General features: G+C 63.1%; 50 protein-coding genes (1 of these 50 running past the window's edge). 18 read left to right on the forward strand and 32 right to left on the reverse strand.

Annotation, left to right across the window (positions count from 1 at the left end):
* Positions 1-358 precede the first annotated feature (358 nt).
* Positions 359-2,659, reverse strand: a complete 2,301-nt coding sequence (locus tag IPF85_RS18830; RefSeq protein WP_343409600.1) for a sodium-translocating pyrophosphatase — start codon at positions 2,657-2,659, stop codon at positions 359-361.
* A 344-nt stretch (positions 2,660-3,003) separates the two neighbouring features.
* Here IPF85_RS18830 and IPF85_RS18835 point away from each other — a divergent pair, with 344 nt between their 5' ends.
* Positions 3,004-3,939 (forward strand): pseudouridine-5'-phosphate glycosidase, encoded by a 936-nt coding sequence (locus IPF85_RS18835; protein ID WP_343409601.1) that lies wholly within the window; start codon positions 3,004-3,006, stop codon positions 3,937-3,939.
* 212 nt (positions 3,940-4,151) lie between these two features.
* On the opposite strand, the gene IPF85_RS18840 is transcribed toward IPF85_RS18835, so the two are convergent.
* The 5 genes from IPF85_RS18840 to tdh all read right to left on the reverse strand — a co-directional run bounded on the left by IPF85_RS18840 (position 4,152) and on the right by tdh (position 11,261).
* On the reverse strand, positions 4,152-6,617 hold the full coding sequence (locus IPF85_RS18840; RefSeq protein ID WP_343409602.1) for an AAA family ATPase: 2,466 nt from the start codon (positions 6,615-6,617) through the stop codon (positions 4,152-4,154).
* 297 nt (positions 6,618-6,914) lie between these two features.
* Positions 6,915-8,006, reverse strand: coding sequence for a hypothetical protein (locus tag IPF85_RS18845; protein ID WP_343409603.1), 1,092 nt, complete (start codon positions 8,004-8,006; stop codon positions 6,915-6,917).
* A gap of 38 nt (positions 8,007-8,044) precedes the next feature.
* Positions 8,045-8,839 carry a LysM peptidoglycan-binding domain-containing protein gene (locus IPF85_RS18850; protein ID WP_343409604.1) on the reverse strand — a complete coding sequence of 265 codons (795 nt, stop codon included), beginning with the start codon at positions 8,837-8,839 and terminating at the stop codon, positions 8,045-8,047.
* Positions 8,840-9,002: 163 nt separating this feature from the next.
* The gene (locus IPF85_RS18855) at positions 9,003-10,184 is read right to left on the reverse strand and encodes a glycine C-acetyltransferase (protein WP_343409605.1); all 1,182 of its coding nucleotides are present in this window, start codon (positions 10,182-10,184) and stop codon (positions 9,003-9,005) included.
* Positions 10,185-10,187: 3 nt separating this feature from the next.
* Complete coding sequence (gene tdh, locus IPF85_RS18860; RefSeq protein WP_343409606.1) at positions 10,188-11,261, reverse strand: L-threonine 3-dehydrogenase; 1,074 nt, start codon at positions 11,259-11,261, stop codon at positions 10,188-10,190.
* Positions 11,262-11,542: 281 nt separating this feature from the next.
* Here tdh and IPF85_RS18865 point away from each other — a divergent pair, with 281 nt between their 5' ends.
* From IPF85_RS18865 to IPF85_RS18875, 3 genes are all read left to right on the forward strand, one after another.
* The gene (locus IPF85_RS18865) at positions 11,543-12,247 is read left to right on the forward strand and encodes a response regulator transcription factor (RefSeq protein WP_343409607.1); all 705 of its coding nucleotides are present in this window, start codon (positions 11,543-11,545) and stop codon (positions 12,245-12,247) included.
* On the forward strand, positions 12,237-13,430 hold the full coding sequence (locus IPF85_RS18870) for an ATP-binding protein (protein WP_343409608.1): 1,194 nt from the start codon (positions 12,237-12,239) through the stop codon (positions 13,428-13,430). Before IPF85_RS18865 ends, IPF85_RS18870 begins: the two co-directional genes overlap by 11 nt.
* Positions 13,431-13,549: 119 nt before the next feature.
* The gene (locus tag IPF85_RS18875; protein WP_343409609.1) at positions 13,550-14,845 is read left to right on the forward strand and encodes an HlyD family efflux transporter periplasmic adaptor subunit; all 1,296 of its coding nucleotides are present in this window, start codon (positions 13,550-13,552) and stop codon (positions 14,843-14,845) included.
* Between the two features lie 360 nt (positions 14,846-15,205).
* Here the strand turns inward: IPF85_RS18875 and IPF85_RS18880 are convergent, their stop codons facing one another.
* Both IPF85_RS18880 and IPF85_RS18885 read right to left on the reverse strand, forming a co-directional pair.
* Positions 15,206-16,498 carry a hemolysin family protein gene (locus IPF85_RS18880; RefSeq protein WP_343409610.1) on the reverse strand — a complete coding sequence of 431 codons (1,293 nt, stop codon included), beginning with the start codon at positions 16,496-16,498 and terminating at the stop codon, positions 15,206-15,208.
* A gap of 63 nt (positions 16,499-16,561) precedes the next feature.
* Positions 16,562-20,074 (reverse strand): putative glycoside hydrolase, encoded by a 3,513-nt coding sequence (locus IPF85_RS18885; RefSeq protein ID WP_343409611.1) that lies wholly within the window; start codon positions 20,072-20,074, stop codon positions 16,562-16,564.
* Between the two features lie 453 nt (positions 20,075-20,527).
* Here IPF85_RS18885 and IPF85_RS18890 point away from each other — a divergent pair, with 453 nt between their 5' ends.
* Positions 20,528-21,046, forward strand: a complete 519-nt coding sequence (locus IPF85_RS18890) for a DinB family protein (protein ID WP_343409612.1) — start codon at positions 20,528-20,530, stop codon at positions 21,044-21,046.
* 241 nt (positions 21,047-21,287) lie between these two features.
* Here the strand turns inward: IPF85_RS18890 and IPF85_RS18895 are convergent, their stop codons facing one another.
* From IPF85_RS18895 to IPF85_RS18920, 6 genes are all read right to left on the reverse strand, one after another.
* Positions 21,288-21,530, reverse strand: a complete 243-nt coding sequence (locus IPF85_RS18895; protein ID WP_343409613.1) for a tail fiber protein — start codon at positions 21,528-21,530, stop codon at positions 21,288-21,290.
* 118 nt (positions 21,531-21,648) lie between these two features.
* Positions 21,649-21,894: a tail fiber protein gene (locus IPF85_RS18900; protein WP_343409614.1), complete on the reverse strand. Its 246-nt coding sequence runs from the start codon at positions 21,892-21,894 to the stop codon at positions 21,649-21,651.
* 46 nt (positions 21,895-21,940) lie between these two features.
* Positions 21,941-22,183, reverse strand: a complete 243-nt coding sequence (locus IPF85_RS18905; RefSeq protein ID WP_343409615.1) for a tail fiber protein — start codon at positions 22,181-22,183, stop codon at positions 21,941-21,943.
* Between the two features lie 90 nt (positions 22,184-22,273).
* Entirely contained in the window at positions 22,274-23,908 is a 1,635-nt protein-coding gene (locus IPF85_RS18910; protein WP_343409616.1) for a TIGR03960 family B12-binding radical SAM protein, read from the reverse strand.
* On the reverse strand, positions 23,808-24,224 hold the full coding sequence (locus IPF85_RS18915) for a hypothetical protein (RefSeq protein WP_343409617.1): 417 nt from the start codon (positions 24,222-24,224) through the stop codon (positions 23,808-23,810). The genes IPF85_RS18910 and IPF85_RS18915 overlap by 101 nt, the downstream gene beginning before the upstream one ends.
* Before the next feature lie 16 nt (positions 24,225-24,240).
* On the reverse strand, positions 24,241-24,393 hold the full coding sequence (locus IPF85_RS18920) for a hypothetical protein (protein ID WP_343409618.1): 153 nt from the start codon (positions 24,391-24,393) through the stop codon (positions 24,241-24,243).
* A gap of 288 nt (positions 24,394-24,681) precedes the next feature.
* Between IPF85_RS18920 and IPF85_RS18925 the strand changes: the two genes are divergently transcribed.
* From IPF85_RS18925 to IPF85_RS18935, 3 genes are all read left to right on the forward strand, one after another.
* The gene (locus IPF85_RS18925; RefSeq protein WP_343409619.1) at positions 24,682-25,599 is read left to right on the forward strand and encodes a metallophosphoesterase; all 918 of its coding nucleotides are present in this window, start codon (positions 24,682-24,684) and stop codon (positions 25,597-25,599) included.
* A gap of 192 nt (positions 25,600-25,791) precedes the next feature.
* A complete protein-coding gene (locus tag IPF85_RS18930; protein WP_343409620.1) occupies positions 25,792-26,379 on the forward strand; it encodes a Uma2 family endonuclease in 588 nt (195 codons plus the stop codon).
* Positions 26,380-26,395: 16 nt separating this feature from the next.
* On the forward strand, positions 26,396-26,560 hold the full coding sequence (locus IPF85_RS18935) for an AbrB/MazE/SpoVT family DNA-binding domain-containing protein (RefSeq protein ID WP_343409621.1): 165 nt from the start codon (positions 26,396-26,398) through the stop codon (positions 26,558-26,560).
* 94 nt (positions 26,561-26,654) lie between these two features.
* On the opposite strand, the gene IPF85_RS18940 is transcribed toward IPF85_RS18935, so the two are convergent.
* Positions 26,655-26,819: a glutaredoxin family protein gene (locus tag IPF85_RS18940; protein WP_343409622.1), complete on the reverse strand. Its 165-nt coding sequence runs from the start codon at positions 26,817-26,819 to the stop codon at positions 26,655-26,657.
* Between the two features lie 178 nt (positions 26,820-26,997).
* Between IPF85_RS18940 and IPF85_RS18945 the strand changes: the two genes are divergently transcribed.
* The 7 genes from IPF85_RS18945 to IPF85_RS18975 all read left to right on the forward strand — a co-directional run bounded on the left by IPF85_RS18945 (position 26,998) and on the right by IPF85_RS18975 (position 33,526).
* Positions 26,998-27,282: a BrnT family toxin gene (locus IPF85_RS18945; RefSeq protein WP_343409623.1), complete on the forward strand. Its 285-nt coding sequence runs from the start codon at positions 26,998-27,000 to the stop codon at positions 27,280-27,282.
* Between the two features lie 4 nt (positions 27,283-27,286).
* The gene (locus tag IPF85_RS18950) at positions 27,287-27,538 is read left to right on the forward strand and encodes a CopG family antitoxin (RefSeq protein ID WP_343409624.1); all 252 of its coding nucleotides are present in this window, start codon (positions 27,287-27,289) and stop codon (positions 27,536-27,538) included.
* Between the two features lie 245 nt (positions 27,539-27,783).
* Positions 27,784-28,854 carry a DnaJ domain-containing protein gene (locus tag IPF85_RS18955; RefSeq protein WP_343409625.1) on the forward strand — a complete coding sequence of 357 codons (1,071 nt, stop codon included), beginning with the start codon at positions 27,784-27,786 and terminating at the stop codon, positions 28,852-28,854.
* Positions 28,855-28,932: 78 nt separating this feature from the next.
* Complete coding sequence (locus tag IPF85_RS18960) at positions 28,933-29,925, forward strand: hypothetical protein (RefSeq protein WP_343409626.1); 993 nt, start codon at positions 28,933-28,935, stop codon at positions 29,923-29,925.
* Positions 29,926-30,056: 131 nt separating this feature from the next.
* Entirely contained in the window at positions 30,057-31,400 is a 1,344-nt protein-coding gene (locus tag IPF85_RS18965; protein ID WP_343409627.1) for an adenylosuccinate synthetase, read from the forward strand.
* 115 nt (positions 31,401-31,515) lie between these two features.
* The gene (locus IPF85_RS18970) at positions 31,516-32,460 is read left to right on the forward strand and encodes an alkaline phosphatase family protein (protein WP_343409628.1); all 945 of its coding nucleotides are present in this window, start codon (positions 31,516-31,518) and stop codon (positions 32,458-32,460) included.
* A 118-nt stretch (positions 32,461-32,578) separates the two neighbouring features.
* Positions 32,579-33,526: a hypothetical protein gene (locus IPF85_RS18975; protein ID WP_343409629.1), complete on the forward strand. Its 948-nt coding sequence runs from the start codon at positions 32,579-32,581 to the stop codon at positions 33,524-33,526.
* Positions 33,527-34,830: 1,304 nt separating this feature from the next.
* On the opposite strand, the gene IPF85_RS18980 is transcribed toward IPF85_RS18975, so the two are convergent.
* From IPF85_RS18980 to IPF85_RS19060, 17 genes are all read right to left on the reverse strand, one after another.
* Positions 34,831-36,285, reverse strand: coding sequence for a glycosyltransferase family 87 protein (locus tag IPF85_RS18980; RefSeq protein ID WP_343409630.1), 1,455 nt, complete (start codon positions 36,283-36,285; stop codon positions 34,831-34,833).
* A complete protein-coding gene (locus tag IPF85_RS18985) occupies positions 36,266-38,362 on the reverse strand; it encodes a hypothetical protein (RefSeq protein ID WP_343409631.1) in 2,097 nt (698 codons plus the stop codon). The genes IPF85_RS18980 and IPF85_RS18985 overlap by 20 nt, the downstream gene beginning before the upstream one ends.
* Complete coding sequence (locus tag IPF85_RS18990; RefSeq protein WP_343409632.1) at positions 38,359-39,963, reverse strand: hypothetical protein; 1,605 nt, start codon at positions 39,961-39,963, stop codon at positions 38,359-38,361. The genes IPF85_RS18985 and IPF85_RS18990 overlap by 4 nt, the downstream gene beginning before the upstream one ends.
* On the reverse strand, positions 39,960-41,114 hold the full coding sequence (locus IPF85_RS18995; RefSeq protein ID WP_343409633.1) for a glycosyltransferase family 4 protein: 1,155 nt from the start codon (positions 41,112-41,114) through the stop codon (positions 39,960-39,962). Before IPF85_RS18995 ends, IPF85_RS18990 begins: the two co-directional genes overlap by 4 nt.
* Positions 41,115-41,133: 19 nt before the next feature.
* Positions 41,134-41,391, reverse strand: a complete 258-nt coding sequence (locus IPF85_RS19000; protein WP_343409634.1) for a hypothetical protein — start codon at positions 41,389-41,391, stop codon at positions 41,134-41,136.
* A 239-nt stretch (positions 41,392-41,630) separates the two neighbouring features.
* Positions 41,631-43,133: a radical SAM protein gene (locus IPF85_RS19005; RefSeq protein ID WP_343409635.1), complete on the reverse strand. Its 1,503-nt coding sequence runs from the start codon at positions 43,131-43,133 to the stop codon at positions 41,631-41,633.
* Between the two features lie 46 nt (positions 43,134-43,179).
* Complete coding sequence (locus IPF85_RS19010; RefSeq protein WP_343409636.1) at positions 43,180-44,079, reverse strand: PIG-L deacetylase family protein; 900 nt, start codon at positions 44,077-44,079, stop codon at positions 43,180-43,182.
* Positions 44,079-45,161, reverse strand: a complete 1,083-nt coding sequence (locus IPF85_RS19015) for a GNAT family N-acetyltransferase (protein WP_343409637.1) — start codon at positions 45,159-45,161, stop codon at positions 44,079-44,081. Before IPF85_RS19015 ends, IPF85_RS19010 begins: the two co-directional genes overlap by 1 nt.
* Positions 45,158-46,282 carry a glycosyltransferase gene (locus IPF85_RS19020; protein WP_343409638.1) on the reverse strand — a complete coding sequence of 375 codons (1,125 nt, stop codon included), beginning with the start codon at positions 46,280-46,282 and terminating at the stop codon, positions 45,158-45,160. The genes IPF85_RS19015 and IPF85_RS19020 overlap by 4 nt, the downstream gene beginning before the upstream one ends.
* 12 nt (positions 46,283-46,294) lie before the next feature.
* Positions 46,295-46,927 (reverse strand): HemK2/MTQ2 family protein methyltransferase, encoded by a 633-nt coding sequence (locus tag IPF85_RS19025; RefSeq protein WP_343409639.1) that lies wholly within the window; start codon positions 46,925-46,927, stop codon positions 46,295-46,297.
* 260 nt (positions 46,928-47,187) lie between these two features.
* Positions 47,188-48,612 carry a radical SAM protein gene (locus IPF85_RS19030; protein WP_343409640.1) on the reverse strand — a complete coding sequence of 475 codons (1,425 nt, stop codon included), beginning with the start codon at positions 48,610-48,612 and terminating at the stop codon, positions 47,188-47,190.
* Positions 48,609-49,613 carry a radical SAM protein gene (locus IPF85_RS19035; RefSeq protein ID WP_343409641.1) on the reverse strand — a complete coding sequence of 335 codons (1,005 nt, stop codon included), beginning with the start codon at positions 49,611-49,613 and terminating at the stop codon, positions 48,609-48,611. Before IPF85_RS19035 ends, IPF85_RS19030 begins: the two co-directional genes overlap by 4 nt.
* A gap of 52 nt (positions 49,614-49,665) precedes the next feature.
* Complete coding sequence (locus tag IPF85_RS19040) at positions 49,666-50,523, reverse strand: methyltransferase domain-containing protein (RefSeq protein WP_343409642.1); 858 nt, start codon at positions 50,521-50,523, stop codon at positions 49,666-49,668.
* A complete protein-coding gene (locus IPF85_RS19045; RefSeq protein WP_343409643.1) occupies positions 50,517-51,908 on the reverse strand; it encodes a radical SAM protein in 1,392 nt (463 codons plus the stop codon). Before IPF85_RS19045 ends, IPF85_RS19040 begins: the two co-directional genes overlap by 7 nt.
* A gap of 56 nt (positions 51,909-51,964) precedes the next feature.
* Positions 51,965-53,488 (reverse strand): radical SAM protein, encoded by a 1,524-nt coding sequence (locus IPF85_RS19050; protein ID WP_343409644.1) that lies wholly within the window; start codon positions 53,486-53,488, stop codon positions 51,965-51,967.
* 346 nt (positions 53,489-53,834) lie between these two features.
* Positions 53,835-54,050, reverse strand: a complete 216-nt coding sequence (locus IPF85_RS19055; RefSeq protein WP_343409645.1) for a hypothetical protein — start codon at positions 54,048-54,050, stop codon at positions 53,835-53,837.
* Between the two features lie 247 nt (positions 54,051-54,297).
* Positions 54,298-55,065: an NAD-dependent deacylase gene (locus tag IPF85_RS19060; protein ID WP_343409646.1), complete on the reverse strand. Its 768-nt coding sequence runs from the start codon at positions 55,063-55,065 to the stop codon at positions 54,298-54,300.
* 202 nt (positions 55,066-55,267) lie between these two features.
* On the opposite strand from IPF85_RS19060, the gene metG reads away from it, so the two are divergent.
* From metG to IPF85_RS19075, 3 genes are all read left to right on the forward strand, one after another.
* Positions 55,268-57,013, forward strand: a complete 1,746-nt coding sequence (gene metG / locus IPF85_RS19065) for a methionine--tRNA ligase (RefSeq protein ID WP_343409647.1) — start codon at positions 55,268-55,270, stop codon at positions 57,011-57,013.
* Positions 57,014-57,211: 198 nt separating this feature from the next.
* Positions 57,212-57,364 (forward strand): type IV toxin-antitoxin system AbiEi family antitoxin domain-containing protein, encoded by a 153-nt coding sequence (locus IPF85_RS19070; protein WP_343409648.1) that lies wholly within the window; start codon positions 57,212-57,214, stop codon positions 57,362-57,364.
* A gap of 44 nt (positions 57,365-57,408) precedes the next feature.
* Positions 57,409-57,671: the 5' portion of a hypothetical protein gene (locus IPF85_RS19075; RefSeq protein ID WP_343409649.1), read on the forward strand. It continues 142 nt past the right edge of the window; 263 of the gene's 405 nt are visible here — the first part of the coding sequence; the start codon lies at positions 57,409-57,411; the stop codon falls past the right edge of the window.

Raw genomic sequence — 57,671 nt, forward strand, 5'->3', positions numbered from 1 at the left:
ATAGAACAGACAGAACGTGAATAATGGCTTGGTCATCGTCAACAATGAGGATCTTTTTCGGCATCATCGGTCAGAACCATTCGATTATAGCAGGAGAGCAGAACCGTACAAAAAAACACCGTGGATAACGTCACACCCTGGGACAGTGGGCATCTCGCCCGCTGTCCATGTTCCCAATATGTTACGCTCACTACCGGGCGCCCATGCGGTGCCCATGCAATAGAACAAGTCTATCTCTCGATCCTTAATACTTTGTCACAGTCTTGTAACAGACGAAAGCAAACGGGGAGAGTCATGCGACTCTCCCCGTTGTGATTGCGAACACGCAGGCTGCAACCAGCCCGCGCCCTACCGACTATTACTTCTTCTTCCCGCCCTTGTGCTCCACGGCCGCGGTGGCGGCGGCGAAGTTGCCGCCCTTGCGGCTGCGCTGCACGGCCCAGCCGATGATCAGCAGGCCGATGACGATGATCAGACCGGTGGTCAGAGTCAGTTCTTTGTACTGAACGATGATCGGCGCAATGATCAGGCTAACCAGGTTGATCACCTTGATCATCGGGTTGAGCGCCGGGCCGGCGGTGTCCTTCAGTGGATCGCCGACGGTGTCGCCGACCACGCTGGCCTTGTGACGTTCAGACCCCTTACCGGTGTTCTTGGCCAGGTTGCGCGGCTCATCTTCGATCGTCTTCTTGGCATTGTCCCAGGCGCCGCCGGCGCTGGCCATGAAGACGGCCAGCAGTTGACCGGACAAGATGATGCCGGCCAGGAAGCCACCCAGGGCCTCAACCTGCAGCGCCAGACCAACCACCACCGGCGTGACGATGGCGAGTAGCGCCAGGTTGACCAGTTCGCTCTGCGCAGCCACCGTGGAGATGGTCACGGCCTGGCGATAGTCTGGCTTGACCTTGCCTTCCATCAGACCCGGAATCTTGAACTGGCGACGGACCTCTTCCACAATCAGGCCGGCGGCGCGCGCCACCGCCTTGATCGCGAGCGCGGAGAAGAGCCACGGTACCGCGCCGCCGATCATGAAGCCGATGAAGACGTTCGGCTCTGAGACACGGATGCCATTGGCCAGGGCGAGGGGATCAATCTTGGAAACGTCGGTGATGTAAGAGCCAAAGAGCGAGACCGCCGCGATGACGGCCGAACCGATGGCGATACCCTTGGTGATAGCCTTGGTCGTGTTACCCACACCGTCGAGGTCGGCCATGATCTGGCGGGCGTCCTTGTCCAGGCCGGCCATTTCACCGATGCCGTTGGCATTGTCGGAGATGGGGCCGAAGGAGTCCATCGCGACGTTGTTGCCGGTCAGGGTCAACATACCGATGCCGGTCAGGGCCACGCCGTAGAGGATGTACGCCACGCCCATGCCAGAGTAGATCAAAACTGAAGCCAGGATGGTGAGTGCAATCACGAGGGCTGCCCACACACTGGACTCATAACCGACAGCCAGGCCGGATAAGATCGTGGTGGCCGGGCCGCCGCTGGTTGAGGCGCGAATCTCACGCACAGGCGTCGCTTCGGTGCCGGTGAAATAATCGGTCAGCCGGTCAAGCACGATCGCCAGCAGAACGCCGGCACTGGTCGAGAGGAACGGTCGCCACCAACCACCGGGAACATCCCGCATATAGAAGAAGGCGACAATCATGAAGAGCACGGTGGAGATGGCGGCTGAGGTCAGGAAGCCGCGGAAGATGGCGGCCATCGCATCGCCCGACTTTCCGGGGCCGGCCTTGACCAGGTAAGTGCCGATGATCGAGGAGACGACACCAATGCCGCGCACCAGCAGCGGGTAGATGATCCAGTTGATCTGGTCGGTGGCGGCGACCAGGGTCAAGCCCAAGATCAGGGCGGAAACGATGGTGACTTCATACGACTCGAAGATGTCGGCGGCCATACCGGCGCAGTCACCGACGTTGTCACCCACCAAGTCGGCGATCACGGCGGCGTTGCGTGGGTCATCTTCGGGGATATCTTGCTCCACCTTGCCGACCAGGTCGGCGCCGACGTCAGCCGCCTTGGTGAAGATACCGCCGCCCACGCGCATGAAGAGCGCCAGCAGGGTGCCGCCAAAACCGAAGCCCAGCAGGGCATCCGGCGCCGCGACGCCAAAGATCATGAAGATGATGGTGCCGCCGAACAGGCCCAGGCCATCGGTCAACATGCCGGTGATGGTGCCGGCACGGTAGGCAATCTGCAGGGCGCCGGCAAAACTCTTACGTGATTCGGCTGCCACGCGCACGTTGGCCTCGACCGCCATGCGCATGCCGATCTGACCGACCGCCAGACTGAAACCGGCGCCCATGATAAAGGCGATGGCGCGACCGAAACCGATCAGCAGTTTCAACGAATTCTCATCCATGCCAGGGAAGCGTTGCAAAGCCTCACGCGACGGCGGCACGATGTATACGCTCAAGAAGAGCGCAATGGTCAGCAGGCCAATAAATGGCAGAATGCTGCGTAACTGGCGACTAAGATAGGCATCGGCGCCCTGCTTGATCGCTTCCCACACTTCCTGCATCTTGGCGGTGCCCTTGTCTGCAGCCAACACCTGACGGCGTAGGAAGAGGGCGTAGACCAAGCCCAAGACGGCGACGACCAGAACGCCCCACAGCGAGAACGCTTCAAATGTCGTCAGGTTCAAATGTTGCAACATGCTCTTTCCTTTCTCCTTGCATTTTCTTCGCGCAAAACGAGATGAGAGATAACGAACCGAGCGGTAGGTGGGTCTGACAGATGTCGAGTCGGAACAAGAAAAAAGCCCCCCTGCGTAACCTGGCGGTACGCCAAAGAGGCCCTGGAAACGCAACAGACCACTGAAGGACACAAACGCGGCGAGTAACGAATGCCCACAGGGGCACATTCGGAAGAAGGCCTCTTTGCCGCTAACAGAATCATTGTAAAGGCGATGACGCGAAATGTCAAAACAAAAAACCGCAGCCGATGAGCGCACAGCGGCGGTCCCCATGCACCGAAACGCCTTGCTCTGTGCCCGAAGTTGTGTTACACTTGTCGTCGCATGACGCCAGTAAAAGGAGCATTATCTTGAGTGTTCGACCTCAGGTTCAATCTGCAGAAGGTGCTTTGCCGCGGGTTGCGTTAGAATCCACTGTGATTGCACACGGTCTGCCCTATCCGCACAATCTGAGATTGGCGCGCCGTCTGGAAGCGCATGTCCGCGAGCACGGCGCCGAACCGGCCACTATTGCTATCTTACACGGCGAATTGCGCGCCGGACTGACCGATTCGGAGCTGCATTACCTGGCAACCGCGACGACGGTGCGCAAGGTCAGCCGGCGAGATTTGCCTATCGTTGTCGCGCAGAAGCTGGATGGCGCCACGACCGTGGCCAGCACGATGTTCATCGCGCACCGCTTCGGCATCGAAGTGTTCGCCACGGGCGGCATTGGCGGCGTCCACCGGGGCACCGTGTTCGATGTGTCGGCTGATCTACCGGAACTGGCGCAAACCCCGGTCACCGTGGTCTGCGCCGGCGCGAAGGCCATTCTCGACCTGCCGGCCACCCTGGAATGGCTGGAGACGCACGGCGTCACGGTGCTTGGCTATGGCACAGACCAATTCCCGGCTTTCTACAGCCGGGAAAGCGGTCTGACGGTAGATGCGCGCGTGGATTCACCGGCTGAGGTGGCTGCCATTGTAAGGGCGAAGCGGCAATTGGGGATGACGAGCGGGCTGTTGGTGTGTGTGCCGGTGCCGGCGGCCGCCGAACTACCAGCGCAGGCGGTCGAACCGTTTATTCAGCAGGCGCTGAGTGAGGCGGATCAACGCGGTATCCGCGGCAAGGCGATCACCCCGTTCCTCCTGGCGCGTGTCAGCGAGTTGACCGGAGAGGCCAGTCTGCGCACCAACCTGGCGTTACTGGAAAACAATGCGCGCGTCGCGGCACAGATTGCCGTGGCCCTGACCGAGCGTTAGCGATTCATCGCGACGCGCAGCAGGGAGAGGGTGTCCGGACAAAAAAGAACCAGGGCAGAAGTCCCCCGCTCCTCTGCCCTGGCCGCAAACTCCCGAAAGAGCTTACGTTGTTAGCATATACGCACTCGCACAAAAAGTCAATCAGGATTGCATAACAAACCCATAACAAATCGCCTGTTTTGGAGCCATTGTTACAGGTTTATTGCACGGCATCAGACGCTGGCAGCCGGTATGAACTGTGAAAGATCCACCGCGATCGGCTGCTCAGGCTGCTTGCTGAAAATCAGATCATCGCCGCCCGTCGTATCCACATCTACGTAGACCACATCACCGGTCTTGAATTCGCCTTTCAACAGGCTCTTGCTCAAGGGGCTTTCCACATAGCGTTGCAAAGCCCGGCGCAGCGGCCGCGCCCCAAACTGCGCGTCGAAGCCCTTCTCGGCCAACCAGCGCCGCGCGGCCAGGCTGAGATCAATGGTCAGGCCCTGTTCCACGAGGCGGGAGGCGATATCCTTGACCTGGATGTCCACAATGCGGATCACGTGCTCCAATTTCAACGGCTCGAAGATGATCACTTCATCAATACGATTCAGAAATTCGGGGCGGAAGGTCTGCTTCAGGCCGCGCTCGATCTGGTTGTGCAGTTCGCGCGTTTCGTTGGCATCGCCGGCTTCGCCGCCCGACCGGATGAAGCCTAAAGCGCCGCCCTTCTTGGCATACGCCGTACCGATGTTGGAGGTCATGATGATGACCGTGTTGCGGAAGTCCACCGTGCGGCCCTGGCCGTCGGTCAAGCGCCCATCCTCCAGGATCTGCAGCAGCGCGTTCCAAACCTCCGGGTGCGCCTTCTCGATTTCATCGAAGAGAATAACCCGGTAAGGACGCCGGCGCACTGCCTCTGTCAACTGCCCGCCTTCGTCGTACCCCACATAACCGGGCGGCGCGCCAAGCAAGCGGCTGACCGTATGCGCCTCGCGATACTCGCTCATGTCAATGCGCAGCAGAGCATCTTCGTCATCGAACATGAAGGCCGCCAACGCCTTGGCTAGTTCCGTCTTGCCCACACCGCTGGTACCCAGGAAGATGAAAGAACCAATCGGCCGGCGCGGGTCTTTGAGACCGCTGCGCGCACGCCGAATCGCATCAGCCACCGCGTTGATCGCTTCGTCCTGACCGATGATGCGCTCGTGCAGCACCTCTTCCATGCGCAACAGTTTTTGAGCCTCGGTTTCCAGCATTTGCGTCAACGGAATGCCAGTCCAACTGGCAATCACCTGTGCAATGTCCTCATCGCTGACCACCTCATCCAGGCCCGTCTCGGACCGCCAGGTGGCGCGCTCAACGGTAAACTCCTGCTCCAACTTCAGACGCTCGGCTTTATACGTGGCCGCGCGCTCGTAATCGCGGGCGGCCCAGGCGGCCTCTTCATCGGCGGTCAGCTTTTGCAGGCTGCCCTTCCTCTCTTTGAGGCCGTCCGGCATGGTGTACAGTGCCACCCGCAGTTTGGCTGCCGCCTCATCCATCAGGTCAATGGCCTTGTCTGGCAGTTTGCGGTCGGCCACGTAACGATGCGACAGCCGCGCGGCTGCAACCAGGGCTTTGTCGTCAATGGTCACTTTGTGGTGCGCCTCGTAGCGATCACGCAGGCCGTGCAGGATGCTGATCGTATCCTCGACGCTCGGTTCTTCGACCCAAATGGGGGAGAAACGCCGTTCCAGGGCGCTATCCTTCTCGATGTACTGGCGGTACTCGTCTGGCGTCGTGGCGCCAACGCAGCGCAATTCACCGCGAGCCAGGGCCGGCTTCATCATGTTGCTGGCATCCATCGCACCCGACGCGGCGCCCGCACCCACCACGGTGTGGATTTCGTCAATGAACAGGATGATTTCACCTTCGGCGCGCTGCACTTCTTCGATCGTCGCCTTCAGGCGCTCCTCGAACTCGCCGCGAAAACGAGTCCCGGCCACCATGGCGCCCAGGTCAAGCGAAAGCACGCGCTTGCCCATGAGAATTTCTGGCACCTCATCGGTGGCGATCTTCTGTGCCAGGCCTTCGACAATGGCGGTTTTACCCACGCCGGCCTCACCGATGAGCACGGGGTTGTTCTTGGTGCGGCGGCTGAGCACCTGAATCACGCGCAGAATTTCGGCATCGCGCCCGATCACAGGATCGAGCTTACCCTCAGTAGCCAGCTTGGTCAGGTCGCGGCTGAATTTCTCCAACGTGCGATAACGGCTATCGGTGGCCTGGCTGGTGATCCGTTGTCCCCCGCGCAGTTGCTCAACCGCCTGGCTGATCCTGTCCCTGGTGATACCATGTTCTTTCAGGATGCGAGCCGTCGGCGTATTGCGCTCGGCCGAGATGGCCAGGAAGAGGTGTTCCGTTGAAACAAACTCGTCCTTCATCCGGCTGGCCTCTTCATTGGCTGTATCGGTCACCCGCTTGAGTCGCGGGGTGATGAACACCTGTGAGACTCCCCCGCCATAGGGCGCGTTCGTCAGCCGGGGCGCTGTTTGCAGCACTTCGTCCAGCTTGGCCGCAACCACGCTGGGCGGCACCGCCAGGCGATCCAAAATCTGCGGCACCATGCCGTTGGCCTGCTCGACCAGGGCCAGGAAGAGGTGCTCGGTGTCTACCTGGGTGTGTTGATAGCGCTGCAGAATTTCATACGCACGCATCGCCGCATCCTGCGCGCGGTCGGTAAAACGATCGAATCGCATCATATGTCTAAAACCACAAGCCTCTGTTTCTTAATTTGTCAGCGTTATCGCGCCGCGATGAAAAACGCTGTGTAGCGCGTGTTCCCATCGTCTCCATCTCTAACGGAACGCTAACACAGGGTTGTTGACAGCAGAGACACAAAGAACACAGGGCCGAAATCAGCTCGCATTCTTTGTGCCTCTGCCGAGCGGGCAATCAGTCGGGCCGTGCCCAGGTCATGGCTGACCTGGGGCGGCCGTCATCAGTTAGGGCGGTCAATAGCGCAACAGAGCGCCGATATTTCCGAGGAGAGAGAGATCGGGAGAATCGTCGCCGCTGACAACCACCACACTATTGCCAGCCTCCAGGGTGCGACGCACCAGGGTGTTGATGACATCAGGCACCGGCAGCATGGGGCCGCCACAGAAGTCGCACGTGGCGGCTGTGACTATCGAGATGTAACTGCAATTCTGACACCGATAGGCCGGCGCCTCGTAGCCCTCCGTCATCACCAACTGCATCACCCGGCCATCCTGCAGCGCAGTCACCGTGTCCGCCAGCCCCATGACGGCCGGGCCGCCCTTGCTGGCGGTGGTCACAACCTGTTCGACCAGGGCACGCTCGCGCGCCACGGCCACCTGGCGAGCCACATTCAGAGCCAACTCGCCGATTTCGGCCGCGCTGGCGTTCGCGTCCACATTGAACGTGCCCACCACGCGCTCTTGCCACGCCCGGGGCAGTTGGCTGCGGAACAGCGACACATTATCGTCGGTCCCGGCCACCATGATGCGTTTGCAGCTACTCTCGAAGAAATGGATGGCCTCCTCGACGGCATCCTTGACATTGCGCTCGACCGTTTCTTCGGCGGCGCGCTGGAAACGCGCGGCGGAGCGACCACCGGCCCGATGATGCTTGACGTCCTCGCCCAACATGCCGCTGACATCTTCCAGGGTTCCCATGTAAAACAGAAAGAGACGCACACCCTCATGGTCCACAACGGCCACACCGTGACGGGCATAGTTGTCCACAAGATTGCTCAGGGGTTTGATGTACGGACGAGGGTTGACGAATACACTGTCCTCGATTGGCACAAAGAGTGGGTAGGCCCGCCAGAAACCATCGGCCTGACAACTGAAGCAGGCGACCCCGCGGCCGTGCCAGTTGTACTCAAAGTCAAAGTAGCGCAGCACACGCTGCAGGTCAGCGCTGCTTGCCTGATCGTCCACAGAGGCAAGCAAACGCCGCAGCGCCAACTTATACTTCTCGACGGTGCGACGGTGCGGGTCCACATTGAGGTAGAGGCTCAGGACCGGCCCCTTCTTTCCCATCATCTCAACCAATTCTTGCAGTTCAGTATCGCGAATCATATATTCCCTCGATTCTGTCGTGCGCGCCTTCGCCATCCCTACGGAATGACCAGGCGCTGACCTTCGTAGATCTTGCTGGCGTCACTGATCCCATTGGCTTGGGCAATGGCGGCGGTGCTCACACCATAACGGGCGGCGATCTGTGAAAGGGTGTCGCCACGGCGCACTATGTAGATGCGCTCGCCGCCACTGCTGCCACCACTGCTGCTACTGCCGCCGGAGCTGCCGGGAACCTTGATGACCTGGCCGGGATGAATGAGGTTCGGGTTGGAAATACTGTTGATGCGCTGCAACTCGGCCACGGTCGTGTTATAGCGGGCCGCAATCGAACCGAGCGTTTCGCCCCGCTGCACGGTGTGCGTGCCATACGGCTGCGTGCTCACATCGGCCGGCTGCTTGCCCGGAATCTTGATCACCTGACCGGCGCGAATGTCACCCGCATCCTTGAGGTTGTTGAGGGCCATCAGGGTGTTGACTTCGGTGCCGAATCGTGTAGCAATGTCGGTCAAGGTGTCGCCGTCCTTGATCACATACGACCAGGTGTCGGCCGGGGCGGGGAGGGTGGCGATGACCGAGGGTGGCGGTGTAACCACGGCCACACCGCCATCAGGCGCAGGCTGCGTGGCAGGTACCGCGGCCTGACCGCCGGTCGTTCCGCCAAGGGGACTGGTGTTGGGTGCGGGCTGCAGGCCGCCCACGGACGGCGTCTGCGTCCAGGTTGCTTCCTGATTGGCCACGGGCCGGTCACGCGTGCAACCGAGCAGCGCGGCAGCCATGAGCAGCAAGCTCAGCGCCACCAATAGTGTCAAGCGAAGTCGTTGTGGATGCATCATGTTTCCTCATTCTCCCTTCAATGGGTGCCTTCTCCCGATTCGTCCACGGTGGACAGTTCCGCTCTTGCCATTCTCCCTGAGAATGGCTGTGCAAACCACTGTCCGAGCCTGCACCGGAGATTACCACGCCTTGGGGACAGCGTCAAGTCACTTCGGCGGCGGATCAGATGACGCCGAGCTGCTTGCCAACCGTGCCGAAAATATCCAGCGCCTGCGCCAGGTCAGCCTGGCTGTGGCTGGCGCTGATCATGACGCGGATGCGCGCCTGGCCACGCGCCACGGTGGGGAAGCCGATGGCCATGGCAAACAGGCCATGTGCGAAGAGCGTGCGACTGAACTGCTGTGCTAACGGCGCCTCGCCCAGCATGACGGGCGTGATGGGTGTCTGGCTGCGGCCGGTATCGAAGCCCAGGCGTTGCATCTCGGCCTTGAAGAAGCGCGCATTGCTCCACAGACGGTCCACCAGCTCGGTGGATTGCTCAAGCAGGTCCACAGCAGCCAGGCAGGCCGCGGTGTCGGCCGGCGTGACCGCACTGGAAAAGAGGAACGGTCGCGCCTTCTGGCGCACAAAGTCAATGACGGTCTTCTTGCCGGCAATCACGCCGCCTACGACGCCAAAAGCCTTGGACAAAGTTCCCACTTCGACATCGAGTCTGCCATGCAGGCCGAAATGATCCACGATGCCGCGCCCGCCGCGCCCCAAAACCCCTTCGCCGTGCGCGTCGTCCACCATCGTCATCACGCCCTGGCGCGCGGCCACGGCGTAGAGATCAGCGAGCGGGGCAATGTCGCCATCCATGGAAAAGACGCCATCGCTGATCAACAGGCCGCGGCGAAAGTTGGGCAAGTTTTCCTGGATGACACGTTCGGCATCTGCCGCGTCGCCATGGGCATAGGGCACGATCTTGGCGCCCGACAAACGGCAGCCATCAATGATAGAGGCGTGATTGAGGCGATCGGAGAAAATGACATCCTCCTTGCCCACCAGCGGCGCGATGACCGCTTGATTGGCGCAGAAGCCAGACTGCACGTAGAGCGCATCTTCCACGCCTTTGAACTGGGCCAGGCGTTTTTCTAACTGCACATGCAGCGCCGTGGTGCCGGCAATCGAGCGCACCGCGGCCGGGCCGACACCCCACTCGGCTATGGCGGCCTGCGCCGCCTGGCGCAGCGCCGCATGATTGGCCAGCCCCAGGTAGTCATTGGTACACATATTGAGCACGCGCTGACCATCCACCACCATCCACGGCCCCACAGCGGAGCCAATGGTGCGCAAATTGATCAACAAACCCTGCCGTTCGAGACTCGCAACCTCTTCAGCAATCCAAGCCAATTGCTCGGCCATGATCTATTCCTCCTTGTTCATCTGTTGGCCATCCGGAAACATGATCACCTTACCGCTCTGCCCGCTCTGCATGACGCTCAGCGCATCCTGGAAATCATCCAGGGCAAAACGATGGGTGATGATGGGCGCCAGGTCCACCGCGCCGGACCGCAACAAGCCACGCATCTGGTACCAGGTTTGCCAGAGCCGGCGGCCCACAATGCCGTAGACGGTGGCCCCCTTGAAGATGATGTGGTTATTGAGGTCGAAGCCGATGGCCGCCGGCGCCAGCCCCAACAGGGCCGCCTCGCCGCCATCACGCAGCGCATGGAAGCCCTGATCCAGTGCGGACGCGGCCCCTGACATTTCCAGCAGCACGTCCACGCCTTCGCCGTCGGTCAGGGCCATGATCGCAGCTACCGGGTCGGTTTCGCTGACATTGTAAGCCTCGTGCGCGCCCATGCGCAGTGCCAGGCGCAGGCGATAGGGGGAGATGTCGGTGGCGAAAATCTGGCGGGCGCCGGCCGCTTTGCACACCGCGATCGTCATCAGGCCCACCGGCCCGCAGCCGGAGACGAGCACCTTGCGCGCCGTCACATCGGTGGCAAACGCGGTGTGGACGGCGTTGCCAAAGTTCTCCTGCAAGCTGGCAATTTCCACCGGCATGTCTGGTGGGTTCAGCCACAGGTTGAACTCCGGCATGGCGATGTATTCAGCCCAGCAGCCATCGCGACCGACGCCGATGATCCGGGTGTTTTTGCAGATATGTCCGTTGCCAGTGCGACACTGCGCGCAGGTCTGACAGGTGATATGGCTTTCGGCCGAGACAAAATCGCCCACCTTCACCTGGGTCACTTCACTGCCCACCTCCACTACTTCGCCGCAAAATTCGTGGCCAACCACGATGGGCGGGTTGATATGCGCCCGCGCCCAGGGGTCCCACTTGAAGATGTGCAGATCGGTGCCACAGATAGATGTGGCCTTGACTTGGATGAGGGCGTCATGGGAGCCGATCCGGGGAATGTCAACCAGGGCCATCTCCAAACCAGGGGAACGTTCGGGTTTGATCACGGCCCGCATCTTGCCACTGTGGGTCATAGAAAGCCTCTCCTTTGAGGTTAGTCAGGGCGAAGTTGGCTCCGCCAGGTGAATCTTACTGCTTCTGATTACTACGGGCTGTCAGCACGGCTTGGGAGATCGTTCATCCTTGTGCTACTGAAATCATAACACGGGTTATGCCGTCCGTCAAGGGTCGTCATAACCGCCAGGCGCACCGCGCCATCTTCGTGTAATCTTCATGATTTTCACATCCAATCTTGATAGGTGTTATGATATAATGAACGCAGAGTAGATATTACCCTCAACAGGAGCGCCGCACCATGAACCGTCGAATTCTGATTGTAGACGACGACAAGAAAACCGTTGACCTGATTCGAATGTACCTGGAAAAAGACGGCTACCGTGTGCTGACGGCCAACGACGGGCAGCAGGCACTGCTCGCCGCACGGCACAAACGGCCCAATCTCGTCATCCTCGACCTGATGCTGCCCACCGTGGATGGCCTGGACGTGTGCCGCATCTTGCGCAGCGAATCGAAAGTCCCCATCATTATGCTCACCGCCAAATCCACCGAACACGACAAGCTGGTCGGGCTTGACCTGGGCGCCGATGATTATGTCACCAAGCCGTTCAGTCCGCGTGAATTGTTGGCGCGGGTGCGTGCGGTTCTGCGCCGCTTGAGCGAAAACGAAGCACGTGAGGTAGATGAAGTGCGCTTCGGCGACCTGCTGGTCAACTTCGTGCGCCATGAGGTGCGCCTGCGGGGAGAGCTTATTCGCCTGACACCCAAAGAGTTCAAGGTGCTGGAGATACTCATCATGGAGCCAGGGCGCGCCTTCAGTCGCCTGGAGCTGCTGGAGCAGGCCTTTGGCTACGATTACGATGGCCTGGAACGCACCGTAGATGTACACGTCATGAACTTGCGCCGCAAGATCGAAGCAAATCTGGAACAGCCCATCTACGTGCAGACCGTGTACGGAATTGGCTATAAGTTCGCCTTCGCGGGAGGTAACGATGTCCAATAGTCTGCGCTTGCGCTTGCCGCCGCACACTCTGCCGCCAGGCAATGCCCCGCTCGTTTCGATGTTCAACAGTCTGCGCTTTCGTCTGCTCCTGATGCTGGCTGTGGTCGTGGTGGTGACGATCGGCATCGCCGCGCTGGTCGGCGGTTGGGCCATTACCAACCAGTTCGAGAGCTATGTCAACATGGGCGGCACGATGAGCATACGCTGTTTCGATGTGGCCGTCGCCGCCGGTACGCGTGTCGGTGAGGATGTCTTCATCCGCTCGGTCAATCGCACCCTGCTCACAGCCATCGTGGCCGCCGGCGTCATGGCCGTCCTTCTCACCCTGGCCTTTACGCGCCGCATCCTGGGGCCTGTCAGCGCGCTGACTAAAGCGGTACGTCGCCTGGAGGCCGGCGATTTGCGCCAACGCGTGAAGGTGGAGAGTACGGACGAACTGGGCGCGCTGGCGCATGCCTTCAACGCGATGGCCGACGGACTGGCGCGCACCGAGCAACTGCGGCGCCACCTGGTGACCGATGTCGCACATGAGCTGCGCACGCCGCTGACCAACATTCGGGGTTACATCGAAGCCCTGCAGGATGGCGTGGCCGATCCAAGCCCGATCGTGCTCGACTCCATCCATGAAGAGGCCATGCTCCTCAATCGCCTGGTGGAGGATTTGCAGGAACTGGCCCTGGTGGAGGCCGGCCAACTTAAGTTGGTGTGCCAGGCCGTGGCGCCAGACGATCTCATTCTGCGCGCGGTCACTTCCGTGCAACCGGCCGCCGTCGCCAAGCAGATCAAGATCGCGGCGGACCTGCCGGAGACCTTGCCGCCCGTCTACGCCGATCGCGAACGGATTGGGCAGGTGCTGCATAACCTGCTGGACAACGCCATCACCCACACCACCGCGCAGGGAGAGGTCACCGTCAGCGCGCGCGTCAGTGGCCCGGAGATAGAGATTGATGTGCGTGATACCGGCGCGGGAATTGCTTATCAGGACCTACCCAATGTTTTCGAGCGTTTCTATCGAGCCGATCGTTCACGGGCGCGCGACACGGGTGGCTTTGGACTGGGTCTGGCCATCGTCAAACAGTTGGTGGAGGCCCATGGTGGCCGTGTCTGGGTGCGCAGCACAGTGGGCGTTGGTTCCACGTTTCTCTTTACCTTGCCCATCGCCTCGTCAGTCGAAACGGGTTGACACTGGCCGGTTGGCTGCGGCTTCCTACGGCGCACATGAGGCTCCGTGACGAATATCGGGGCGTTGGCGTCCAAGTGTCTGAAATTGAAAATTCAGATAGCCAGTAGGGAGAAACATTCATGAAAAATAAATGGTTGATGGGGATTATTGTGGCGGCGGTCGTCATTGGGAGCGGCGTCGTGATCCTGGGACGCGGCGCCGGGCAACAGACGCCGTCCCTGGAAGCCGCGCCCATCGCTCAACAGACGACGAGCGCCATTGTGGCCGAGGGCCGCGTCGTGCCGGTGCAGTCGGCCGGGCTGAGTTTCGCCGCGAGTGGGATTGTGGCCGAGGTGTTGGTAAAGGAAGGCGACGTGGTGTCAGCCAATCAGGCGCTGCTGCGGCTGAACGGAGCGCGGGCGCAGGCCAACGTCGCGCAGGCCCAGGCCAGCTTGAGCCGGGCCCAGGCACGTTTGACCGAATTGAAGGCCGGCCCCCGCGCACCGGAAATTGCGTCGGTGGCCGCGGCGCTGGACGCGGCGAGCGCGCAGTTAGCGCGCATTCAGGCGCCGGCGCGCGCAGAAGACCTGGCCGCCGCGCAGGCCGAACTGACGGCTGCGCGCGCCACCCTGCAGAAGGTTCTGGAAGGGTCGAGTCAAAAGCAACTGATTGCAGCCGCAGCAGAACTGGCCAATGCAGAAGCGGCCGTGCGTCAGGCGCAAGCAGCCTATGATCGGGTGCAGGGCGATCCCAACATCGGCGCACGACCGGAAGCGTTGCAGCTTCAACAGGCGACTAATAATTACAATGCGGCCGCGGCGCGCTATGAAGATTTGAAGCAGGGCGCCAGCGCCGCGGACATTGCCCAGGCGCGCGCCCAGATGCAGCGGGCGCAGGCAACGTTGGACAAAGTAAAGGCGCCGGCGCGAGCCGAGGACATTGCCGCAGCCCAGGCCGATGTGCGGCGGGCGCAGGCGCAGCTTGACTTGATCGAAGCGGGGACGCGGCCAGAGGTCGTGGCCGCGGCGGCCGCCGATGTGGAAGCCGCCCGCGCCGGGCTTGACCAAGCCCAGGCCGCGCTGGCCGACACCGAACTGCGGGCGCCGTTTGCCGGCGCCGTGGCGGTGTTGAGCGCCAAAGTGGGCGAGAATGTCGCACCTGGCATGGTGGCTGTGCAATTGGCCGACCTGAGCGTCTGGCAGATCGAGACCGAAGACCTGACCGAGATCGCGGTGGTCAAGGTGAGCGCGGGCGACACGGTCAAGCTAACCTTCGATGCCATTCCTGACCTGGAAATGACGGGTAAGGTGTTGACGATCGGCGCGCTTGGCGTCAGCAAACAGGGCGACATTACCTACAAGGTGGTCATTGCGCCAGAGAAGAGCGATTCCCGCCTGCGCTGGAACATGACCGCGTCAGTCACGCTGAGCAAGTAATCTCCTGAAGGAATTCTCACACAAGACACAAAGATACAAAGAAGACAATTTGCATCTCGATGTCTCTATGTTCCTGTGTGAGACATTCGATCCGGAATGTCCAGATTCTTGGTAACTGCTCACCCTGCAGACCGATTTGGACAGGATGAACAGGATGTACAGGATTCTTGCTCTGTGGTGTGCAAAACTATCGGCACAAGAGTGTAACTGCTCACCCTGCAAGTTGATTTGACCAGGATGAACAGGATTCTTGCTCTGTGGCGTGCAAAACTACCGCCACGAGAGTTCGAATATCCTGTCAATCCTGTGAATCCTGTCTGAATTCCAGGCAGGCTGAGCAGTTACGATTCTTGCAGGAATCTACGAAACGCCGATCGTCTCGCCACGCTCGCTCACAAGCACCTTGTCCACGCGCCGGCCATCCATATCAACCACTTCGAACTCGCAGTTTTCCCAGGTAAAGCGGTCGCCGGCGCTGGGGATATGACCGAGCTGGCGCATGATGAAACCGGCCACGGTCAGGTAATCGCCGGCGCCGGGCAGATCATCCAGGTCGAGCAGTTCCTGCATCTCGTCCACCGGCAGCGCGCCGTCGAGGAGCCAGGAGCCATCCAGCCGGCGCACCGCCTCGGTTGGTTGGGCCTCGTCCGAAATGTCGCCCACGATGGCCTGCAGGATATCTTCGAGGGTCACCAGGCCGGACACGCCGCCGTACTCATCCAGAATCAGCGCCATCTGGCTGCGCGCCCGCTTGAGGATTTCCAGGACACGCAGCGCGGGGGTGCTTTCAGGCACCAGCAGCGGCGGCTGCAGCACCGATTCGAGCGACAGACTGTCACCGCGGCCCGCGCTGGTCAGCAGGTCACGGGCGCGCACCACGCCGGCGATGGCATCGAGCGCGCCGCGGGCCACGGGAAAACGCGTGAAGGTAGTCGTAGTGATCTTGCGCCAGACCTCTGCCGGGTCGTCGTCGAGGTCCAGCCAGACGATGTCCGGCCGCGGGGTCATCAGCGTGGCTGCGGTGCGGTCGCCCAGGCGCAGGGTGCGGCGCATGATGTTCTGCTCGGCCGCGTCGAAAACGCCGGCCGCGGTGCCTTGTGCGATCAGCACTTTGAGTTCATCCTCGGTGACAGGCGCATCCTTGATGTCAGTTATGCCAAACAGGCGCAGGACCAGGGAAGCAGAGAAACTCAAGAAACGCACGGCCGGAGAGGCCCATCGCGACAGCACGCGCATCGGCCGCGCCACCAGGCTGGCCAGGCGCTCTGGATTGGAGAGCGCCAGACGCTTGGGCACCAGTTCGCCCAACACCAGCGAAATGTAAGCCACGATGATGACCACAATCACCAGGCTCAACGCCCGGCTGTAGGGCGCCAGGAGCGGCGCCCGTTCCAGAAGAGTCGCCAACTGGCCGGCCAGGGTTGCCTCGCCAAAAGCGCCGGCCAGGATGCCCACCAGGGTGATGCCAATCTGCACGGTGGAGAGAAAGGCCATCGGTTCGTTGGCTAACTCAAGCGCGATTTGGGCCGCTTTGTCGCCATCATAGGCCAGGCTCTGCAGCCGCGCCTTGCGCGCGGACATCAGCGCGGCTTCGGCCAGGGCCAAGACGCCGTTGAGTAGAATGAGAAAGAATAAGACAGCGACGTTGGTCATGAATGATCCTCTTCACGGCCAGGGGCGACCGGGCGTCCCGACCAGGTTCGGGACGCCGAACCGTTACGGATCGAGCAGCACGGCCGCGCTGTACGGCGGCAGGGTGACGCTGGTCACAGCCTGATAGGTGAGGCTGCCGGTTGGAATCCCATTGGCGGGCAGCGTTCCTCCCCCGCTGGCAACGGCGCGCTGAAAGCTGCCGCCCAGGTTGATGGTCACCGTGATGCCGCTGCCATCCCAGGGGTTGGTGGGGTTGACCAGGACAAAGCCGTTGTTGAAATTGCGCCGGTAGACCTGATTGGTTGCATCATACAGGTTGGCAATGCTGACGCCGGCGCTCTGCGTCGGTGCGCCAATGGGAATATCATACTCCGGCCACCACTCCGGTTCCAAATCCAGGTCAACGTTCATAAAAGTGCGATTGCCCTTGATGAGCAAGTAGGAACCCAGGGCAAACATGCGCTCCTGAACACCCCCCACATAGGTTTGACCCAGAATCGCCTGCCCGCGGTTGACCGCGCCCAGGATACGGTTCATCTGGAGCTGCCAGTCGGCGTAGGGATAAGGGCTGGCGTCGGCCTCCAGCGCGAAGCCTTCGATCATCAGCCCATCGGCCGCGGCGTAACCGGTGGTCTCGCGGCTGGTGATCCAACTGCCGACATTAGGCACCAGGTAGTAGGCGCCCAACGGCTGCGTCTGCAGCCAGGCCAGCCAGGCGTCGATGCGCGTGGCCCAGGCGCTTTCGAAGGTCTCGTCCACGGCGGGCAAAGGCGGGCTGTAGTGATCGGCGCCCAGGTAATTGGGCACGCTCAAGCTATCCATGAAGAGGCCATCGTCAGCATTGGCCTGCAGTTGGCGCAGCACCTCGGCTTGCCAGTAGGAACGCCAGGCGCTGTTGTTCAATTCCACCAGGTACCAACCCCAGTCGCAGTTGAGAACGCGTGGGCCGCCCGTCTCCGGCCAGTGAAAGAACCAGGGTTCCTGCACCACGCCGTTGCCCGGCCATTCCTGCACCCAGGCGTTGCCTTCGATGATGTGCAACCAGCCGCCGGTGGGCTGGCAACCGTTCTGAATGGCGCGGTAGCCCAGGCCGTGACCCAGCCGGTAGTGCAGGATGAGGAAATTGGGGTTGACCGCGCGCAGGCGATCGGCTTCGGAGCGGATCATCTTCTGCGTGCCGGCGTAGTGCGTGGCGATGAACTGAACCTGCGCCTGCGTCATGCCCTGGCTCAACTGGTCGTTGAACACATGCACGCCGCTGCTGGTATCCGGCCAGGCGCGTGGCGCGCCGCCGCCCGGTGTGACGGTGGGGGTGGGCGTGGCGGTTGATCCCGCTGTCGGAGTGGCCGTGGGCGTCCGCGTCGCGGTGACCGTGGGCGTCCGCGTCGCGGTGGCCGTGGGCGTCCGCGTCGCGGTGGCCGTAGGCAATGGCGAGGCGGTGGACGTTGCGGTCGTCCAGGGCTGCTGCCAGCGGCTGGCAACGAGCACGATGAAGCTGTGGCAGGACGGACTGACCGTCGCGGCCATGATGTCGAGAATGTCAACCACGCCATTGCCATTGGCATCAGTGACGCACTGGCCCTGGCCGGGCGTGGGCGTCGCGGTGGGGGTGGGCGTCGGCGTCGGCGTGGGACCGGTTGGCGCCAGAAGGAGGCGATTACCGGCCGCGCTGACGGCGAAACCGCTGACGGTGACGAGGCCCTGACCGGTGGCGACCACGGTTCCACTGGCGACGAGTCCGTTGTCGTTGACGCGGCGGTTCTGCCAGGCATAGGTGGCGCCCGGCATGATCGTGAAGGTCTGCAAGCGCCGGGGCGTGACATCCACGGTTTGGTTGGAGCTGTCCGTGGTGCGCAGGCTGATGCGCCACTGGCCGGCCGTGTCGAGCGGCGCGCCGTCCCAGGGGTTCCAACTGGCGGACCAATCGAGGGTTTGATTGTAGCCGCCGGTGGGGCCGGGCGGGTTGGGCGGAGGCAGCGCCAGATCGCCGCTGGCGTTGCTCAAGCCGGGCACGCTTTCGTTGAGCAGCGCCTGCAGAGCAAAGAAGGGAACCAACGAGGAATCGGGCGCGAGGGTGGGCGGCAGGCCGTTGAAGCCCAACCAGGTGTGCCCGGCATCCACCACGACGCCGCCCCAGGCGCGGCGTCCGGCGTTGAACGGGACATAAGCCGGGCGGCCCTGCGTGGCCCATTCGATGGTATCGTCCAGGCGCCCGTGGCCAACCCCAAAGGGCGCCATCTCATCGGCCAGGCGATTCTGCACCTGCGCCTGGTGATTCTGCCAATCCCAGACGCCCGTGCCGTTGTAGCCCTGCAGATGGTCGGCCCAGGCGCCCGGGCCGCGGATCAACACCGGCAGATTGAGCGCCGGCGCGCCCCACTTGGGCGTCAGATCAGGGCGCCAATCCAGACCGCCGCCATCGCCCGCCGTGGCGTAGTTGGTCATCGGCTCACTGGCGTAGGCGGCGGCAAAAACATTGGGGTAGCGCAGCGCAAACGCCAGCGTGCCACTGCCGCCCATCGAGGTGCCGTAGATGTAGAGGCGGTTGCGGTCCACCTTCGGCCCCAGGGTTGGATGGCGCAGCAGGTCGTAGAGCATACGCAGGATGCGCTGCTCGGTGTAGTTGACAATGGTGTCACCGGCCAGCGGTGTGGTGGTCAGGCGGTAGTCTCGATCCTGGTCGAAGCCAAAGTACCAGGTTTGGCTGACATCCACCGGGTAAACGTTGAACGAGCACCAGTAGGGGTCGGGATGACTGCTGGGCGGGTCGTAGGCATTGTCACCCCAGCCGTGCAATGACACGAGGAGGGGCGCCTGTGCGGGCACGCTGCCGTCACACAGGCTGGCGATCGGCTCATAAACGACATAGTCATAGGCATATTGAAGGGCGCCCGCGATGGCCGGCGCATTGGCATCCAGGCCGTAGTAGGCGTTGGTGGGATTGGGCGCATGAAACGTGGGGTTCCACTGCTGCAGATCCATGTACTGAATGAAGACATGCCCGCCGGCGCCCACGTTCGCGTTGATCGCGACCGGCAACGGGTCGTTGACTGTTTCGGGCAGCGGCCCAATGCTGTTGGCGCTGGCAAAATCGCTGCGATTCTCCTGGCCCTGGCTATCCACCGTGGTGACGGCGTAGTAGCCCGCGCCAGAGGTGAAGCCGCCCAATTCGGCGGTGTGCAGTTGCCAGACCAGGAGACCCACGCCGGCCGCCAGCGGCGCGGCCTGATCGCTGATGACAAAGCGGTCAACGTAGCGCGGTTGCCAGGTGCCGCCGCCGCCCACATTGTAACGGTTGGCGTAGAAGCGTCCGGAATCCTCGGCCACTTCGAGCAGCGGCCGCGCCTGCGCCAGGTTGGCGGCGTTGATCGGCAGATAGTGGCGATAGATGCGATAATGCTCGCCGGTCAGGTCGCCGCGCTCGCTCCAGGTGATGAAGGTTTGGCCGCTGCGGTGCATGGCGGTGACGTTGGTGGGCTGCGGCGGCGAGGCGCTGACGCCTTCGACAGGCGCACAGCCGAACCAAAGCAGGGTGACGAATAGCAAGGGAAAAAGTTTCAGGTGATGTCTCGACATGGTGTCCTCCAAATTGGCTGACGAGGGTCGCGTCTGCCTGTTACAAGGCGCAGGCCACGAGCAGCAGCAGTGAGGTCGTCAAGTTGGGTGCGCTGGCGAGTATCGTACATCCGTCGGGCGGCGCGGTCAAGCGTACTATCGGGTGAACAGCAGTGAAGAATCGTAACTGCTCACCCTGCAAGTTGATTTGGACAGGATGAACAGGATGAACAGGATTCTTGCTCTGTGGTGTGCAAAACTACCGCCACGAGAGTTCGAATATCCTGTCAACCCTGTGAATCCTGTCTGAATTCCAGGCAGGCTGATCAGTTACGAAGAATCCGGCTATGTTCGGAATTGCCGCCGGGTGAGTGAGCAGGCGCGAGGCGCATGTTATCGTTCGAGCCGTGAATGTGCTAAAATAGCCGCCAGGTGAGGCGATGTCAAGGGAGAACGCGCTGTCAGGAGAAAGACATGAACACGGCCGAAATTGCAACTCTGTTCGATTACAACTATTGGGCCAACGGCCGTGTGCTGAACGCGGCGTCCAGGGTGACGCCGGCGCAGTTCGTCGCGCCGGCCGGGCTGAGTCACGGCAGCGTGCGTGGCGCGCTGGTGCATGTGCTCAGCGCGGAGGTCGTCTGGCGCCTGCGCTGTCAGGAAGGCATCTCGCCGCCGGCCATGCTGCTGGAGACCGGCTTCCCAACGCTTGATTCCCTGCGCGAGTTCTGGAATGAAGAAGAACAAGCGATGCGCGCCTACCTCGCCGGGCTGACCGATGATGACATCAACGGCACAGTCCGATACAAGACGACCAAGCGGGTGTCGCATCAAAACCCGCTGTGGCACCTGCTGGCGCATGTGGTCAATCATGGCACCCAATTTCGCGGCGAGGCAGCCGTGGCGTTGACCGCCTACGGTCAATCGCCGGGCGACTTGGATTTGATCTTCTTCCTCAGGGCGATGCCGGCCATTCCCGCGCCGCCAGCCTGATTTGCGCTCGCATCCATGGAATAGCAATTCCTAATGTAACACACACTTGACCACATAGAACGCATAGAACGCATAGAACGCATAGAACGCAAAGAACACAAAGAAACGGCAGAAGAGTCGCGGATTGGCGGCGTCTTTGTGCTCTTTGTGCTCTTTGTGCTCTTTGTGCTCTATGTGGTTGAAAAATCGCTCAAACTTGGAATTCCTGTCCTATGGAAACGAGCGCTGCCAAACGCCAAAATCATGGTCGCGGCGGGAAGATACCCTGGAGAGCGATGTAGTAGCCTGTGTTCGGGATGGGCGCTTTGTCGCGCAAATCAGGCAGCGCGAAGGTCGTCTTGCCGTCGCCGCCGAAATTGGTGCCTAACAGCGAGAACAAGGCTGTATTTTGACTGATGGGCAGCAATTGGCCCGCGCAGGGCGCCCAGTACTCGGGCGCGAAGGTATAGGGGAATAATTCGATCTGACCGATAAACGATTCCATGTGAGTCTCCTTTGCTCATGCGCTGGTGCCCATGAGCCATTTTCATCCGCAACGGTGAGCCTGTGGCTCATAGACAACTCCTGGTGGGTCGCAGGTTTCTGGGTGGTGATCTGCCACGCTACGAGCGAGATGGGAAAATGCCGTAAATGGCGATGCAGTAGTGCGAGTCGGGGGTAGGCTCTTTACCGCGCAGGTCCGGTAGGGCGAAGGTTGTCTGTCCGTCGCCGCCAAAGGTGGTTCCGATCAACGAGTAGAGGGCTTCGTTTTCGCTGATCTGCAGCAGCTGGCCCTCGCACAGCGCCCAGTTTTGCGGGGCAAAGGTGAAGGGCAGCAATTCGATCTGACCAATATATGGTCGGTACATGGGTAACTCCTTTCGGTTGAACGGTTCTTAACAGAACTACTTTCCGTCAATTCCTGCTCGGGAAAATTCCCTGCAGGGCGATGCAATACTGGGTGGATGACACGGGTTTTTTGCCGCGCAAATCCGGCAGGGCGAAGGTCGTACGGCCATCGCCCCCAAAATTGGTGCCGAGAAGCGCGAACAAGGCCGGGTTCTGGTTGACGGGCAGCAGTTGACCTGCACAAGGCGCCCAATAGAGCGGGGCAAAGTCGAAGGCGAACAACGTGATCTGACCGAGGAACGGTTCCATGAATGTCTCCTTGGAATCAATGGGATGTTTCGATGCCGGATCAGTATAGCTATGCTGATGGTTGGAAGTAAAGTGGTAAATCTTCCGAATTCAAGAACATAAAACTACTCCGAATCGAGACCCACTCACCCCCGTCGCAGCGCAACCATCGGCCGCGGCCGTCAGCCGCTGACCGACGGTGCCGCCGGCCAATTGTGGCACGCGCGGGCCGAACGTCGCGGCCAGGTCCGGGCTCATATCGGGGTTGATGTAGAGCGGGATGGGCATGACACTCACGGGTTGATTGTGCTGCGCCTGCTTGCCCAGCGCCGGGCAGCCCCAGGCTTCCTCGTCCGTCGCGCGGCGCTGTTCCTTGAACTGACCCAGGATGCCGCAGCTAAAGCAGTGATCCCTGCAGTCGTCAATCACCGCGCCGACCTGGCTGTGGTGGTATTCCTGGATGAGGAACTCCTTGTTCAGACCCAGGCTGATGTGATCCCAGGGCATGACCTCGTCCACGCGGCGTTCGCGCCGCGCATACCAATCCGGGTCCAGCCCCTGCTCGGCAAAGGCCTGCATCCAGACGTCGTCGCGGAACTGATCGCCCCAGGCATCGAACTTGGCGCCGAGCTGCCAGGCGCGCTCGATGACATCGGCCAGGCGCCGGTCGCCGCGGCTGAGGTAGGCTTCCATGAGGGTTTCGCGCGGGTTGTTCCAGTTGAAATGGAAGCCAACCCCGCGCAGGCTGTCCTGCAAATAGGCGATCTGGCGGCGCACCGTCTCCTCGGCCTCTAACGGCACCCACTGGAAGGGCGTGTGCGGCTTGGGCACCAGCGTGCTGACGCCCACGCGCACCTTCGCCTTCCTGCCCATGATGCGGCGGCCGACGCGCATCACCGCCCAGGCCAGGTCGGCGATGGCGGTGACATCGTCATCGGTTTGCGTCGGGTGGCCGATCATGAAATACATCTTGATCGTCGTCCAGCCGCGGCTGTAGACATCCTCGGCCGTCTTGAGCAGGTCGTCGGTGGCGATCGGCTTGTTGATCACGTCACGCAGGCGGTCGGTCGCGGCTTCGGGCGCAAAGGTGAAGCCGCTGCGCCGGCGTCCCTTTTCCAGCAGATTCATCAAGTCCACGGAGAACGATTCGATACGCAGGCTGGGCAGGCCGATGCTCAGCTTGTCCGCGCCGTGCTTATCTACCACCGCCTTGACCAGCTCACTAATGTGGGTGTAATCGCTGGAGCTGAGCGAGAGGAACGAGACCTCCTCGAAGCCACAACTGGCGATCATTTTGTCCACCGCCTCCAACACTTCCTGCACTGGCCGCTCGCGCACCGGGCGGTAGGCCATGCCCGCGTGACAAAAACGGCAGCCGCGCGTGCAGCCGCGCTGAATTTCGATCGCGGCGCGGTTATGCACCACATCCAGGTAGGGCACGATGAAATCGGTGGTGGGCGGCGGCAGCGTCGCCACGATGCGCTTGGTCACCACCGGCGGCGCCACATCGGCAAATTCTGGCCGCAGCGTGGTGGCAATCAGCGTGCCGTCGGGGTGATAGGTGGCTTCGTAAAACGAAGGGATGTACACGCCGGGGATGGCTGCCAATCGGCGCAGCAGGTCGGTGCGGGTGACGCCGGCCGGGTCAGCCTGGCGCTTCGATTTCCAGGCCCCGTGCGCGGCCAGGATCTCCACAATGACCTCTTCGCCCTCGCCGATCAGAAACGCGTCTATGAACGGCCACATCGGCTCCGGGTTGGTGCCCTGCGCTGCCGCCCGCCAGGATCAACGGATCGTCCGCCGTGCGCTGAGCGGTGCGCAGCGGGATGCCGGCCAGATCCAGGCAGTTGAGCGTGTTGGTGAAGAGCTGCTCATAGGGCAGGCCAAAGCCGATGATGTCGAAATCACGCAGGGGGTGGCGCGTCTCCAGGCTGAAGAGCGGCATTCCTTCCTGGCGCATGAGCGCTTCCATGTCCACCCAGGGCGCGTACGCGCGTTCGGCCAGCATGTCAGGCTGGCGGTTGACGATGTCATACAGCAGCATCAGGCCCAGGTTGGACATGCCGAGTTCGTAGGTGTCAGGGAAAGGTCAGGGCCAGGCGCATGGGGATCGCGTCCCAGTCTTTGATCACGCTGTTGTGCTCACCGCCGGTGTAGCGGGGCGGCTTCTGCACCTTCCAGAGGATACGATCGAGGCGCGCGCTGATGCGCGCCGGAGTCCAGGTGTTCATGTTATTTTCTCCTACGTCTGCCCGGTCAAGCCGGGGCGGGGTTGGTACCCGCTGCAATCGAGGGTTGGTTCAAGATGCAGATGGCTGCGGCGCTGATTCTACCACAATCAGGCATGTCTAACCAATAGCGGAGCACGAAGGCACGTAGCGTTTGGAGCACGAAGTCGCGAAGCAGCGCGAAGGGCGCGAAGCGCGAAGGGGTCGCGCTATGTCTTGCCACGCGGCGGCAGGCGATGTACAATCCACCTGGGTGGGTATGACGATGAAGGATAACGGAGGCAAACTACCATGTCAGACACAGACAAGATCACCTGGATCATCGGCGACATTCACGGCATGTATGACCCTTTAGCCGCGCTGGTGAGCCACTTGGATAACGAACGACTCGCTAAATTTGTGTTCGTCGGTGACTACATTGATCACGGGCCATCCTCCAAAGAGGTCTTGGACCTGGTCATGGGACTGGGAGACCGCGCCATTCCACTGATGGGTAATCATGAGCACTTGCTGCTGCAAACACTCTATGATGCACGCCATCGGGAACACTTCGGCAAGCGAATCTGGCTGGAGAATGGCGCCCAAAGCACGATAACCTCGTTTGGCTGCAAGAGTTTTGAAGAATTCGAGGCCAAGATTGATGAAAAATACACCGGGTTCTTACGCGGCCTGAAGTTGTTTCACGTCGAGCCTCTGCTCAGTGGAGAGGCCAACCTGAACGTCTTGATTACCCATGCCGGTGTGATGCTCCGCGTGTCGCTCGCGGAACAACTGGCCGCCAACAACTATGCCGATTTCAACCAACTTGTCACGAAAGAGCGCATCTGGATTGAGGACTCATCGGTCTGGATCAGAGAAGATTTCTTCGGGGGTAATCCGGACCACTGGAAAGGCCACCTCATCATCCACGGACACACGCCGACCCACCTGCTCAACCATTTTGCCAAAGACTTTCCGATTGACGCTGAACGCCACTTCCTCTTCTTGAGAAAGCATCCACAAAACGAAACTGTCGTCTCGATCGGACTGGACACGGGGGCGGCTTTTGGCAATCGTTTGACGGCACTGGGCGTAGCTCAGGATCAGCTTCGAGGAGACACCGTGCCCAAGCTGACCCTCTACGTGGCTCAACTCGACATCAAGCGCGGGTATTATCGCCAGCAGCCGATCACCCTAAGCACACTGACGGTACCGTGTAATGTGGCTTGAAACCGAAAAGTAAAATCCAACGCACGTAGCGTTTGGAGCACGAAGTCACGAAGCAGCGCGAAGGGCGCGAAGCGCGAAGGGCACGAAGGGGTTGCGCTATGTCTTGCCTCGCGGCGGCAGGCGATGTAGAATCTGCGGCACTGGCAGAACCACGAGTGGATGACCCATAAAATAGGGTGAAAGAAGAATGGTATGACGGCGTTACTCAAATTCCGTTGGACTCCAGAAACCTACCTGGCGCACGAGCGAACCGCCGCCACCAAGAGCGAGTATCTCGCGGGTGAGATTTTTGCGATGGCCGGCGCCAGTGAAGCTCACAATATGATCGTGACGAACCTGATTGCGTGCCTGCGTCCGCAGCTGCGCGCCCGTGGCTGTAAGATATATCCGAGCGACATGCGCATCAAGATCAGCGCCACTGGTCTCTATACCTATCCCGATCTGACCATCGTTTGTGGTCCGGCTCGCTTTGATGACAAGCAGCACGATGTCTTGCTGAATCCAACCGTGCTCTGTGAGGTTCTTTCGCCGGCGACTGAAGCCTATGATCGCGGCAAGAAATTCGAGCACTATCGCCGGCTGCGCTCATTGACCGAATACCTGTTGATTGCACAGGATGTCAGCCATGTCGAGCATTACGTCCGTCAGCCGGATGATCGCTGGCTGCTCACCGAAGTGAGGGAGACGCAGGATGTCATCACCCTGTCATCAGTGGGTTGTCGCGTTGCCTTGGCTGATGTCTACGAGCAGGTTGAGATTCCCGCCGCGCCGGCTTGGTAGTTGGATCCAGCACTGAATGATGACATCTATCACCAAACGTTGGCAAACCGTTATCCCTGCGCCAATTCGTAAACGTCATGCGATCCGCGAAGGGGATTACCTGGTGTGGCTGGATGACGGCGAGACGATCAAGGTGATCCCCGTTCCGGCCGATCCTGTTACACTTCGGCAGTCTTGCTGATCATCTGACTCAACTTCCGAATGAGTTGGACATTCGCCGGCTCCACCAGCACCTCGCCATCAGGAAACACGATCGTGGGGACACTGCGATAACCTCAATTGAGCTGCTGCACCCATTCCGCGGCGTCCACGTCCTGGTCAATGTCTACATACTGGTAAGGAACGTTTAGTCGCTTGAACACCTGCGTCGCCCGCCAACAATCACCACACCACGCTGTCCCATACAACACAATCTGCTGCGCCGGTGCTTCGTTTCCCATTGAGTTCTCCTTTCGCTCAAATTCTATCATGAAGAAGCGCATCCGTCACAACCTGGCGCCCCGGACAAGAATTGGTCAAGGTGTACGTCACATTTCGCCCCAATTGCACTGATGGACACGCGATGAATAATCGGGTATAATCTTACGTGAGCAATTCCATGCACAAGGTGAGACAGCCGTGCAAATCATTGACATCCTGTGGCTTCCGGATATCGTCGAAAAACTAGCGAGTAAGCATGGCATTGAATCGGCCGAGGTCGAAGAGTTATTTGCAGGCCGACCTCAATTTCGACGCATTCAGCGAGGTAAAATACACGGCGAAGATCTGTACTCAACAATGGGACGAACCGGGTCGGGTCGTTATGTGATCGTCTATTTCATTCGCAAGTCAAGCGGCACGGCCCTGGTCATCAGCGCCCGTGACATGGACTCGGGAGAACGAAAACAATATGGACGCAAATAAGACGATGGATCTAATCCCTGAAGAATTCGAGACCCTGGAAGCTGCCGCTGAGTTCTGGGATACGCACAGCTTGGCCGACTATTGGGATCAAACTGCGACAGTGCATTTCGATGTCGAGCTACAGCGCCGTGTTTTCCTGGTGCCGCTGGAATGGAGTCTGGCCAATCGTTTGATGGCGGCCGCACGCCGGCAAGGTCTCACAGCCGAGACGTTGGCCAACCTTTGGTTGAACGAACACTTACAGCAGGTGGCGTGAGATCGTCTTTACCGCCACTCTACGGCCCTGATTCTTCCTGACACTTCCCACATGCTTCACCACGAACGCTGTCCCCAATAGGCCTGCCTGCAGCAGGGCGCCCTGACCGCCTCACGCTGATCCGCGCCATCCATCCAAACCTTCGCTGGAACGTCACAAACCCTGCACATGGAATTTGACTTAGTGTATTTTTTACACTATAATAATAGTGTAGATTTGACACTAAAAGTGTGAAGGAAACCACCGTGAATCAGGCGTTGTCCGAGTTGTTGCAGCAGTTGCGCGCGGCTACCCGCGTTCAGGAGGTCTTTGGCGCAGCGCATCTGACCTCGGCGCAGGCGTTGAAACGACGCTACCGCGCCCTGGCCGGCCAGGCTCACCCCGATCATCACCCGAATGACGCGGCGGCCGCCAACGAGGCGTTCAAGCGGCTGCAGGACTGGTACGAGGTGGCGCAGCGGTATGCGGCGGCCGCTGACCCCGCCGCGCCGCTCATCGCAGCGACCAGTCGCCTGCACCACTATCGCGGGGACCAGCCGCCGCTGAGCGGCGACCTGTGCGATCTCTATCCGGCCCTGGCCGACGGCGCGCCGGTCCTGCTCAAAGTGGCGCGGCAGCCGGCCAACCACGATCTGCTGCGCGTCGAAGCGGCGACGCTGGCGCGCCTGGCGCGGGAGCTGGACGGTCAGCCTGTCGCTGCGCACTTCCCCACGTTGATCGAACATTTCCTGCTGCGCGCCGACGACGGCGCCTTGCGCCATGTCAACGTCCTGCGTCAGGAGGTTGGTTACGTGACTCTCGCGGCCGTGCAGGGAGCCTTTCCCGGCGGGCTCTCCCTGGCCGATGCGGCCTGGATGTTCAACCGCATCCTGGCGGCCCTGGGTGTCATCCACGGGCTGGGGCTGGTTCACGGCGCGCTGACACCTGCGCACGTGTTGGTGCGGCCGGCCGATCACAACGGGCTGCTGCTCGATTGGTGCTATTGTGTGCCGATGGGCCAGCCGATCAAGGCAATCTCTCCGGCCTATGCCGCCGATTATGCGCCGGAGGTCGCCGCACGTCAGCCGGCCACCCCCGCCACCGACCTGTTCATGGCCGCGCGCTGCCTGCTGCACCTGCTGGGCGGTCAAAACAATCCTGATGACCTGCCGATTGGTGTTCCGCCGGCCATTCGCGCCTTGCTGCGCGCCTGCCTCATCCCCTCGCCCCAGCGCCGGGTCAGCGCAGCCTGGGAGCTTTTCGACGATTTCCAGGACATCTTGCAGCAGACTTACGGGGCGCGCACGTTTCGACCGTTTCACATGCCGTCAGCGTAGGGCAAACTGGCCGTTTGCCCCAACTTGCCAATAAACGGACTTGCGACAGAGCGAGAAAGGATCAGAAAGGACAATCTCATGGGATACTCGAATTGGAGTGACGCCGCCTATCAGTCGCGGCAGGGCTATCGGCAACAAACGCAGCAAACCGCGTTCACCTACGATCAGCAGGTGCGCGCAACAGGCATCGTGCAGATTCACGATCAGATGAACCCTTTCGGCAAGATGCGCGAGAGCCGCGACAGCGATCAGCATCCGGATTCGGTTGCCATCGCCGTCCTCTTCGACGTGACCGGTTCGATGGGCAGTGTGCCCCGCGTCCTGCAAACCAAGCTGGGCAAGCTGATGCGCGTGCTGGTGCAGCGCGGCTACGTCGCACATCCGCAGATCCTCTTCGGCGCGATCGGCGACGCCAACTGCGACAAGATTCCATTGCAGATCGGGCAGTTCGAGTCCGGCCTGGAGATGGATGACGACCTGGGCAAGATCTACCTGGAAGGCGGCGGCGGCGGCCAGGTGCATGAGACCTACGAGCTGGGACTGTACTTCATGGCCCGCCACACCGCCATGGACTGCTATGACCGGCGCGGCCACAAGGGCTATCTCTTCACCATCGGCGACGAGAAGCCCTATCCGGCCGTGCGGCGCAGCCAGGTGCAACATCTGATCGGCGATCACCTGCTGCTGCGCATCTCAACCGAGGCGTTGGTGGCCGAAGTACAGAAGCGCTACGAATACTTCCACATCATCCCCACCAACACGTCGCATGGCAGCAGCGCGGAGGTGCAGGCGCGCTGGCGAACGCTGCTTGGCGAGCGCGTACTGCTGTTGGACGACGAGGCGGCCGTGTGCGAAACCATCGCCCTCGCCATCGGCCTGTGCGAAGGCACGCTGGACAGTCTCGACACGGCCGGCCAGGACATGCAGAGCGCCGGCTACGATCCCGGCGCGACCGCGGTCGCCATGACGGCGCTCACCCGTTACGCGGCGTCGCGGCCGTCAACCCCGGCTGTCATCACCGGCGTTTTACCGGCGATCAAGCAGGCGCTGCCCGACGGCCGCTTGATCTAGGCGATTGAGCCACCCGGCCTGACCGGACGGCGCTAACGCAGGGGGGCGTGATCTGTCGCAGAGAGCGCCGTCACGCCGGAGGCGTGACCTACGGTTGAGGGAACGTTATTTTCGCAGCGGGAGGGATCATCATGCAGCAAGCCATTCTGACGGTGGATCTCGGTTTTGGCGATGCGGGCAAAGGCTCGATCGTAGACTACCTGACGCGGCAGCACGACGCGCACACCGTGGTGCGCTACAACGGCGGCGCCCAGGCCGGCCACCGTGTGGTGACGCCAGGCGCTGCCGGCCAGGCGCACGTCTTCGCCCAGTTCGGCAGCGGCACGCTGGCCGGCGCGGCCACGCACCTGTCGCGCTTCATGCTGCTGGACCCGTTGGCGATGATGGTCGAAGCGCAGCACCTGCACGAACTGGGCGTGCCCGATCCGTTCGCTCACACCACCATCGACGCGCGCGCCCTGGTCATCACCCCGTTTCAGCGCGCCGCCAACCGCCTGAAAGAGTTGGTGCGCGGCGCCGGCCGCCACGGCAGTTGCGGCATGGGCATCGGTGAAACGCAAGCCGACGCCCTGGCTTTTGGCGAGCGTGTGCTGCGCGTGGGCGACCTGGCCCGGCCCGATGTCCTGCACGATAAACTGCAGTTTCTGCGCGCCGTCAACCTGGCGAAGGCGCCGTTCTTCAGCGACGAACGCCGCGCCGACGCACAAGTCGCCGCGGAATGGGACATGCTGACCGCCACCGATTGGGCCGACTGGCTGCTGCCAACCTACGCCGATTTTGCGGCGACGGCGCAGATCGTGCCCGGCGGCCATCTCCACGCCATTCTGCGCCAGCCCGGCGCGGTCATCTTCGAAGGCGCGCAAGGCGTGCTGCTGGACGAATGGCGCGGCTTTCACCCGCACACCACCTGGAGCACCACCACGCTGGCAAACGCCGATCAACTGCTGGGCGAAGCCGCCTACGCCGGCCGCGTCACACGCCTGGGCATCACCCGCGCCTACGCCACGCGTCACGGCGCCGGGCCGTTGGTCAGCGGGGATGACAGCCTGACCCGCGCCTTGCCCGATGTCGCCAACGGATTTGGCGCCTGGCAGCGTGACTTTCGCAGCGGCTGGCTCGATCTGGTGATGCTGCGTTACGCGCGGGATGTGGTCGGCCCACTCGACGCGCTGGCGGTCACCTGCCTCGATCGCCTGGCTGAGCTGCCGGCCATTCAGGTGTGCGATCATTACCGCAGCGGCGACGCCATCATCGAACGGCTGACCCCTGCGCCGGCCCCCTACGATCTCGATTATCAGGCCGCCTTGACGCAGACCCTGGCGCGCTGCCGACCCGTTCTGACGTCGGTGACAGACGGCGACGCCTTGCTGGCTTTGGCGAGCGCCGCGTTGGGCGTCCCCATCGGCCTGGTCTCATTCGGGCCTACCGCCGCAGACAAGCAAAGCGTGAGAAAGAGCGTGAGGGGGATGGGATAGACTGGCGGACTGGCTGCAGGCGAGAGGCGAGACGCCCGCGCTCCCGGACTTCCAGCCTGTTGCGTTCTCGGTCGGTCAATTGGCGCACGCGCGCTTTTGGGCTATAATCGGCCCCATGCCAGCCAACAGACAGACCGCCGCCCGGCGGATCATTTTTCTCTTTCTCGATGGCGTCGGCCTGGGAAGCGACGACCCGGCCGTCAATCCGCTGGCACGCGCCCATCTACCCACGCTGTCCAATTTGCTCGCCGGCGCACCGCTGACCGCGTCCAGCGGGCGGGTCACCACGTCGGACGCTTCCCTGACCCCGCTCGACGCCACGCTCGGTGTGCCGGGCCGGCCGCAGAGCGCCACCGGCCAGGCTACGCTGTTGACCGGCCGTAATGTGCCCCAACTGGTCGGCGAACATTACGGTCCGCGGCCACATGCGCCCGTGCGCACCATCGTGCAGGCGGGCACGTTGCTGAGCCAGGTACGCGACGCTGGCAAACGTTTCATCTTCGTCAACGCCTATCCCCCCGGCTATTTCGAGGTGGTGAACCGGGGCAGACGCGTGCTGTCGGTCATGCCGCTGGCGGCCGTCTCGGCCGGGCAGGCGCTCTTGACGCATGAAGATTTGCTGGCCGGCCGCGGCTTCTCGGCCGATTTCACCAACGAGGGCTGGCGCACGCACCTCAGCTTCGCCGATGCTCCGCTGCTGACACCGGAACAGGCCGGACGCAACCTGGCCGCGCTGGCGCAAGCGTTCGATTTTGTTCTATTCGAGCATTGGCTGACCGATGTGCAGGGGCATAGGCAGGAGATGGACGCGGCCGTAGCCAACCTGGAGGCGTTCGATGGCTTTCTGGGTGGACTCATCGCAGCCAGTGACCTGGCGCAGACCCTGATCGTGGTCACCAGCGATCATGGCAATGTGGAAGACCTGGGCGTGCGGCAGCATACCATGAACGCCGTGCCCGGCCTATTCATCGGCGCCGACCACGCCGCCGTCGCCGCGCAGATGCATGACCTGACCGACCTGGCGCCCGCGCTGCGCCGCGCGCTTGCGTTAACGGACTGAAGCACCGCCGGAGGGTGAAACCCGTCCGGCTACGAGATGCAAGCCCCAGCAAGGGCTACAAGACCGCACTTTGCACTCTGCGCTTTGCGCTTTGCACTTCTGACCAACAGGTTGCTCTATGACAAACCAACTGAAAGTGGGCCTGCTCGTGGGCCGTGAACGTTCCTTTCCTGATGCCCTGATTGCCGAAATCAACCGGCGTAACCAGGGGGTGACGGCTGACTACGTCAGCGCCGGCGGGGTAACAATGGATGATCTGCTGGGCTATCGCGTGCTCGTGGATCGCATCTCGCACGATGTGCCATTCTACCAACCGCTACTCAAATACGCGGTCTTGCAGGGCACTTATGTCATCAACAACCCCTTCTGGCGCATCGCCGACGACAAGTTCTTCGGCACCGCGCTGGCGCACCGCCTGGGGGTCGCGGTTCCCAAGACCGTCGTCCTGCCCAATCACAGCCACAGCCCGGACGTGTCGAGTGAAAGCCTGCGCAACCTGATCTACCCGCTGGGCTGGGAACGCATCGTGAACTACGTGGGGCTACCCGCCATTCTCAAGCCTCACTGGGGCGGCGGCTGGCGCCATGTCCACCTGGTGCATGACATGGAGGAACTGTGGCGCGCGTATGACAACAGCGGCCGCCTGACCATGATCCTGCAAGAGTACATCCAGTGGGATCAGTACATTCGCTGCCTGTGCATCGGCCAGGACAACATCCTGCCGGTGCGCTGGGACCCCACCCGGCCCCATTTCGAGCGTTACGCGGGCGGCCACGAACCGTTGGCGCCGGAATTGCACGGCCGCGTGGTGGCCGATGCGCGTGCGTTGAATCAAGCCCTGGGCTATGACATGAACACGGTCGAATTTGCCGTGCGCGACGGCATCCCCTACGCGATTGACTTCATGAACTCCGCGCCCGATTTCGACATCACCTCGCTCACGGTGATCTACTTCGACTGGGTGGTCAACGCGATGGCCGACCTGATCATCGCCAAAGCCCTGGCGCCAGCCGGTGGGGCGCCCATGCGTTGGGATGCACTCCTGCGTGGCGAGAGCCGCGCCTGAGATATCGCAGGCCGCGGGCGAATTCCTCGTGGCCCCCCCAAAGCAGGAGGAAAAATGTCGCTGCAAGCAGCCATTGATTTCTGGCATGAGTTGCTGGCCGCCGATCCGCTGACGACGTGGGAACAGTTTCAATCCGCCACGCAGACCGATCGGCTCTATTTCGGCACGCGTCCCGTTTGCTCGGTCCTGCGTCCGCATTTCCTTTCCCCGCGGGCCTACAGCTACCTGGTGGAAGCGTCGCGCATCGTGCGCGGCGCGTTGGGCAAGGCATACGACTATCTGTTGACCCACGATGCCTTGCGCGCCAGTCTGGGAGTCAGCAGCCAGGAGGATGCCCTGCTCGCCCTGGAACCGACGCGTGGGCCTGGCGACTACAGCGGGCGCCTGGACGCGTTCTATCTCGCCGACGCCGTGCCGGCAGCCGGCCAGCATCCCACGCTCAACTTCGTCGAGTACAACGCGGAAAGTCCCGGCGGCCTGGCTTTTGGCGAATCGCTCAGCGCCATTTTCCGCGGCCTTCCCCTGTTCGCTGCCTTTGCTCAGCACTACCAGGTGACCTCCTTCGCCCCACGCCCGCGCATCCTGGCTGAACTGCTGGCCGGCTATCGTGCGTGGGGCGGCCAGGGTAAGCCGCGCATCGCCATCGTGGACTGGCGCGGCGTGCGCACCTACCGCGAGTTCGAGCTGTGCCAGGACTACTTCCGCAGCCAGGGCTACGACGTCGGCATCTTCGACCCCGACGAGTTGGAGCAAGCCCCCGACGGCCGCCTGACCGCGGGCGACTTTGCCATTGACCTGGTCTACAAGCGCGTGGTCACGTTGGAACTGCTGGCAAAGTATGGCACGGAGCATCCGCTGATGCGAGCCGTCGGCCAACACACCGTCTGCATGGTGAATTCCTTCAACGCGGTGCTGCTCTTCAACAAAGGCCTCTTCGCTCTGCTCAGCGACAGCGCCTTTCCGCTCGACCTCAGCCCGGTCGAGCGCCTGGTGATTCGACGCCATCTGCCCTGGACGCGGCTGTTGGTGGATGGCCCCACAAAGGTGGACGGCCGCACCGTGGATCTGCTCGCCTACGCCGCGGCCAATCGAGACAGCCTGGTCATCAAACCGACGAATGACTACGGCGGGCGCGGCGTCATCCTGGGCTGGGAGTGTGACCAGGCCGCCTGGGATGCCGCGCTCAGCGCCGGGCTGCAGACGCCGGCCATCGTGCAAAAGCGTGTGCCTGTGCCGCAGGCGAACTTCCCCAGCATCGTAGACGGCCGGCTTGACCTCTCCCCGCGCCTGGTGGATGTGGACCCCTACGTCTGGGGCTGTGCCGACATCGCGGGGGGCGGCGTCCGCCTCAGCACCAGTTCACTGCTCAACGTCAGCGCCGGCGACGGATCCGCCGCGCCGCTGTTTGTGATCGAGCCGGTGATGCGCGGCCTCGCCTCAACCCCCGACCCCTTCTCCTCTCCGCACAATGGAGAGGAGAAGGGGGGAAGAGGGCGGCTGTTTACCTGATCTCTGACCTCCGCTCTCCGCCCCAACAGCCATCCCCACAGCGCATACGCTCCGTACACCCGCGGATAGGCCAGCAAGGCCCACCAGCCGGCGCTGAGCTGTGGTGATTGATAAGGCCAGGGGGCGCTGAGCAGCAGGGCGGCCAGCGCCAAGAGCGCCCACTGTGACCAGGGTAAGCGCGCCGTCCACGCCCACCAGGCAGCGATGAGCAGCGCGGGCAGGATCAGCGTGTAATGATAGCCTTCGCCCAGCGGTGCGTTCGCGATCGCCAGGGATAGCAGCAGCGCCAGGCTCAGCACGCGCCCGGCGTGGTCAGTCCCCAGCATCCGTTGCCCCCGTGCGGTGATTACCAACGTGGTCATCTGCACCGTCAGTGTGAGCGCCGTGGCCAGCGCAGGCAGATGAGCCACCGGCGCCGGGCTGAAGGGCGGCGCGGCGACGAACAGATGGCCGAACAGACTGGTGATGGTCTGATAGCCGGTGGCGTAGCGATCGGGCATCGTGAAGAGCAAGGGCATCTGATTTAGATAAGCACGCCAGGGCGCAAGGCCGAGATAGAACAGGCTGAGCAATGCCACGGCCGCGGCCGTGATCCCTCCCCATAACAGGATTTGCCAGCGGCGCGCCAGCGCCAGCAGCGGCCACAGCCAGATCACGGCCGTCTTGAAAATCAACAGCAGGCCCAACATCACGCCGCCCAGCGCGTAGGCGCGTGGCCGCGCCGGCCCGGTTGCCAGCGCCCACAGCGCCAGGCACAGCCAAACCAGCAGCCAGAGGTACATCTGTCCCTGGCGTAAATTCTCATACACGGGGCGATACAACAGGCACAGAGGGGCAATCCACAGGCCTGCCCGCGCCGGCCAGCGCACGGCCCGCGCCAGCAGCATGAGGCTGACGACCAGGAAGCCCAGGTTGAGCAGCAGCCAGACCAGTCGAGCCGTGGGATAGGGCAGCCAGACCAACGGCGCCAGCAGCAGGCTGCCCGGCGGCGGCTGGTTCTTGAATACTTCGCGCACGCCGGGCGCGGTCAACAGAACCACTTGCGGTCCGTACCAGGCTTCGTCATAGGCCAACGCCAACTGCTCTGGCGTGTAGACCGCGATGTGACCGATGGTGTAGTACCCGGCAAAGCCGTCGGTATGCAATCGCGCCAGCGGCCGCACAACGGTCAGCGCAAAGAACAGCAGCGCCAGCAGAGCCAGACCTGTGGCAAGGTGTGTTAGCCAGCGATCATTCCGTTGATCGAGCATCACGCGGCCCTCTCAAGAGATCCGGGCGGTTGGGAAACGGGTTGGACGAATCAACCAGGGGCAGGGCCAGCCATAGAACCACCAGCGGTGTCACATGCGTCAGTAGGCGATCAATTGAATTGCTGACGTGCTGCCAGTAGGGCTGGTAGTCCGAAAAGACAAACCCCAGGCTGACCAGGGCGATGTAGATGACCGGCATGAGCAGCCAGAGATTGGGCCAGGCCAGCCGGCGCGCCGCGTCCGGCGCTTGTCCACGCGGCCAGATGACCCGCGCCAGCACCAGCAGCGCCGCCAGCGGCCACGCGTAGCTCCCGCGCGCGCCGGCCAGCGCGGCCCCTACCTGGCGCAGGATGGTGGGCAGGCGATGGGCGTTGGTCTGCCAGGCGGCCCAGGTCACCGGGACAAAGGCGTCGTTCAGCACGGGGTGGGCGCGCAGGAAAAGCTGCCAGGGCACATTGATAACCAACGCCGCCGCCAACAACGCGCCGACAGCCGGCCAGATCGGTCGTTGCTGTGCCTGCGCCCAACGCCCGTACAGACTCAGCAGTAACAGAACTGCAACCGACGCCAGCCACAGCAGCAATCCCTCGTTTTTTGTCCACGGCAGCAGGCCTGCGGCCAGCGCTGCAATCCAAAGCGCGCCGGCCGCCTCGCCTTGCAGCCAGGCTACCAGGTAGAGGCCGGCCACGGTGGCGAAGAGCGCCAGCGGCACATCGCTGAGCACCGCGCCGGTCCAGGTTGCCAGGTTGGGCAGCAGGGCGATGGCCGTCACAGTCGCCAGGACGATCAGGCGTGGGGCGCTCCGTCGTTGCAAGGCCGCGGCACAGAGGCCGAGCAGGGCGAGATAGTGAAGAACCGATAGCACGCCCACCAGGCGGTCATCGGCCGCGCCCAGCCAGCCGTAGAGCCAGGCCTGGCTCAGCGGCGCCAGCAGCGGATAGCCGAGCAGAGTGACGGCGCGGGAGGGGTCCGCATAGACCGCGGCCGAGACATGACCATCCAGAAAGATGATGCGTGACTTCATACCCCAGGTCACCCAACTATCCCAGATGCGCAGGGGCGCGCCGCAGGCCGCCAACACCAGCGCCGCGATTTGGAAAACCAGGAGAGCCGACAAAAAGATAGCGATGACGTGAGTCCAACGCCCGCGCGGCGGAGGGCTGTAGAGGCGCACGGCGGCTGGCCTGGCGCGCCTGGCAATCCATGCCCAGGCGCGCCAGGCCAGGATGGCAACGGCGGCCAGCGTCAGCCGCTGAATTTGTCCGGCAAGGGTCACGCTCAGGCGGTCGAGCGACCACATACCGAACGAGACCGCGCCCACGCCCAGCGCCCAGGCCAGGGACAGCATCTCCAGGTCGCTGGCGCGATAGCCCAGCCAGGCTGCGGGCTGCAAGGCGCCTAATCCGAGCAACCAGATGACGGCCAGGGCCAGCGGCAGCGCGGCCAGGGAGGGGCTGCGCTGCGTCGGGCTGGCAGGCCGGCCTAGTGGATTTGGCGGGCCGGTGTCCACGCTGAGCAGATAACCTTGATCCCAGGAAGCCAGTTTATGGCCCCAGGGCAGATCGAGGGCCGGGCTGTCCATCGGTTGAAAAACCAGGATGTGCGTGGCCTGGCGATCGCGGGCGACGGCTTGCACGGCCGGCGCGGTCAGCGGCGCCGAGATCCACCAGCGCGATTCCCAGGCGCCGTCCGCGGGCGCGGGCGTCAGCCACCAGACGCTGCGCGGCGCCAGGAAGTAGAGCGCACGGTGAAACAACGTGTATTCGAGGCGACGGGCATCGCGGCCGGGGGTGACGAGTAAAACACGCGCACTGGGCGGAAGCAAAGCATCAGTCTCACGCAGCAGGTCGTAGGGTGCGTCGCCGAGCAAGGCGCGATACTGGGCGTCCGGCTGGTTCCACAAGCGCAACAGAGGAAGAACAGGGCGCACCAGCAGCTCGAATTGAGCCGGCTGCTGCAACAGGCCGCTGAGCAGGACGATCGTCAACGCCAGGCCAGACCAGGCCGCAAGCGGCATCGCCTGGATGCGCGCCAGCAAGCGCACGGTCGTCGGCCTTACTTGAATCTGCGGCTTCATGGCTGCACCCAGTAGATGTCGAGCGCGCCGTAAGTCGCATCCGCGATGGACGCGACGCGACGGCCGTGATGCTGCGCCAACCAGGCGTTCAACTCAACCTCTTGTTCAGGATGGTGCGCGAAATAGTCACGCAGATGCGCGTCGAGCAGGATGACCGTCGGCGCCGCCCGGCTGAGCGCCGCGCCAAACGTCAGCGGCGGCGAGGTGTAGACCGGATCGGCCCACAAGATGGGCACGGCAAACGAATGGTAATCGTAGTCCTCCAGGCCCAACCAATAGTTGTGCAAGCCCAGGACACGGCCCCCGGACGGGAGCCATTGGCGCACCTGTTGGATGAAGGCCGGGTAGGGCGTGGTCTGAGCCGCGGCCGTTTCCAGCGCGGCCAGCCGCGTGACCCCTTCGACGCCAACAGCGAGCAGGAGCGCGACCAGGAGCCAACGCGTGGCGCGCAGGCCAAGGCGAGCCGTTGCCAGCCTGTCCCACAAGGCCACACTGCCCCAGGCCAGCGTCAGGCACCAGACCGGCGTGAAGAGCACCAGGTAGTTGGGCAGCTTGAGGAAGATCAACAGCGCCATCAGCGCGGGCAAGAGCACCGTGGGCAGCAGAAGCGCGCGCGCGGCGAAGTCATGCCGGCGCCAGGAACGCCGCATCAGGGCCAGGGCGGCCGCCGGTAGACCGAGCAGGTGCAGCCAGGCGCCGATGCGCGCCAGGCGAGGCAGGAGATCATCCGGCAACCAGAGAGCGTAGCGCAGCGGCTCCTGGCGCAGATTGTTCAGGTACCAGCGCCAGTCGAGCAGTCGGAAGCGTTCGCCGTAGAAACTGGTTTGTGCGCGCCAGGCGGGGAGATCGGCCAAGACGTAGGGCAGGTAGAGCAGCCAGGGAATGAGAAAGCCGGCCAGCAGCCAGATTGCGCGCCTCAGCCGGCCGGGTGACGGCGTCCAGAGGGTCAAGATCAAGAGCACCGGCAGCCAGAAGGCGCCGTAGAGATGGCCCAGGCTGGCGAGGGCGGTCAGCAGGCCGGCCAGCAGATAACCGAAGACCGCGCCGCGCTCTGATCCTGTAGGCCGGGCTGTGGTGCGCCAGAAGACGTACCAGGCGGCCAGGCCAAAAACCGGCACCGTCATGTCGTAGCGAGCGATGCGCGCCGTATCCAGGAGCGGAATGCCAGTCAGGCGAAATGGGCCGGCGCTATTCAGCCGCAGGAGCAGAAGCAAGATCAGCGCCAGCAGCCCCACGCGCCGATCGCGAAAGAGGGCTTGCGCCAGGGTCGCGGTGAGCGCCAGCGTCAGCAGGCCCAGGGCCACCGGTTCCAGGCGGGTTTGCAGCAGGCCAATGCCGGCCATGCGGTAGATGGCGGCCAGCAGCAGTGGGTGCAGCGGCAGGTAGCCGTAGTAATGCCGATCCATGTCATAGAGACCGGCAAACAGGTCGCTGCCAAAGACGCCGGCTGTCGCCAGCTTCCAGCCGGTGGAGGCCTGCCAGGGCTCGTCCTCGTAGACCGGCGGCGCCACAGTCAGATGGCGCAGTGAAATCAGCCAGAAGGCGAGCAGGAGAACGACCAGGATGGCCCGTCTCGTCCCTGGCGAGATGGCCGTGGTCATCTCGCCCCGTCGGGTTGGCGGCCTGCCCGGCGCCGGCGCAGCGATTGGTAAATGTTCAAGGCCTGGCGTCCCACCGCAGGAATGCCCAACCGGGCGTCGAAGAAGTCAGTCACGGCGGCCGCCTGCAGTGCCAGGGGGCGCCGCGCACACGAAACCAGGGACGCGGCAAAGGCGCCAGCATCGTCGGGCGGCCACAGCGCCCAAACCGCCATGTTGGTCAGCACACGGAATGAAGGAATATCGGTGACGATGGGCACGACGCCGCAGGCCAGGGCGTCCAACAGCGCGTACCCCGTGCTCTCATGATGACTGCCCTGCACGAAAAAATCGGCGCTGTTGTAGTAAGGCTCGATGTCCGCGCGCGGCAGGGTGCCCAGAAGTTCGACGGTTTCTCGCAGGGCCGGGCGTTGGGCGATGCGCGCCCGCACCGCCGGCAGCAGGTCGGCGAAACGAAAGGCCATGTAGAGCCGCGCCGTGGGCAAATGGGCCAACGCCAGCTCGAAACCATCCAGGATGGTCAGCGGGTCTTTGTTGGCGTCCAGGTTGCCGGCCCAGAACAGCACGGGATCGCCGGTCAGGCCGGTGATGGCACGCGCCTCTGCCCGCGGTCGCGTGCGAAAATCGCTCGTGCCTTCCATGATCTCGAAAACGGGTTGGGTAGGGTGGATGATGCCGGCCGCCTGCCAGGGTTGGGCCAGGGCCAGGGCTGTGAAGAGGAATCCGTCGCACGACCGCAGCGCCAGGCGCTGCGCCGCGCCGCGGGCACCTGTCCACGGGCGCTCGGCATGGTGCTGAACGACCAATGGGCAGGTGCGCGGTAAGCGTTGGCGCAAGGCCCAGGTTTGCAGGGGAAACAACAGGCCGTTGACATGAACGACGTCGGGGCGCGCCTGCGTCACTGCACCGTGTAAGCGCCGCGGGATCTGCCAGGCGCGGGGATGAGGGCCAAGCCCATCGTTGACGAAGAGGTAAGTGACACCCCGGCGGTGGCGCTGCGCGTCCAGGGCGGTGGCCTGCACCACCGTGACCTGCGCGCCGGCCAGCGCCAGCCCGTCCGCCCAACTGACCAGGCTGAAGTAGCGATCGAGCAGCTCGTCCGGATTCTGCAAATCAGGCGCGCAGGCGTAGTTGACGATAACCAGGTGCGTCACAACTGCAGGCCAGGAATGCTCACGATTCCGAGAGTCGCTTCTCAGGCCGGTACAGGTTCTGCCATTCGATCAGATTTTTCGCCGTCCTCAGGCCTTGCTGCAATGCACGCAAAACATCCACATCTTCGATCTTGTAGACTTCTGGCAAAACACTCACAGCCTCGAAGCCGAACTTCAACTCCAGGCCTAGCGCAATGCCCGTCAACAAGCCCTGGCGGAGGCCGATCTCTTCGCCCTGCTGAACCTTCCTGTTTGCCTTCCAGCCTGCCAGTCTCATAGCCGCGCTTCATGCCAATACGTTCGATACTGGTAATGTAGGTCATATGGCCGCGCCCGCGCGCCGCCCGCCCGGGGCGGGGCGGGGGCGCGCCGCCCCCGCCGCGCGCGGGGCGCCGGCCCCCCGCGGGGGGGGGTGCGGTGCTTCGTCCATCGGCGCCTCGCTGAATCTATTTGGTGGTATGCACCCCTATTTTACGTCAAATGCGCACGCTGTCAAGGTCAGATTTCGGGAGGCAGCTAGAATCCCGATGTCTCCGGGCGCTGATAGCGGATGCGCCTTTGCACGGCCTCCAGTTCGAAGGGCCAGCGGTAGACGCGCAGGCTGTAGCGCCAACCGCTCAGGGCCTTGAGAACCGGACGCCAAAGGGGGCTGCGCAAACGACGGTCGGTAGTCGTCGGGTAATAGGCGTTGAGCACGGTCTCGAAGTTACGCATCAGCTCGCGATCGTTGTGCTTGAACCACGGCGTGTCTGCGCTGCGGCGCAGTTGCACGCGCACCCATTTGGGGTCCGCCCACTCGTCCAGGGTCTGCGGAAAAGCAAAGCCAGACTGCTCGGCCGCCAGCCACATCTCGCCCGCCAACGGCACGGGGTCGTAGCGGTACATGATGATCTCCACGGCCGGATTGATCTCTTTGATCTTGCGAATGAACTCGATGCCACGCTCGATATCCTTGTGCGGATCGGGCGGATTGCCCAGGATGAAGCTGAACTCCGGCACGATGTCGTACTTGGCTGCGCGTGCAGCCAGGGCCAGCGTCTTGTCCGCGGTCAGCGTGCCGCCCTTGTTCATCTTCTTGAGCGTCTCATCGTCCGCGCTCTCCGCGCCCATGAAAACCATCTTCAGACCGCTGTCGCGCAACAACCGCCAGGTGCGGTCGCTAAATTTGAGCATGGTATCAATGCGCCCCTCGCCCCACCAGGCCAGGAGCAAATCACGACGCAGCAGGTTCTCAGCGTACGCGGCGGTCCGGCTCTCGCTGGTGAAGAAGTTGTTGTCATGAAACTCCAGGGCGTTGATGTGCCATTTGTCCCTAAAATACTGCGTCAACTCGCCCAGGCGCTCGGCGCTTTCTGGCAGCCACTTGCCTTCGGCCATGTTGACCACGGCGCAGAAGTTGCAGAAGAACGGGCAGCCAAAACTGCTGTGATGGCTCAGGGTGCGCGTGCCCAGGTGCGTGCGATTGACGTAGCGCTCCACCGGCACCTTGTGGTAGGGATACCAGGGCAGGTCGTTCGGGTGATGGGGCGGCCGCGGGGGGGTATGAATCACCTGACCGTCTCGGGCAAAGGCCAACCCGGCCACCGTCGCCGGATCGCCGCCCTGCTCCAGGGTGTCCAGCAGGGCCGGCAGCGTATCTTCGCCCGCGCTGAGCACCACGTAATCAATGGCCGGATCGTTGGCGCAGGTGTTCGGATGATTGGTGGGAAAATAGCCGCCCACAATGATGGTCAGGTCCGGACAGGCCGTCTTGATGCGCTTGATGTCCGGCACCGCCTGCTGCAGTTGCGGACCGGGCATGATGGTCACGCCCAGGTAACGGATGCCCTCGCGGCGCACGCGTTCGATGATCTCGCCCGCGCGATCTCGTTCCTGGTCGAGATTGCCATCCACGATCTCATACGGATAGCGCCCTTCCAACAGGGTGCCCAGTTGCAGCAGGGAATGAGGCAGGCGATGATAGCCCGGCTTGGCGACTTTCGGGTTATACAGTAGGATCAGCGGTGTTTCAGATGTCATCTCGTGTTACTCCCAACGGAGGTGAATGGGCACAAAGCCCCTCTCATCAATCGCGGCTCAGCGTATGACGTGTACGCCGGCCCCACAGATACGCCAGACCGTCAGTCCACGGGCCGGCGCGCAGGCTGCGAAAAACGATCGGCCAGGTAGATGGTGCGCTGGCATGCAGTCGTTGATACCTGGCCGCGGTCATTTCCCAAAACGCCTCGGCCTCGCCAGGCAGGCCGCAGGCGACGGCGGTGTAGCGCCGCATGCGCTGCGTGCGCGCCGTACTGTAAACCTGCGACGCGTGCGCGGCGATGGCGGCCCGGTGTTGCTCCCCAACGCTTGCGGTGCTGCTTACCAGGTTCGTCAGCGCCGAACCGAGGGGAACCTGCAGGGCCATGACGCGCACCCGCGGCGTTCCCGGCCACTGCGCCAGCGCCACAGCCAGCGCATGCGCCACCTTCCAGTGTTCGGGATGAAAATCCACCCGCGACGGCGCGTAGATCACGTCTGGCTGGCCGGTTTCAAGCTCTGCCAACAGGCGCGGCGCCAGGTCCTCGATCTCCCACTCCCACTCTGGCAGGCCCAGCCAATGCCAGACCGTGACGCCCAAAACCGCCGCGGCCTGCGCCGCCTCGGCCCGGCGCCGAGCGGCCATCTCGTCAGGCGACAGGCCCAGGCTGCGGGAGCGGCGGCCATCGGTGACATACAACAGCGTGACCGCGTCGCCGGCCGCCCGGTGACGCAGCAGCGCGCCGCCGCAGCCGCACGCTTCATCATCAGGATGGGGCGCGAGGGCCAGCACGCGTTGGCCGCCCGGCGTTGACCATGGCTTTACCCGCGGGCCAACCGCCCTGGTCGCTCGCCTGACCGCGCCGGCCAGCCAGAATGCCAGCCACCATCCCTGTTCGGCGATAACCGCCGCCCGGCGCTTGAGCCAGCGCAATGCTTGCTGAACCATCAGATCACATCGAAATCGCTGCCGGTCAGATACCAACTGGCCGGTTGGCGCAGGGTGTCCAGATCAAGCGCCTGCGCTAACGGCCGCACCCTGACCGTGAACGCGCCCAGGGCCGGCCGAAATCCAGCCTGCGCCAGGCTGTGATAGAGCGGGGAGGTCGGCAGCGCCAGGGTTGCCACTTTCTCTGCGCCCAGGTCATACAGCACGCGCAGCGCCTGTGCCAGCAGCGCCAGCCGGGCCGGCTCATCCGCGGGCGCCGTGAACAGGTCGGCGATGAAGCCGGTCATGCGCCCGGCCTCGGCCTGCACCCGGTAAGCCAGGTAGCCCACCGGATCGTCGCCGCGCTGAGCCAGCAAAAGATGATAGCGCCAGCGTGTCTCAGCGGTCGGCGCGGAGAGAAAGCGCCAGTCTACCCAACGCCGATCGCGCTGTACGCAGTATCCCTGGCGCGGCTGCGCGGTTTGCCACAGCCGATCAAAGCGCCCGTCGGCCTGCGTCACGGACTGCACCTCGATTCCCAGCGGCGGCCTGCTACGCCCGCGGCGCTGCCACAAGCGGCCGATGATCGCCGCCCGCGCCAGGAGCGGCAGGCGCAAGCGGCGGGCGATGAGCGCCTCCGGGCGCAGGGGCCGGATCAGCCAGGCCAGGGGCAGCAGCGGCTGCCAGCCCAGGTGATCCGCACGCGATCCCCAGCGTTCGTTGGGCAGCCCAACTGTACACGGCAGCCCGGCCTGGCTCCAGGTTTCATAGATCTGCGGCGCGTACGCGGTGAGCAGCCCGCGACGCCGCTGATCGGGCGTGGTCATCAGATCTGCGCCGGTCATCAGGATGGCCGGGCCGTCCGGCGTCCGGTACGGGGTTGGGATGCTGGCGTAGTGAAAGATCGGTCTGTCTTGCTCCCAGGCCGCCCACACATTGGGCGTCGGCGACGGCAGGCCGGTCAGTTTCCAGCGGTAGAGCGCCTCGGACAGCGGGTGGCCGTAGGCCGCGGCAAAAAGGGCAGTCAACGCGGCTTCGTCCCCGGCCTGGTAAGGGCGCAGCGCGGGGAGCCTGGCGTCCGGCTGCGGTTGATCTGCGCTCACCCGATCACCTCCTGATAAATGGCCTCGAACGCGGCGGCTGTCCAATCGGCGTCGAACGCCTGCGCCCAGGCCTGCGCGGCGCGGCCGCGGCGGTCGCGCTCCGCAGGATCGGCCAGCAAGGTCAGGATGCCTGCGGCCAGCCCGGCCGCATCGCCGACCGGTGCGGCCCAGGCGGCTTGCGGCGCCAGTTCCGCCACCAGCCCCACGGCCGTACCGACGGTGGGCGCGCCCGCGGCCGCGGCTTCGCACACCGCCACGCCCTGGCTCTCGTGCCGCGACGACTGCACGTACAGGTGCGCCTGGCGAAAATAGGGCGCCAGCACGTCGCTTGGCTGCACGCCATGCAGGGTGACGTGGCGCTCCAAACCAAGCGCAGATACCTGCCGTTGCAACTCGCCGCCCAGGGTATCCCCGCCAAACCAGTCCAAATGCACCTCCGCGGCCTGATCCGCCAGCAGACGCAGCGCCTGCAGGAGCGTGGCCTGATCCTTGACGCGGTTGATGCTGGCCGCGTGCAGCAGGCGCCAGGGCGGGCCGGGCGGCCGGGCGACGGCCGGCAGGTCGCCGGCGACGCGGCGCACATCCACGCCCAGCGGGACCAGGCGCGCATCGGGCCGAATGGGCAAGACGGGCGCCAGCACGAAGCGGCTGCCGCCGGTGATCGCCTGGGCAAATCGCAGCGCCAGCCTGACCTGCTGCCGATGGCGCCAGGAACCGGCTCCGCCATAGCCGATGTCGGGCAGCCAGGTCAACTCACCGCCGCCAATGCTGGCAACTACCGGAATGTTGCGCCAGCGGCCAACGCCCAGGGCCAGGGTGCTGGTGGCGCCCAGCCAGAAGGCGTGGATGACATCGGCCCCGCCGTGGGCCGCGAGGGCCGCCAGGCTTTGGCGCAAACGCTGCCCAAACCCGAATCCGGGCAGCCGGGCCGGGCTGCGCCCCAGGTTGATCACCTGCGCGCCCAAAAGCTCGTAGCTGGCAGGCGTCGCTTCCTGCTCCAGCGCAATCACCAGCAGGCGATGCCGGGCCGCCAGGCGCTCGATCAAGCAGAGCAGCGCGGGAATCACCCGCTCGCGGCCGCTGCGATCCACGCCGCCGGGCACAATCAGGGCGATTTTCATCACAACGCCCCGCTACCGCGTGATCAGGTACGCGGTCAGGATTTCGTTGATCAAATCCTGCCGCGCCGCCACCTGCTGTTCAAACCCGGCCGCCTGCAGACTAGCGAGCAGCTCGTCGCCCGCGCCGTCCGAAGACAGGATCAACAGCGCCTGCCCGCCCGGCTTGAGATGCGCGGCCAGGCCGGCCGTGAAACGCTCGAAAACATCTTCCCCGCGCCAGGCATGGTCGAGCGGGCGGCGGGGACGGCCGCGGTAGAACGGGGGATTGAACAGGATCAGGTCGAAGCGCGCCGCGGCCACCGGCGCGAACAGGTCGCCCTGACGCGCTTCGATGGCGTGCTCCAGGTGATTGAGCAGCGCGTTGATCCGCGCGCAACGCACCGCCTCCGGGTTGATGTCCACGGCGATCACGGATGCGCCGGCCCGCGCTGCGAAGATGGCCCCTACGCCCGAACCCGCGCCCAGGTCGAGCACCTCAGCCCCCGCCGGCAGCGGCAGGGTCGTCACGGTGCGCGCCAGGAACGCGCCGGTGCGCAGCAGCACCGGATTGAAGACCTGCGGCAGAACCACCAACGGCACGCCGTCAATCTCCTCCAGCACCAGGCGGCCATAGCGACGGCTCAGCACACGGTAACGCAGCGCCAACCACCCCCGCGCGACAACCGCCAACAGCCGGCGATTGAAATCGCACCTAAAGGGCGTACCGCCGGGCGTCCACCTTCGTGGACGCAAAGCCCGGTCGGCGTAGGCCGACCTCGTGGCGGAACACCCCTTCGCCCCGAATTCATTCGGCGGCGATCGGCCTGCGATTTTCAATCTCCGCTCCCCACTCTCCACTCTCCCCCGACGCATCATCGCCCTCCCGTGACCCAATCTCCAATCTCAGGTCTCCAATCTCCGCTCTATCACGACAACCTCTGCGCCGGCCAGAGCCAGCGGCTGACCACCTGTTCCAGCGGCAAGGCGTACAGGTCGCGTTGACAGCGCCACTGCGCCAGCACCTGGAATGGGCGCTTCAACGGGGTGGGATGGTCCCACGCCAGTTGCGCGTAGAACTTGAATCGCTCCACCTGCCGGTAGCGCTGCGGGCTGACCCAGGGCCCGGCCGAGCCGATGAAATCAAAATCGGCCCATTCGTCCAGCGTGGCCGGCAGTTGATAGCCCTGGCGCACTGCTTCATCGGTGATGGGGGAGCCGGGATAGGGCTTGAAGAAGAAAATCGGCGTCTCGAAGTCGGGGCTGAGGCGACGCAGCCGTTTGATGACATCGAGCGAGGCCTGCACGCTCTCGTCGGTCTCGTTGGGAAAGCCGACGATGAACGGAAAGATGACGCGGATGCCGTGGCGCAGGCATTTCTCGGCGCTGATGAAAACCTGTTCCAATTGAATGTCCTTGCGAATCCAATCCATCATGGCCTGCGAGCCGGATTCCACGCCAATGATGACGCGGCGCAGACCCGACTGCTTGCAGCGCTGCAAGACCCGGTCGGGCAGGCGGTCGCCCTGGTCCGCGCGCATGGTGCCGGCCCAGGTGATGGGCAGCCGCCGGCGGATGAACTCCTCGGCGATGGCCTCGACGCGATCGGCGCGCGTGAAGAAGGTTTCGTCCTGCAGCGACAGGTCATCGAAGCGGTAACGCTGCCAGAGCGCCTCTACCTCGGCGGCCACGCGCGACGGCTCGAACCCGACCCACTTGCGCTTGTAGACAAACGGGTCGGCGCAGAAGGCGCAGCGGAAGTTACAGCCTTGCGATGAGATGTAGTCGAGCTGGCGCTTGCCCTTGAGCTGATAGTAGCGTTCGACCGGCAGCAAGCCGTAATTGTGCGTCCGAAACGTGTTGATGTTGCGCAGCGGCCGCGGGGGATTGACCTGTATTTCGCCGGCGGGGGTGCGGTAGGTGCAGCCCAGGCAGCCCTCCAGGCTCTCGTGGTTGACCAGGCGCCGCACGATCTCGCGCAGGGTCTCCTCTCCCTGCGCTTGAACGGTGATGTCAACCGCCGCTTCTGCCAGGCACGCCGCGCCAAACAGCGACGGGTGCCAGCCGCCCCAAATCACCGGCAGGTCGGACCGGCGCGCTTTGGCGGCCCGCGAGATGCGAATGGCATCCCGAATGGGCGCGCCGGTCAACACGCTGACTCCCAGGCAGAGCGCATCATCCACGTGCGCCAGCACCGCGGCCACCGGGTCGCGCTCCAGGCGGCCATCAATGATGACCACCTCGACCTGCTCCGGGTCCAGGTCAGAGCCGACGGCCAGCAGGCCCAGGGGCATGGTGAAGAAAACGGCCTGCGGGTTGTAGAGGACGACTTTGTGGCGGCGCATCAGGTTCATGAGGCACGCAGAGCAAGAGAGCAGACGCACTTGCGGCAGATGGCGTCACGGTGGGTATCGAGGCCCTGGCGCCAGGCCACGGCCGCGGGCGCGTTGAGCAGGCTGGTCAGACTGGGCGCCTGGTAGATGTTGCCCAGGGGCGGCTGGAAGAAACAGGGGCGCACCGTGCCGTCTGCTTCGATGACCGTGGAGACCCAGGGCGCGTTGCACGACACGGGCGGGAATTCGCCCTGGCCGAGCAGGGCCGTGTAGTAGTGCAGGATGCGCCGGCGCAGCTTGGCCGGCGACTCGGCGATGAAACCGGCGGCAAAATCGGCCGCAAAATCGGCTTCCAGCGCGTCCAGTTCCTGCGCCAGGCGGGGCAGATCATCGGCCGCCAGCGCCACCTGCATGACCCGTTCGTCATCCCAACCGAGCGGCCGGTTGAAGGCGTCTGTGCTGACATCGGCCGCCAGGAAGCTGATGCGATCCAGACCCAGCTCGTGCGCCGCGGTCACCACGTCACGCAAATGGCGATAGTTTGCGCGCTGCACGGTGCAGCGGGCCGCAGCGGTCGTGCGGGGATCGGCGGCCTTGACCGCGGCCACCCCTGCCGCCAGCTTTTCGTAGGCGCGGGGAATGTTGCGAACCCGGTTGTGGATCGCGGCCGGGCCATCGAGGCTGACGATCACCTCGTCGCAATAGGTCACCACCTGCGCGGCGTGCCTGGCCAGCAGCAAACCGGTGGTGAGCAGGGTGATGCTGATGTCGGCCCGCCGCAGATGGGCGCACAGTTCCCACAGGTGCGAGTGCATCAGGGCCTCGCCGCCGCTCAACACCACCTGGCGCACGCCCAACTGCTGCCATTCGTCCAGCCAGCGCGCCACAGCGGCCGCGGGCACCTCGTCACGCGTGGTCGCGCGCCAGATGTCGCACATCAGGCAGCGGCAGTTGCAGTGACTGTGCGGGAACAGGATCAGGATGGGCAGCTGCGTGATCGGGTCCACGCGCGGCAGCGGCAAAACCGCTTCCCGGCGAGGGCCAGACAGTGACTGGGGTTGCGACGTTGTCATATCAGTGAAGCACCATTTCGATCAAGTAGTGGTCCGCCAGCCAGGGCAGCGGCCAGGCTGTTTCCAACCGGCGCTCGATGCGATTCAGCCGGGCCAGCAGGGCTGGATGACGAGCCGCCCACGGTTCGACGTATGATGGCGGCAGCAGGGCGCCGATGGCGCTGACGCGCTGCACCGTAAACATGGGGGCAAACGCTCGCCGCAGCGCAGCAATGGACGGATAGCGAATCGTCAGCCCGCGCCAGGGAACGCCGTCACGCCGCAGACGCCTGAACGCCTTGCCCACCTGCCCCTGGCGCAAATACCAGGCCCATTCCCAGGGCGCCAACGGCCCCATGATGCACAGAATCGCCCGGCCCCCCGGCTTGAGCAATCCGGCCAGCGCCTGCGCCACCCCAGCCAGGTCAGCAACGCAGTTCAGCCCGCCGAAGTTGGAGAGGAGGCCGGAGACCGGAGGCCGGAGATCGGAGATTGGGTCACGGGAGGGCGACGAGTCATCGTCTTGCGATCTCTGATCTCTGGTCTCTGATCTCAGTGAACTCCCCCATGCGGCCAAATCGGCGATGTCCAATTTTGCCACCTGAACCAATTCCTCCATCCCAGCCTGCGCCACCTTGCGGCGGGTCACGGCCAGCATCGCCTCGGAAACGTCCGTCGCCAGCACGTGGACGCCGCGCTGCGCCAGGTGGATGGCGTCGGCGCCGGTGCCGCAGTTGAGCTCCAGCACGCGATCGCCGGCGCGGAACTGCGCATCCAGCCGTCGCCAGACCGCGGCGCGCAGCAGGCGACCGATGGTGCTCTCCGTAAACGCGTCATCGTAGGTCGCGGCCGAGTCATCGAAGGCGGCGGCGCTCAACATTCCTGTTCTGCTGCCGTCGCCAGCAAACCGGATCGCGCTTCCTGTGCCAGGGTCTGCAGGCGCAGGGCCTCGCCGGCATCCTGACCGTTCAAACGATGGGCCGCGACCTCGTTGCGCAGCCACTGGTCTGCAAAGCGGTAATACTGACGCGTGTGCCGTCCGCGCACCACGTAATCGCGGTCGGTGGCCTCCACCCAGTCACGATCCAGGCGCAGCGTGTCCTTGATGGTCTCATAGTATGGCGTGTTCTTGATTGGGTAGGCCACGGTGGTGAAGAAGATGTTGGGATTGGCCTTCTTCACATGCTCGATCGTAGCCTCGATATCCTCGATCTCTTCGCCGTCATAGCCCCACATCAGAAACATGCCCACCTCGATACCGTGCCGCTGGGCCGCCTGGGTTGCCCATTGCACCTGCTCCACGGTGACGCCGCGCTGCATCGCGTCCAGGATGCGCTGGCTGCCGCTTTCGGAGCCAATCCAGATGCGGTAGCAGCCCATCTCGGCCAGGGTGGCGAGCACATCCTCTTTCAGCAGGCGGTCCGCGCGAGAGATCGTCTCGAAGGGCAGGCGCAGATTGCGCCGCTTCAACTCGGCGGCATATTCGTACAGCCAGCGGTGGTTGATCGTAAACACATCATCCGCGTACCAGACCTGATCTGGCTTGTAGGTCTCCACGATGTGCTGCACTTCGGCCGCGCAGTCGAGGTAGCTGCGGCGGCGGTGTGAATAGCCGAAGACCGCGTGCGAACACCATTTGCACTTGTAGGGGCAGCCGCGGGCCGTGATCAGATTGACGCTGCCCATGCCGTGGTGCGTGCGCCAGACATCCACATACTGGCTGATGTTGATCTGCTCCCGGTCCGGCCAGGGCAGGCTGTCAATGTCCGCGATCTGTGCGCGCTCGGCGTTGCGGACAATTTGCCCTTCTTCATCCAAAAAGACAGTGCCGGCAATCCCGTGCAGACGATGCGGCCCCTGCTGCGCTAAGGCGGGCAACAGTTCCGCCAGGGTGACTTCCCCTTCGCCGACCACCACCACATCGGCGCCCTGGGCGATATACTCGTGCGTGTAGTTGGCCGACTCCGGCCCGCCGCAGATGACGGTCCAGCCGCGGCGCTTGGCTTCGCCGATGATCCAGACCACCTGGCCGCGTGTCACCAGGTTGGTGTAGATGCCGAGCACGCCGCCGGGCGTCTGCGCCAGGCGCGCCACCAGGTCGGTCTTGCGGCTGAAGGTCGTGTCGAAAATCTCCACATCGAAGCCGGCGCGGCGCAGATAGGCCGAGTTGTACAGAAGCCCCAGGGTCGGGTAAGGCTTCATGATCTGCCGCTCTTTTTCGTCCTCCCACAGGAAGTAGCCATGGGTCAGTAATAGGTCAGGCATCTTGACTATGCGTGCAGCCCCCTTTTTCATGTTCAACCCGGCGGCGCCAGGCTGGTTCAATTCCAATCGCGGCTGAGATCGGGTGCGGCCAACTCACCGTACGGTTTCACGATCGTGGTGGGGGCCTCGCTGCGGTGCAGCACTTCCAGGCGCCCCAAGTCAAGCCACTCATGGCTGAGGTGATCGAGCGAGGCCAGCAACGCCACGTCATCAACGGGACCGTGGCCGTTGGTAGAAAGCTGGGACAGGCGCTGGCGCAGTTCCAGATCACGGTGCAGCACCCGGTGCAGCTTGCGATAGAAAGGAGACTGATAGGAACCCTGGAACATCATTGCCAGGTCGTTGCTGTCTACCCAATTCGTCTTTGGCCCCAACTGCTCCTTGACCAGGTCGTGGAACTTGGTGCCCGGCAGGGGATAGCTCACGCTGATGCCAATGTTGTCAGGCAAGGTCTCGCGCACCAGTTGGACAGTTGACATGATGTCCTCGAAGGTCTCGCCGGGATAGCCAAACTGGATGAAGAAGCAGGCCTTGATACCCGCGTGTTTCAGGCGCTGGCGGGCGAGCTTGATCTGGCTGACCTGCGTGCCCTTGTCCATGGCATCGAGAATCTTCTGGCTACCGCTCTCCGCGCCCATCCACACCTCGACGCAGCCCGCCTGCTTGAGACCGGCCACCGCGTCCTCGGTCATCAGGTCCACGCGCGACTGAATCATGAAGGGGATGGCCGCATCGCGCTGCGCCACCTCACGCCCCAGCTCGGCGACCCAGGCGGGGCGCAGGCCAAAAATGTCATCGGCAAACCAGATGTGATCGGGCCGCAGGTGCTGCTTGATCCAGGCCATCTCCGCGGCCACATTGGCGGGCGAGCGCATGGCGTAGCGCTGGCCCCAGATCGGCTTGGCGCACCAGTTGCAGTGAAAAGGGCAGCCGCGCGTGCTGACCATGTTCAGGCTGAAGAAGCCGTGCGCCTGCATCCACGCGGCGCGATAGCGTTCGACATCGAGCAAATCCCAGGCGGGGAAGGGGAAAACATCCGGGTAACGTTCGGGATTGCGCCTGGCGGTGTGGTGCAAACCGCCGGGCGCCTGCGGGTCAGGCAAAACCAGGCCGGGGATGAGCGAGGCGCGCGCCGGCTGACCGGCGCGCAAGGCGTCGAGCAGTTCGCGCAAGGTGTGCTCTGGTTCGCCGAGGATGACATACTGCGTGCCGTGCTGCAGATAAATCTCTGGATGATCGGTGACATCGGAGCCAGAGGCAATGACGGTGGCGCCGCGGCGATGGGCGGCCTGGCTCATGGTGCAGGCCGCCTCGCGCATGCGGGTCAGGCACATCTTACTGAGGAAATTGAAATTGTCTTCGTACAACACGACAAAGCGCGGTGCGTATGTCGCCAGGGCGGCTTCGAATTCGTGCTCACCGGTGGCCAGCATCGCATCGAAGAGCGCAACCGAGTAACCGACGCTGCGCAGATAGCTGGCTGCATACAGCGTGGCCAGTGGCGGGTAAGGCCGCATCTTCTCAACCTGCTTTTGGTCGTAGCGCAAGAAATAGGAATGGGCAAGTAGCACATCAAGCATGTTTCGTTTCTCCGCCTGAAACGGGTACGCATGTGGGGCAATTCACCAGACCGTGCCAGGTTGCAGGGCACGGGCCGGCGAAAAGGAATGCTGCGCAAGTCGTGGCACAAGGGCCGAATCACACAGGGGTCAGATGGGCGGCTATCATACGCGCTTTGCGGGCGGCTGTCAAGTTTGCAATAAAGTCAACAGATGTTAGAAAAATTCGGGCGACGGCGATCAGCGATTGAAATCGCCCCTGAGGGGCGTACCAGCGCCGCGTCCACTTGCGTGGGCGCGGCGCTGGTCGCTGCAGGCCAGCGTTGTGGCGGAACGCCCCTTCGCCCCGAATTCATTCGGCGGCGGCCTATTTCTGTTTGCGCGGTGTCGGATCACCCAAGATTCCGGCATGAATAAAATGATCCATGGGGATCATGAAGATCAACCCGACGAAGAAAGTCGTTCCGATCAGAAAACTGATTCCAAAGCGTTCGGCCGGAATGCCCAGCAGCGCAATGATCAGATAGGCCGCGATCAAACCGGCCAACATGGAAGCGACCCACACGGCAATTTTTTTGCTCATACGTCCTTTTGTCCTCCTGAAACAATGCAGGGCGGGTGTGCCGCCCGACCCGGTTGGGGGTGATGCGAGAGAAATTCATGTTTACTCAGGGCTTGTCAGGGAACGCCTGCCTATTCTGGTGCGCATCTCGCTCAAGAAAAGCGGGAGCCTGTTCTTTGACCAGCCCCCGTCGGAGGGCGCGGCGCACCGGGGGGGGGGGGGGGGGTCCGTACCCCAAGGCAAACAACGGCGGGAGGGGGGGCGGCTGCTAGGATGCGATTTGGGCATCATGCCAGGTGGCGTGCAGCAAGGCCGGCAACACCTGTCCGGCCGATCCCGTCAAGGCATACATGACATGCTCAGTCAGAGCCGTGGCCGATGGGTTCACCTCTACCGTGATGGCGCCATGCTCCAGGGCCTCATATGGCAGGGATGCAGCCGGCTGCACAATCGCCGATGTGCCCACGCTCAGGAAAACATCGCAATCACGAGCCGCGTCCAGCGCCGCCTGCAGGGCGCGGAACGGCAGGCTCTCGCCAAACCAGACCACATCCGGGCGCAACAGGGCCTGGCACTGCGGGCAGCGGGGCGGTACATCGTCCGTCTCCACCCAGGAGGTCGCAACCTGGTGATCGCGTGAGCAGACAATGCGCTGCAAGTTGCCGTGCAGCTCGATCACATCGCTGCTGCCAGCCCGCTGATGCAGGCCGTCCACATTCTGGGTGATGAGGGTCAGGCGGGGAACCAGCGTCTCCAGCGCCGCCAACGCTCGATGGGCAGCGTTAGGCTCGGCCGCGGCCACCAGGCGGCGGCGCCAGGCGTACCACTCCCACACCAGCGCGGGCTGACGACGGAAAGCCTCCGGCGTCGCCAGGTCTTCGGGATTGTACTGGCTCCAGAGTCCGGTCTGCGCCTCGCGGAAGGTGGGCACGCCGCTTTCGGCCGAAACGCCCGCGCCTGTCAACACGGCCACATGTTGGGCGCTGCGCAGGGCGTGAATCAAACCGAGGGGAATATCAAGTGAAATGGTATGCATGGTGTCGTTCGATCGTTGCGTAAACGTAGCCTGTGCAGCCTTGCAATCGGCATAGGCTCAGGGCTATTTTACTCTGAGACGGTTTATTGGGCAACCCGCGGCCCTATGGTAAAATCGTCCTTGAAGCAGACCGCTTCAACCGAACCTTCCGTGGATGAGATGCATGAGATCACACATCCCGGAATCAAGAGCTGGTGCAACCATGGCTGAGAACATACTTGTCTGTGTCGCCTGGCCCTACGTCAACGGGCTACAACATATCGGGCACATTGCCGGCGCCTACCTGCCGCCGGACATCTTTGCGCGCTATCATCGCCTGCGGGGTAACAACGTCCTCATGGTATCCGGCTCCGATACGCACGGGACGCCCATCACCGTGCGCGCCGACCAGGAGAAGGTGACGCCCGCGGAGATCGTCGAACGCTTTCATCCCCTGATGATCCAATGCTATCTCAAGCTCGGCTTGACGTTCGACCTGTTCACGCACACCGACACGGCCAACCATTGGGCTGTGACCCAGGACATGTTCCTGACCCATCTGCGCAAAGGGTATATTTACCGGGACACACAGAAGCAGATCTACAGCCTGAGCGATCAGCGCTGGCTGCCGGACCGTTATGTGGAAGGCACCTGCCCGGTGTGCGGATACACCGAGGCGCGCGGGGATCAGTGCGACAACTGCGGCAGCACCTATGACGCGACCGAGCTGAAGAATCCGCGCAGCAAGATCAGCGGCGGCACCGATCTTGAAGCGCGCGACACGGAGCACTTCTTCCTGGATCTGGCGCGACTCAACCCCGCGCTGGAGGCCTGGATCAACGATGGCCGTAAGGCCCACTGGCGCGCCAGCGTCTTCAACTTCAGCAAGGCGCAAATCGAGAATCATGAACTGCGCGGCCGGCCCATCACGCGCGATATTGACTGGGGCGTGGAAATCCCCGTGCCGGGGTTCGAGAATAAGCGCATCTACGTCTGGTACGACGCGGTGATCGGCTATCTGTCCGCGACGCAGGAATGGGCGCAGATCAGCGGTCAACCGGACGCCTGGCACGCCTGGTGGGACGCGGGCGCGGATGTGCGCATCTACAACTTCATCGGCAAGGACAACATCCCCTTCCACACCATCATCTGGCCGGCGATGCTGCTGGGTTATGGTGGTTTGGGAACGCCGTACGATGTGCCGGCCAATGAGTTCCTGACGATGTCGGGCAGCAAGTTCAGCAAGAGCCGGGGGCGCGTCATCGCCATTCTGGATGTGCTGGAGCGTTATGACCCTGATCCGTGGCGCTATGTGCTGACCGCGATGGCGCCGGAGAGCAACGATAGCGATTTCACCTGGGAAGAGTTCGTGGCGAGGATCAACAACGAGCTGTTAGCCAACTGGGGTAACCTGGTCAACCGCATGCTCAGCTTTGCCTACAAGCGCTATGAGCAGCGCGTGCCCGCGCCCGCGGCCCTGGACGCCAGCGATGAGGCGCTGCTGGCCACCGTGCGCAGCGGCTTCGAGTCGGTGGGCAGTCTCTACGCCGCGTGCAAGTTCAAGGCTGCCCTGGCCGAGACGCAGCGCCTGTCGCAGGAGGTCAACCGCTATCTGAACGACAAGGAACCCTGGAAGACGATCAAGACCGACGCCCAGGCCGCGGCCACCAGCGTGTACGTGGCCCTGCAGGCGATTGACTGGCTGAAGACGCTCTACAGCCCGGTGCTGCCCCACACGTCGCAGTTGGTGCATGAGTACCTGGGCTATGACGGGCAACTGTTTGGCCGCCAGGTCACCGAAACCGTCAGCGACGCCCGCGGCGCACATCAGGTGCTGCGTTACGACGGCAGCCCGGCGATCGGCCGCTGGGAGCCGGGCAGCCTGCCCGTGGGCCAGGCGCTGCGCGAACCCGCGGCGCTGTACAAGAAACTGGACGAGAGCGTGGTCGCCAACGAAATTGGGGTGTGAGCGCGGTCGAACCGGCAACGAATCACCACAAAGCCCGACCGGAACTGGTCGGGCTTTGTAGTTGACAGCGATGTCGGGTTATCTGGCCCAGCATCCCGTGGATTTGCGTGCGAATTTTGACAAGTCAGGACGTATTGTTATAATACGCATGTATTTATCTATATTTACATGCGTATTATAACACAATATGAGGTCACCATGTCCGGCAGCCAGATGGAACAGGCTCGAGCGCTGACCCGCCAGCAAGGCGTGCTGCGCCCGTGCGACCTGGTCGCGCGTGGCCTACCCGGCGCCTACCTGGGGCGTCTTGTGCAGGAAGGACTCGTTGAACGCATCGGTCGCGGCGTATAAGAAGCCGCAGCGTTGAGATCACCGAGCAGCATACGCTTGCCGAGGTGTGTCGCCGCGTCCCCCAGGGCATGGTTTGCCTGCTGTCTGCGCTCCGCTACCATAACCTGACCACCCAGTCGCCGGCTGAGGTCTGGCTGGCGCTCGGCAATTCGGCCCGCGCGCCCAAGACTGATTTGCTGCCGCTGCGCATCGTACGTTTTTCTGCGGCCGCGTTGGCGGCAGGGATCGAAGAGCACCTGATCGAGGGAGTTGCGGTGCGTGTCTACGATCCGGCCAAGACCGTGGTGGATTGCTTCAAGTTTCGCAA

Origin of the sequence: Candidatus Amarolinea dominans (assembly GCF_016704685.1) — a bacterium.
In the GTDB taxonomy this organism is placed as follows: domain Bacteria; phylum Chloroflexota; class Anaerolineae; order SSC4; family Amarolineaceae; genus Amarolinea; species Amarolinea dominans.

Bases quoted from the DNA above. Each gene is read 5' to 3' on its own strand.
- IPF85_RS18830 (WP_343409600.1), bottom strand. From the start codon at position 2,659: ATGTTGCAACATTTGAACCTGACGACATTTGAAGCGTTCTCGCTGTGG.
- IPF85_RS18840 (WP_343409602.1), bottom strand. From the start codon at position 6,617: ATGCGTGCGTATGAAATTCTGCAGCGCTATCAACACACCCAGGTAGAC.
- IPF85_RS18845 (WP_343409603.1), bottom strand. From the start codon at position 8,006: ATGATTCGCGATACTGAACTGCAAGAATTGGTTGAGATGATGGGAAAG.
- IPF85_RS18850 (WP_343409604.1), bottom strand. From the start codon at position 8,839: ATGATGCATCCACAACGACTTCGCTTGACACTATTGGTGGCGCTGAGC.
- IPF85_RS18855 (WP_343409605.1), bottom strand. From the start codon at position 10,184: ATGGCCGAGCAATTGGCTTGGATTGCTGAAGAGGTTGCGAGTCTCGAA.
- tdh (WP_343409606.1), bottom strand. From the start codon at position 11,261: ATGACCCACAGTGGCAAGATGCGGGCCGTGATCAAACCCGAACGTTCC.
- IPF85_RS18865 (WP_343409607.1), top strand. From the start codon at position 11,543: ATGAACCGTCGAATTCTGATTGTAGACGACGACAAGAAAACCGTTGAC.
- IPF85_RS18870 (WP_343409608.1), top strand. From the start codon at position 12,237: ATGTCCAATAGTCTGCGCTTGCGCTTGCCGCCGCACACTCTGCCGCCA.
- IPF85_RS18875 (WP_343409609.1), top strand. From the start codon at position 13,550: ATGAAAAATAAATGGTTGATGGGGATTATTGTGGCGGCGGTCGTCATT.
- IPF85_RS18880 (WP_343409610.1), bottom strand. From the start codon at position 16,498: ATGACCAACGTCGCTGTCTTATTCTTTCTCATTCTACTCAACGGCGTC.
- IPF85_RS18885 (WP_343409611.1), bottom strand. From the start codon at position 20,074: ATGTCGAGACATCACCTGAAACTTTTTCCCTTGCTATTCGTCACCCTG.
- IPF85_RS18890 (WP_343409612.1), top strand. From the start codon at position 20,528: ATGAACACGGCCGAAATTGCAACTCTGTTCGATTACAACTATTGGGCC.
- IPF85_RS18895 (WP_343409613.1), bottom strand. From the start codon at position 21,530: ATGGAATCGTTTATCGGTCAGATCGAATTATTCCCCTATACCTTCGCG.
- IPF85_RS18900 (WP_343409614.1), bottom strand. From the start codon at position 21,894: ATGTACCGACCATATATTGGTCAGATCGAATTGCTGCCCTTCACCTTT.
- IPF85_RS18905 (WP_343409615.1), bottom strand. From the start codon at position 22,183: ATGGAACCGTTCCTCGGTCAGATCACGTTGTTCGCCTTCGACTTTGCC.
- IPF85_RS18910 (WP_343409616.1), bottom strand. From the start codon at position 23,908: ATGTGGCCGTTCATAGACGCGTTTCTGATCGGCGAGGGCGAAGAGGTC.
- IPF85_RS18915 (WP_343409617.1), bottom strand. From the start codon at position 24,224: ATGTCCAACCTGGGCCTGATGCTGCTGTATGACATCGTCAACCGCCAG.
- IPF85_RS18920 (WP_343409618.1), bottom strand. From the start codon at position 24,393: ATGAACACCTGGACTCCGGCGCGCATCAGCGCGCGCCTCGATCGTATC.
- IPF85_RS18925 (WP_343409619.1), top strand. From the start codon at position 24,682: ATGTCAGACACAGACAAGATCACCTGGATCATCGGCGACATTCACGGC.
- IPF85_RS18930 (WP_343409620.1), top strand. From the start codon at position 25,792: ATGACGGCGTTACTCAAATTCCGTTGGACTCCAGAAACCTACCTGGCG.
- IPF85_RS18935 (WP_343409621.1), top strand. From the start codon at position 26,396: ATGATGACATCTATCACCAAACGTTGGCAAACCGTTATCCCTGCGCCA.
- IPF85_RS18940 (WP_343409622.1), bottom strand. From the start codon at position 26,819: ATGGGAAACGAAGCACCGGCGCAGCAGATTGTGTTGTATGGGACAGCG.
- IPF85_RS18950 (WP_343409624.1), top strand. From the start codon at position 27,287: ATGGATCTAATCCCTGAAGAATTCGAGACCCTGGAAGCTGCCGCTGAG.
- IPF85_RS18960 (WP_343409626.1), top strand. From the start codon at position 28,933: ATGGGATACTCGAATTGGAGTGACGCCGCCTATCAGTCGCGGCAGGGC.
- IPF85_RS18965 (WP_343409627.1), top strand. From the start codon at position 30,057: ATGCAGCAAGCCATTCTGACGGTGGATCTCGGTTTTGGCGATGCGGGC.
- IPF85_RS18970 (WP_343409628.1), top strand. From the start codon at position 31,516: ATGCCAGCCAACAGACAGACCGCCGCCCGGCGGATCATTTTTCTCTTT.
- IPF85_RS18975 (WP_343409629.1), top strand. From the start codon at position 32,579: ATGACAAACCAACTGAAAGTGGGCCTGCTCGTGGGCCGTGAACGTTCC.
- IPF85_RS18980 (WP_343409630.1), bottom strand. From the start codon at position 36,285: ATGCTCGATCAACGGAATGATCGCTGGCTAACACACCTTGCCACAGGT.
- IPF85_RS18985 (WP_343409631.1), bottom strand. From the start codon at position 38,362: ATGAAGCCGCAGATTCAAGTAAGGCCGACGACCGTGCGCTTGCTGGCG.
- IPF85_RS18990 (WP_343409632.1), bottom strand. From the start codon at position 39,963: ATGACCACGGCCATCTCGCCAGGGACGAGACGGGCCATCCTGGTCGTT.
- IPF85_RS19000 (WP_343409634.1), bottom strand. From the start codon at position 41,391: ATGAGACTGGCAGGCTGGAAGGCAAACAGGAAGGTTCAGCAGGGCGAA.
- IPF85_RS19005 (WP_343409635.1), bottom strand. From the start codon at position 43,133: ATGACATCTGAAACACCGCTGATCCTACTGTATAACCCGAAAGTCGCC.
- IPF85_RS19010 (WP_343409636.1), bottom strand. From the start codon at position 44,079: ATGGTTCAGCAAGCATTGCGCTGGCTCAAGCGCCGGGCGGCGGTTATC.
- IPF85_RS19020 (WP_343409638.1), bottom strand. From the start codon at position 46,282: ATGAAAATCGCCCTGATTGTGCCCGGCGGCGTGGATCGCAGCGGCCGC.
- IPF85_RS19030 (WP_343409640.1), bottom strand. From the start codon at position 48,612: ATGAACCTGATGCGCCGCCACAAAGTCGTCCTCTACAACCCGCAGGCC.
- IPF85_RS19040 (WP_343409642.1), bottom strand. From the start codon at position 50,523: ATGTTGAGCGCCGCCGCCTTCGATGACTCGGCCGCGACCTACGATGAC.
- IPF85_RS19045 (WP_343409643.1), bottom strand. From the start codon at position 51,908: ATGCCTGACCTATTACTGACCCATGGCTACTTCCTGTGGGAGGACGAA.
- IPF85_RS19050 (WP_343409644.1), bottom strand. From the start codon at position 53,488: ATGCTTGATGTGCTACTTGCCCATTCCTATTTCTTGCGCTACGACCAA.
- IPF85_RS19055 (WP_343409645.1), bottom strand. From the start codon at position 54,050: ATGAGCAAAAAAATTGCCGTGTGGGTCGCTTCCATGTTGGCCGGTTTG.
- IPF85_RS19060 (WP_343409646.1), bottom strand. From the start codon at position 55,065: ATGCATACCATTTCACTTGATATTCCCCTCGGTTTGATTCACGCCCTG.
- metG (WP_343409647.1), top strand. From the start codon at position 55,268: ATGGCTGAGAACATACTTGTCTGTGTCGCCTGGCCCTACGTCAACGGG.
- IPF85_RS19070 (WP_343409648.1), top strand. From the start codon at position 57,212: ATGTCCGGCAGCCAGATGGAACAGGCTCGAGCGCTGACCCGCCAGCAA.